The organism is Saprospira grandis DSM 2844, from assembly GCF_000275825.1.
Lineage (GTDB): Bacteria > Bacteroidota > Bacteroidia > Chitinophagales > Saprospiraceae > Saprospira > Saprospira grandis_A.
Genome location: NZ_JH719942.1, coordinates 346,380 through 392,229 on the forward strand (window position 1 = coordinate 346,380; position 45,850 = coordinate 392,229).

Consider the following 45,850-nt stretch of genomic DNA (forward strand, 5'->3'; position numbering starts at 1 on the left):
TTTTCACCACCTCATTTAAATACCTTAATTTTGGGAAAAGAAGAAAAAAAGATGATCAAGGATCGCTACATCAATCCACTCACCGATTTTGGATTTAAGAAGCTTTTTGGCGAGGCCGCCAATAAGGAGCTACTCATCCATTTTCTCAATCAGCTGCTGCCCGAAAAGCATCAGGTGGAGGATCTCGAATATCTCCCTAGCGAACGCTTGCCCTCCAGCTTTCTGGACCGAAAAGTTATTTTTGACATCTATTGCACCAGCAGCCGAGGCGAGCAGTTTATTATTGAGCTGCAGCGCAGTAAGCAAAATCATTTCATCGATCGCTCTATTTTTTATAGCACCTTCGCCATTCAAGAACAATCCGAAAGGGGCGATTGGAATTTTAAGCTCTGGCCCATTTATACGATCTGCATTCTCGATTTTAAGATCAATCAGCCCAATCCCCATAATCGAGTGATTCGTTATGTACAGCTCAAGGACCAAGATAAGGAGCTCTTCTTTGAAGACCTTACCTATATTTATATTGAGCTGCCTAATTTCACTAAAACCCTAGATGAGCTAGAAGATCTACAAGATAAATGGCTTTATCTTTTCCGCTATTTGGCCAAATTAGAAGATCGGCCAGCGGCCTTGCAAGAGCGCATTTTCACGGGGCTTTTCCATGCCGCCGAAATTGCCAGCTACTCTATTGAGGAGCGCCAAAATTATGAGGTCTCCCTCAAAAAGCATCGAGATATTAAAAATGTGATTGACAGCGCCCTAGAAGAGGGCCTAGAAAAAGGCAGAGCCGAAGGCTTAGAACAAGGACGAGAGGAGGGCCTAAAAGAAGGAGAAGAAAAAGGCGCATTAGCAGCCAAAAAAGCCATGGCCAAGCAAATGCAGGCCGCCAACTTAGCCCTAGAACAAATTGCCCAAATTACGGGCTGCTCTTTAGAGCAACTCAAAAACTGGCTAGAAGACTAGCCCTAAACAATAGAAAGCTTGAACCTGCTGAGGTTCAAGCTTTTTCTTTTCCTTAGACCACAGATAAACTGAAAGTAAATTTGCGTTTACAACCTTAAGTTTTATCTTTAAGGGCCAAAACAAAATGAGCGATTTTGTCACCTTCAATTTCTCTCATCTATGTTACAAGATTACTTTTACTACAGTCGTTCGGAGCGGGTTGCGGCCCTGACCTTAGTTATCTTAATTTTATTTTTCTTTGGGCTCAATAGTTATTTGTATTGGCGGCCTAATTCAGAGCCACCATTAAAAATGGAGGTTTTGCTTTTGGAGCAAGACAAAGTAGACAGTCTGGCCCCAGAAGAAATTGTATTGGCTCCATTTGACCCTAATTTGGCAAAGCAAGAGGAGCTAGAGCAACTGGGCTTATCGGCGAGGACAGCTAGGTCCATAATTAACTATCGGTCTAAGGGGGGAAAATATCGCTACAAAGAAGATTTGGCGAAGATTTACACCTTAGATAGTGCGGATTATATTCGCTTGAAGCCCTATATACAGTTGCCAGGGCGGCCAGCTAATTTTGAGCCTTACAAGCGAAAAAAGAAAAGGCAGAAAAGGCGGCCTAAGTTTGATCGTTTAGAGATCAATTCGGCCAATGAGCAAGACTGGCAAGAGCTGCGTGGAATTGGGCCAGGCTATGCCCGAAGAATTGTAAAATTTAGAAAAGCCTTGGGGGGATTTCACAAGATAGAGCAAGTTGCGGAGCTTTATGGTTTGCCTGATTCTACCTATCAAAAAATCAAGGGGAAGTTGCATTGTAGGCCACATAATATTAAGAAGATCAACTTGAATACAGCTACAGAGGAAGAGCTAAAAAGCCACCCCTACTTAAATTGGAAGCAAGCCAAGGCGATTATTCGTTGGCGAGAAGAGCAAGAACCATTTGATGGTCCACATGTACTACAAACCTTTTTTGAGTTTGATGATGGGAGTGGAAACTACGAACGCTTATTGCCTTATTTGAGTTGGTAAGCTGCTTGAAGTCTAGGAATTCCATTTGGCCTAGCGATGCGGCGGGGTGGCCCGAAGGGCCAGACCCAGGCGCTGCAAGCGCCGCAGGGCCGAGCAGACCTGCGAGCCCCAAAGCGTAGCGCCGCAGCTTTGCTGCGGAGGCCCCAAAAAATAAATATTAGTTCTTCAAAATAAGTGATATTGAGGAGAGTTTACGGCTTAACAATAATTTTACAAAAGAATTTTTTTTTGTAATATTGCTGTATTGCAGTAACCAACAACATCATATTTTATGAAAAAGCTAATTTACTTCTTAATGGCCCTGTTTTTTGGGTCGAGCCTAATGGCTCAAAACGGCTGTGATGGGCAGCGTTATCGGGAATTGATCTTCACGGATATTGACACGGCTTTGGCGGTACAATTTGGGGAGAACGTTACCTTTAATGGCGACACACAGCAATTGTATATGGATATTTATTATCCGGCGAATGATCAAATCAGCAATCGGCCAGCTATTGTTTGGGCCTTTGGCGGCAGCTTTATTTCTGGCGATCGGGAGCAATTGGCTAGTCTTTGCCATTACTCGGCGCAGCAGGGCTATGTGGCTGTAGCCATTGATTATCGTTTGTATGATGGGCCATTTACTTCACTTCCGGACTCTTTTGACTTTTTAGATGTGGCCATCAAGGCAATGGGCGACATGAAAGCCTCTGTCCGTAAATTGCGGGAAGATGCGGCCAATGGCAACCCTTATCAGATTGACACCAATTACATTTTTGCGGGAGGTGTTTCTGCGGGGGCAATTACGGCCATGCAAGCGGGTTTTGTAGATGCTACAGACCCCATTCCGGCGCATATTGACACGATTATTCAGAATAATGGTGGCTTAGAAGGCAACAGTTCTTCTAACTATCAGTATTCTTCTGAGATTCATGCTGTAATTAACTATTCTGGTGCTTTGGCTCGTACGAGTTGGATGGATGCCAACGACCCGCCCGTATTTTCGGTGCATGATGATGGCGATGATGTAGTGCCTTATGGTCCTGGTTATGCCTCTATTAGTGCAGGGGGGTTTAGCGTGGATATTGTCTATGTAGAGGGCAGTGAAACGATTACGCAAAAGGCCAATGATTTGGGTTTGACCAATGGGTTGATTACCATTCCGAATAGCAACGACCACGTTAGTTATATGTCTGGTGGGCCTAATGTGCCTACATGGCAAGACTCTGTTTTTGACAACAGCTTTTTGTTTTTGCACAATGAGGTTTGTGGTTTGGCGGCTGGGGTAGACGAACTTTCGGTGCCTTTGGTAGAAGGCCAAGTTTTTCCTAATCCTGCTCAAGAGCGGGTATTCCTTCGCCTCAACAACTGGCCAGAGGGGCAGCTACAGCTCTCGCTCTATGATCTTCAGGGGCGTCAGTTGCGTCAGTGGGCCGAAACGCCCGCTCAGCAAATTGAGATTCAGCGTCTGCAATTGCCTGCAGGTTTGTATGTTCTGCGTCTGCAACTAGAAAATGGGCAGCGTTTGGAACGGAAAGTGATTTTTAGATAGATGACTTAGTAAAGAGTATAAAAAACGTCTAGTGAGAGCTAGGCGTTTTTTTTTGCTCTAACCGCTGAACTTTGTTTTTCTAGGAAGGATGACTATCTTATACTCTATTCCATAATAAATAGAAAAGCGCCTTATCCCTTAACTATATCCCCCCCCTCAAATGAACAAAAAAACCTACCAAACAGACTATACTCCCCCTAACTTAGAAGAGGATACCGCTTTTCTAGCCAACTCCAAATCCTTAGCATTTAAGCTGGTGGATTTCTGGAAATGGAATCAATCGAACTTAATAGAAAACCGAACTAGAGGCATTCTGGCAGAATTCATTGTAAAAATGGCGCTAGACATAAATTCCCCTAGCCGTTTAGAGTGGGATGCCTATGATTTTGAAACCCAAACAGAAAAAGGGAAGGTCAAAATTGAGGTAAAATCTGCTGCTTATATCCAAGCATGGGCGCAGAAAAAGCTATCTAGTATTAGCTTTGGAATTGCGCCGACTAAAGAGCTGCTGCAGGATGGAAATTACTCGGAAACATACAAAAGACAGGCAGCTATTTACATTTTCTGCCTATTGGATCATAAGGATCAAGCAACGATCAACCCGCTGGATATGGACCAATGGTGTTTTTATCTGGCTCCAACTTCCCTTTTGGATAAAGAACTAGGTCCTCAAAAAAGTTTGTCGCTGGCTCGCCTCAAAAAACTGGGGCTGAAGGCTATCAAATATAGTGATTTGAAAATTTGCTTTGAGGCGGTTGTGGGGGGGGAGGTAGTGTGGGAAAGCCCAAATAGTGTGTGCTATTTGGGGGTTTTTGGTGGGGAGAGATTCTCTTTTTGGGGAATATTTTTTTAAATTGGTAGTTATTTAGTCATGACTTTAATAAAGAGTCAACAATATTCACAAAACATAAAAGTACATATGCAACAGGAAAATTATGACTTCCTCCAAAACTTAACAAACCGATCAGATTTAGACAGATATGGAGATAATAAGCACCTATTATATTCTCTTCAACTAAAATACAGTATTGAAGATATTCATAGTGTAGCATCTATTGCATTAGTAGATGGCCCTAATGACAAAAAAACAGATCTGTTATACATAGATGATGAATTAGGCGAGGCAGTAATTGCACAAGGTTATTTTTCAAAAAAAGAAGGAAGAACTCACGCTCCAGCTAATAAAGCTAGTGATCTAAACACATCTGTTTCTTGGTTGTTGACAAGAAATCTAGAAGATCTTCCCGAAGCATTAAGATCAGCAGCTAAAGAGTTAAGGGAAAAAATTAAAAATAATGAGATTTCAAGAATTACCTTATGGTATTGCCATAACCGCTCTGAGTCAACAAATGTTGAGCAGGAGCTAACTTCGGCAGAAAACACATTATCTTCAATATTAAAGAACCACTTTAGTGATAAGACTATAGATGTGCACTCATTAGAGGTTGGCTTAAAAAAAACAGAGGAGTGGTATAAAGAACTTACAGTACCTATTCTAATGACAGATGACATTACTTTAGATAATTGTACAGGTTTTGAAAACTCAGGCACAGACTGGTCGTCATTTAGTACATCTTTTCCTGCAAATAAGTTATATGACTTGTATAAAAAATATGATACAAGTCTATTTTCAGCTAACGTTAGAGACTACTTAGGAAGTCGAAATTCAAGTGCAAACATCAATAACGGGATAAAAGAAACGGCTAAAGATGACTCTGAGCATTTCTTTGTTTACAATAATGGGATTACTGCTTTAGTTAATAATTTCCAATATAATGCAAAGACTAAAAAGTTAACAATAGAAGGGCTTTCTATTGTTAATGGAGCACAAACGACAGGTGCTATAGGAACATTAGATACTTCTCCGGACAAAGAGATGACTGTTCCAATCCGCTTAATTAAATGTGCTAATCAAAAAACGGTTCAGCTTATTGTAAAGTATAATAACAGTCAAAATAAGATTACAGCTCCAGATTTTCGAAGTAGTGATAGCATCCAAAAAAGAATTACAAAAGAATTTCAAAAATTACAATTAGAATATTCTCCAAGAAGAGGAAATGCTACAGATATAATAACTCGAAGCCCCAACCTTCTTCCCTCTATTAGCGCAGGCCAAGTGTTAGCAGCTTTTCATGGAGAGCCTAGTATAGCATATAATTCCAAAAGTAAAATTTGGACATCTGACTCACTGTATTCAAAATTTTTTAATACACAAACAACAGCCAAACATATTTTTTTCTGCTATTCTTTACTAAAAGCTATAGAAGATTTAAAATTTGAACTGGCATCTTCTACAGCAGAACTACTTGAACAACAAAAAACTACACTTAACTTCCTTAGAAGTCGAGGAGCTATTGTACTATTTACAACTGCTATTTCAGATTGTTTAGAAACCATTGTAAACCGTAAGGTTTCCAATAATTTTAAATTAAAATTTTCTAGTAATAACCTCACTTTAGAAGAGGCAAAAAAGGCTTGGCGTGAAATTATAGATATTGTTAGTCCTTTTGTCGGAAACCTAAATGAGGGATTGAAAGATGGTATTAAAAATAAAGAAAGTATAGACAAAGCGAAGGAAACGTTTAAACAGTTGGTTCAAGCTATAAGAACAGCAAATAAAGATAAAATGGATGATTTTGCCAGTAAAGTGAGCAGCTAAAAAGTAATTTTTTCTAAAAACTGATAAGCCCTAAGCAGTCTATGCTACTTAGGGCTCTTTTATCTTCAAGTTGCTAATTATTGTGATTTTGTCTACATTAGGTGTGTACACTACTTTTTTATTTTTTCTTTGTCATACATTTTATGGATCAGGACACCTCACTTATAGAACTCGTACGCAATATTGTTTCCAAAATAATAGCGAATCCATCCCATTTTGATAATGCAATAGTCATTGAGGCTATAACTATTGCCGCTCTATTTAAAAAGTACCCTCAAATAAAAAAAATAATCCTATCTAATATGAAGTATAAAGATGTCAAACTTCCGAGTGACAATATACTACTTTTAGAAATTTTAAAACCTAAGCCTCTCTTTCAAAGTATTAAAAAAATTTATGACGAAGGTAGTAACCTTAGTTCTTCCATTCTTTCATCAACTCTTCTTGAAATTTGGCGCAGACAGACAAGCTATAAAGGATTAGAGAAGTATTTTAATACTCCTGACGACCTATTTAATGAAAATGCTTATTTTTGGAGTGTTCATTTGCGAAATGAAAAATTATTTGCAAACATTGAACTACCTTTCAAAATTCTTATGAGATATTTTGACTTCCTTACTCAATACAGTAAGCCAATATCTTGTTCAAACTTAATAAAGGAAGACTTCAGAAAAGAAAAATTAAATGATGATCAAAAGATATTTATCCTAGATAAAATGCTGAGCATGATTTATCAAAGCAATAATCATAATCTTTTTAAAGTTTATATTGAACTAATAGACCAAAGAAATAATATTTTACCATACCTTGAAGATCCAGATATTATAAATAATATGTGGGATTTAAATACTTTAAAAGCAGAAGCAGATCAACTCAATACTGTATCAGAAAAACGAAGATTTTATAGATTAAAACAATTACAATATCAAAAGGAAGCTGCAGAGGTAGGACTAGATCTTGGCATTGGTGAAGAAATAGATATTGAATTACTATATCTTGATGAGGTAGATAAAAATATCAATACTCTAAATACAATCCTATTCCTCTCTGCTTCGCCCAACGGCTTAACTCCAATCAGAGTAGATATAGAAGAAAGTGAAATAAGATCTAAAATCAAAGGTAGTAAGTTCAGAAACACCCTTATTCTTGAAACAAGAACAGCAATAACCACTGATATTATATCAGAAAGTATCCTTGAGATAGAGCCTAATATTGTCCATTTTTCAACACATGGAGAAAATGACAACATCCTTATTGAAGGTAAAAATGGTACCCACGAACAACTATCTGCTAGTAACTTAAATAGACTTCTTAAGAAAAGTGACAATATTGAATGTATTGTCTTAAATGCTTGCTATTCAGAAAAAGTAGCAAAAATAATTTCTACAAAAGGCTATTATGTAATTGGTGTCAGTAATGTTATTAGTGATGATAATGCTATTGCCTTTTCTAAAGGTTTTTATATCGCAATAGGATCTGGAAAAGATATTTCTAGTGCTTTTGATGTCGGAAGAGCTAGCCTTAAACAGGCACCACCTTATTCAATAACACTATGGCAGAACGGTAAAAATATTACTCCATCTTAACCCACACACACACACACACAAAAAAATCCCCGACCACTCCAGTGCTCGGGGATTTCCTCCCCCCATCACTCCACCACCACTTTCATCACCCACTCCTCCATCACCGTCCCCCGAAAAAGCTGTTTAATCTTCAACTTCGTCCTTCCCTTCTTTTTGGCCACAAAAATAAAAGTAGCCCTGGCCTCATCGCCACCGGCGGGACGAATCTCCCCGACGCTTTCATCAATTTTCAGTTTATAGTCTACAATTTTCTCTTTAAATTCAAGGATGCAGGGGTCCTCAATTTCAAACTCGCCGGTATTGCCTACAGAGCTATGTTGAGTAAAACTATACCTTAGTTCCTGCCCCTCTTTTACCTTATAATCAGTTTGAAGGGGCTGCAAATTCACAAATTCCATAATCAATTGTTTGTTTTATTGGCCGAAGAAGTTCCTTGCCCAGCCATTGATTCAACAAAATACAATTATTCTACCAAGGCTTAGCCCCAAAAACAACAAGCCCATGCTAAAAAAAATTGCCACAGACATCAACCGCCTCGCCGATATGATTTGGGGAGAAGACTATTACGATGAAACGGAGATTGATGAGTTTGCCACAGCAATAGATGTTGATCTAGGATTGTATCAATTAGATTCTCGCAAAAGATATGATCCAGAGCTAGAAGAACTCCGCCTGAAGTTTATAAAAATACTGGCCGACTGGGAAAGCATACGCTAACCCCAAATATATTTTCAGTATGAAAATAGCCATTAAATCCCTACATTAGTATTCCTTGCAAAATGTAGTACTCAACTGTTTCTCCTTTAATATTAGGCCCAATACTATTTTAAGCAAACATAGCTTGATCCCCGCCTAAAAAATCTACATTGCATAACATTCTTTTTTCTCAAAAAACTATATGCAACTGCCATGGCAATGGATTTCATAAAAATAAAAGGGTACAAGTCTATAAAAAATATACAGCTCGACTTGGCCCCTATCAATATTTTCATCGGAGCCAATGGTGCAGGAAAGAGTAACTTTCTTACATTCTTTGAGTTTCTAAGCAATTTATACCAAAGAAAGCTAACACAATATGTAAACCTAAAAGGAGGAGCCAACAAACTCCTTTTTAATGGCGCAAAAAATACAGATGAGATAAGATTTGAAATCAGTTTCGATCAAGAACAAAATGGTTACTCCGTTCGAATAAAAAACGGCGGGGAAAACTTTGTGTTTCAAGATGAATATTTGCTATATCAAGGCAAAAAAAGTTGGAACATTGCCAATCATGCTACAGAAGCCGCTATAAAAACTACCGATAATTTCAGAGCAAAGCATGTTATCGGCTACCTCAATTCATATAGGAAATATCATTTCCATGACACAGCTAAAAGCTCCCCTTTTACACAAATGGCTCATACTGAAAATGACAGCTATTTCCTCTACTCGGAAGGGGAAAATATTTCTGCTTTCCTATACCACATTCATGAGAATCACAAAAAAGTATACAACAGAATTGTAAAAACAATCCAAAGTATTGCCCCCTTTTTTGCCGACTTCTATTTCCATCCTAATCCAACCAATTATATCCGCCTCCAATGGATAAGTAAGTTTTCAGATACCATTTATGGCCCCAACGACTTATCTGATGGCACCATTCGCTTTATTGCCCTCACTACCCTATTCCTTCAGCCCGAACCACCTTCTTCGATCATTATAGACGAACCCGAGCTAGGATTACACCCCTTCGCTATAGCAAAACTTGCAGGAATGATTAAAAGCGCTGCAGCTAGAGATATTCAAGTTCTTCTTGCCACACAATCTAGTGATTTAGTAAATCACTTTCTACCTGAAGATATTATCACTGTCGATTTAGTGAATGGCGAAAGCCAATTTAATCGACTTGACTCCCAAGAACTAGAAAGATGGCTGGAAGATTATGGCCTAGGCGAATTATGGCAAAGAAATATCCTCTCTAGTGGACAACCCAATAAGTAAACTTTCTATGAAACGAGTTATTATTATTTGCGAAGGACCAACAGAACTTGAATTTTGTAGAGAAATTCTACAACCCTATTTTTTGCCCAAAAATATCTACATCGACTCCCCCTTAATCAAGGCTTCTAAAGGAGGTATCGTTAAATGGGGAACCCTAAAAAAAGAAATTCAAAACTATCTACACCAAAACGCAATTGTCACTACCCTCATAGACTACTACGGAATTCCAGATAGCTATAATTACCCCGCCTGGATAGAAGCAAAAGAAATCAATGATAAATATCAACGAATGGATTTCTTAGAACAGGAAATGAAAAATGATATCCCTGATCCATTAAATCAAAATTTTATCCCCTACTACCAACTTCATGAATTTGAAGGACTCCTGTTTAATAATATAGAAACTTTTGACGACCTCTTTGAATCCTCAGAACTCATAGACAGAGAAAAGCTGCTAAGAGATATCCAAGACTACCCAAATCCAGAACTAATAAATAATGACCCCAATACAAGCCCATCCAAAAGATTACAAAACTATATTAAAGGATACCAAAAGACACTTTATGGTCCAATGATCGCCGAACATATTACGCTAAATCAAATTAGACAAAAATGTACTCGATTTAATCACTGGATAGCAGCTATCGAAAATAGCTAAGCCCACAAAAAAACCCAACTACTTCCCAGTAGTCGGGTTTTTTTCGCAGCGGAGAAAGCGGGATTCGAACCCGCGGTACCCCTTTCGAAGTACGCCAGTTTAGCAAACTGGTGGTTTCAGCCACTCACCCATTTCTCCATATAATATAAACTTAGTATAAAAGGCCCCAATCATCTCTACGATAATTAGGACCTTCTCGTCGGGCTTGCAGGACTTGAACCTGCGACCTCCTGCTCCCAAAGCAGGCACGCTACCAACTGCGCCAAAGCCCGTACTGGCCGAAGCCAAAATCTGGCGGAGGAAGCGGGATTCGAACCCGCGGTACCCCTTTCGAAGTACGTCAGTTTAGCAAACTGGTGGTTTCAGCCACTCACCCATTCCTCCGAGTGCGTTGCAAATATAAGACGGCTTTCTGATTTGTCCAAACCTTTTTGCAAAAAAAATGCCCCCTTTTTCAAGGAGGCTCGCTAATATATTGTTAATCAAAGAGTCAGTCCCTCTCCAATTTTGTAATTTTTATTTCTACCCGCTGGTTGCGCTTCCGCCCCTCCCGAGTCTCATTATCCGCTATGGGCTTGCGCTTACCATATCCCCGATAACTGATCCGTCGACGATCTACCCCCTTGGCCGTCAAATAAGCCGAAATGCTCTTGGCCCGAGCCCGCGATAGTTTGTCGCAGTAGTCATGCGTGGGCAAGCCATTGGTATGCCCCCCCACTTCTATCGATACGCCCTTGTTCTTTTTCATAAAGGCTACCAATTCATTTAGCTCTAAGGCCGCAGCAGGCGTAATGCTCGATGAATCCGCCTGAAAATAAAGGTTGTCCAAACGGAATTTATCCCCCAAGGCCAAATCCTCCGCCTTCAAATCTCCCTTGAAATCCCCCCGATCCACTTCTTTTACCTCCTCTTTAGGCTCCTCTTTCGCCTCCGGCAATACCGGCTCTTCCTTGGGCGAGGGCTTGACATTGGTCTTCTTTTCCGGATCTACCTGTGCCAATATAGGGTTGTCGGGCTTCTCTTCCGGAATCTCACAACTGTAAATCTCCGAGGCATTGTCCAACAACAAGTTCCCATTGTAGTAAAACATGGTGGGCGTCTTATAATAGGCCTCCAACACAAAGTATCGATAGCTTTTCTTAGGCGTAAACTCAAATTTATAGGGCCGCCAATCCGTATGACTCACCATATCACTACTGGCCAATAATTCCGCCTTCTCCCGCGGAGAGTTCCCCCCATAAATCCGCAATATCGCCCCCTTGTTAAAGTTGGTCAACTCATTGGGCTTGCGCTTGGTCGGACTCACATACTGCGCCGACCGTGCCAAGTATATGCTAAAACGATAACATTGCCCCTCCCGTATCGGCCGCGCCAATCGCTGACTCACCGCTTCCCAGGTCTTGTTGTCTCGCACCACCAACCCCAAATAGGTGTTGTCGTCATGCGCCGCCTGCGTCACGCCAAATCCCCCAAAGGGCTGCACATCGGGCGGAGACTCTCCCGCAAATCCACAGTCTATCCAGCCCCTAGGCTGCCAACCCGGCCGTGGCTCGTCCTCAAATGAAGGGTTCTCCAAATAAATGATTTCTGTCTGAGCCCCTAACATGCCGCAAAATGCAACTAATGCTAAGGCCACTAATGTCGATCGATTCATATATTATTTTTTGGTCTATTTTTTCTTTTTTTTAGGGGCCTCCGCTGCGGCTTCGCCTTGCGGCGCTACGTTCCGCAGCTCGCTATTCGCTCGGCCCTTCGCAGGCTCCGCCTGCTCGGTCTGGCCCTGCGGGCCACTGCTGCACATCGCTAGGCCAAATGCTCCACCCTCCGCTTTTGCTCTCCTCAGATGAAAGGTTCAAGCAACTTAAGGCATAATAATAATAGGCCCTTTCCACCGCATAGACAGCCGTTTTTAAAGCCTAGCTGCGTAAAATTAGCATTTCAACTAGAAGATGCCTAGTTTTTAGCCTAGTTCATTGTACTTTTGCAAACAGATCAAGCAGTCTTTGCCTTATACACTTTACCTAAAGTAGATAAGTACAAGTTTTACCTTATTTAATAAATTGCCCTTATGCCTGTTTTCAAGTTTGGTGGCGCTTCTATTAAAGATGTGCCCGCAATCAAAAATGTGGTCCAAATCCTTCGCCAATATCAACAAGAAAATCTATTGGTCGTCGTCTCCGCCTCCGGAAAAACAACCAACGCCCTAGAGAAAGTAGTGCTGGCTTATGTGCAACAAACAGGCCAAGCAGAGGGTTTACTCCAAGCCGTCCGCCAACAACATTTAGATCTACTCCAAGGCCTTTTTAATAACCCTCAACACCCTATCTATGATGAAATCAATGACCTTTTTGTCGATGTAGAATGGATCCTTGAAGAAGAACCCCAAGATGGCTATGATTACCTATATGACCAGATTGTCTCTCTAGGCGAACTGCTCTCTACCACCATCCTTGCCGCCTACCTCAATGAAGAAGGACTAAAAACACATTGGCTGGATGTCCGCGATTGTATCCTCACCGATAATAATTATCGCGACGCTCAAGTGGATTGGAGCGAAACCCAAAACCGTATCCAAAAGATCGTCCCCCCCCTACTCCAAAATCAATTGGTCCTTACGCAAGGCTTTCTCGGTAGTAGTAGCGAGAATTTTACCACCACCCTGGGCCGTGAAGGCTCCGATTATACCGCCGCTATTTTTGCCTCTTGCCTCAATAGCCAAGAACTAACCATCTGGAAGGATGTCCCCGGCCTGCTCAATGCAGACCCCCGCCTCTTTAACAATACCATCCAACTCGATAATATCTCTTATGCCGAGGCCATAGAAATGACTTATTATGGGGCTCAAGTGATCCACCCCAAAACATTACGCCCCCTCCAAAATAAAAATATTCCCCTCTGGGTAAAGTCCTTTGTCCAACCCCAAGAAAGAGGCAGCCTAGTCTCTGCCGAAGAGGTCGAACAATACCCGCCGATTTTTGTGGTCAAAAAAAATCAAGCCCTACTAAAAATTAAGGCCAAAGATTTTCATTTTGTAGACGAAGCCCGCTTCTCGGCCCTATTTGCTAGCTTTGCCAAACACCGTATTAAGGTCAATATGACCCAAAATACCGCCCTGGCTTTTTCGGTCTGTATCAATTATGAGCCCCAAAAGCTAGGCGGCCTGCTCGAGGAACTAGCCCAAGCCTATATGACCGAACTGCGCAGCGATCTCCAACTGATTAGCCTGCGCCACCAAACCGATGAGGCCCTCAATATGCTTAGAGCAAATAAAGAGATTTTGCTGGAGGAGCATATTGGCTGCACCAGCCAACTACTCATTGCCGCAGAGGCCAACTGGTCCTAATGACTTAGGCACAGAGGGCGCTTTGCGCCCGCTCTCCTGAGGGGCTCGCCCCCTCAGTACTCATTTTGCGCTATCGGCTGAGGGATGGATAAGGGTGGCCGAAGGCCAGACCCAGGCGGCAAAGCCGCCGCAGGGCCGAGCAAACCTGCGAGCCCTGACACAGCCCGACCCAGCGCTCCGCGCTGGGACAGCCCCAAAAAAACAACTACTAAACAACAACCTTATGTCTAAAAAACAAGCTAAACCCACAGAAAACCGCTTCCGCATTCGTGTGGTCTACGGATTTCTAAAAAAACTTCGCATTGTCATTCTGGGCGATGTAGAAGAAGGCCAAGTACAAGCCGGTATGCAACTAGTGACCAAGCTGGGCAAAGAGCTAGGCAGCTGGGAAATTGAAGAGGTCCTGAAAATGGATTTTATCAACCAACACGAAAACCAGAAATTTATCGGTTTGCAACTCATTTGTAAAAGCGAACAGGACTTCAACCTTTTGAAGTCGCTCCGTGTTTATGATGAAATTGTGCATATTCGCTAAACCAACTGCATGTCTAACGCTAAACAAGAAAGGGGCAATTATGCCGACCGTCAGCTGTTCTTTCGGCTGCTCAAGTTGGTCCGCCCCTACAGATTTATTTTTATTACCGCCGCTACCCTCTCTATTGTCTTGGCCCCACTGGCCATCCTTAGGCCCTATTTGGTCCAATTGAGTGTGGACGAATATATTCTTGCCGGCAATTATCAAGGTCTACTCTGGATAGTAGGCCTTTTGTTTGGGGTCCTGCTCTTTGAGGGCGCCCTGCAATATTTCTTTACTTATATTACTGGCCTTTTGGGCCAATCGGTCATTAAGGACCTGCGGCTGAGGGTCTTCAAACATATCAATAGCCTGCGGCTGAGCTACTTTGACCGCACGCCAATTGGAAACTCGACCACCCGCACCATCAATGATATTGAAACGATCAATACGGTCTTTTCTCAAGGAGCTATTACGATTGTTGCCGATGTTTTGACCCTCTTTTTTGTGCTGGGCATTATGCTTTATTCTAGCTGGAGCCTAACGCTCGTCTGCCTGACCACCCTGCCCCTGCTCATCTGGGGCTCTTATTGGTTTAAGGAGGCCGTAAAAAAGGCCTACGAAAGCGTGCGAACGGAGGTGTCCAAGATGAATGCCTTTTTGCAAGAACGCATCAGCGGCATGCGCATCGTTCAGATCTTTAATGCCGAACAGCAAGAGCTCAAAAAGTTTGATGCGATCAATAACCGCTATACGGAGGCCAACATCCGCTCTATTTTTTATTATGCGATCTTCTTCCCTATGGTCGAGATCCTTTCGGCAGCTTCTTTGGGCCTAATGGTCTGGTATGGGGCCCAATCGGTCCTTAGTGAAGAGGTGAGTATTGGGGTATTAGTGGCTTTTCCGCTCTATCTGGGCATGCTTTTCCGCCCCGTTCGAATGCTGGCCGATAAATTCAACTCCCTACAAATGGGACTGGTTGCCGCCAATCGAGTTTTTAACCTCATTGATAGCAACAAGCAGATCCAGAATAATGGCGAGCAAAAGGTAGTGAAGCTGGCCGGCAGCATCCGCTTTGATGAGGTCCACTTTTCTTATGAACAAGATAAAAAAGCCAAAGAAGTAGAGAAATGGATCCTGAAAGGACTCAGTTTTGAGCTGCCCGCAGGCCAAACGATGGCTATTGTAGGGAGTACAGGCGCCGGAAAGACCACAATTATCAATATCATTAACCGATTTTACGATATCCATAAGGGCCAAATCTTTATTGATGATACCGAAATTCGGAATTATGAGCTCCGTAGCCTGCGTAGCCGCATCGCTATTGTGCTACAAGATGTCTTTCTCTTTTCAGGCTCCGTCTATGAAAACATCTGCCTACGAGAAGAAAGTATCAGCCTAGAGCAGGTAGTTGCCGCCGCCAAAATGATTGGGGCCCATGAGTTTATTGAGCGCCTGCCCGGCGGCTATGACTATCAGGTAATGGAAAGAGGCGCCACCTTGTCTATGGGCCAACGGCAACTGATCTCTTTTGTTCGGGCCCTAGTCTTTGATCCCGATATTCTGATCTTAGATGAGGCTACCTCGGCTATTGATCCCGAAACAGAAGGCATTATACAGTATGCCATCGAGAAATTGATTGCCAAACGAACCTCTATTATTATTGCCCACCGCTTGTCGACTATTCAGCATGCCGACCAAATTCTGGTCCTCGATAAAGGACGAAAAATGGAGATGGGCGACCACCAAACTCTAATGCAAAAACCCGACGGCTTTTACCGTGACCTAGTGGAAACGGCCTATAGCGTCAATCAAACCGATTAAGATGAAAAAGATTCTTTATTTTGATATGGACAATGTGCTGGTGGATTTCCCCTCGGCCTTTGCCCAGCTTTCTGCCGATACCTTGGCCCAATATGAGGGCCGCCTAGATGAGGTCCCCGGTATTTTTTCCCTAATGCAGCCCCTAACAGGAGCTTTGGCCGCCTTTGAAGAGCTCAGCCAATTGTTTGATGCCTATTTATTGTCTACCGCTCCTTGGGAAAACCCCTCGGCTTGGTCTGATAAGCTGCTCTGGGTGAAAAAACATTTGGGCCAAAATGCCCACAAACGCCTTATTCTCTCTCATAATAAGCAGCTCAATCAGGGCCACTTCCTTATTGATGACCGCCTAAAGAATGGTGCCGATCGCTTTGGCGGAGAACATATCCATTTTGGCCAAACGCCCTTTGAAGATTGGGAAAAAGTAGTGGCCTACCTGAGAACAAAGGTCTAGAGAGGTCTAAATGACTTCTTTTTATGGCGAAAGATAATCGCTAGGAACAAAAGTCCGCAGTACAATTTGTATTGCGGACTTTTTTTGGCTTTAGGGGACTCCCCCTAGCCATCTGGATCGTTACATTTAGCTCTGGCGTGACGCCGGAGCCATCTGGATCGTTACATTTAGCTCTGGCGTGGCGCCGGAGCCATCTGGATCGTTACATTTAGCTCCGGGGATTCCCCAGAGCCATCTGGATCCTTACATTTAACTCCGGGGATTCCCCAGAGCCATCTGGATCGTTACATTTAAGCGGGGGGATTCCCCCTAGCCATCTGGATCGTTACATTTAAGCGGGGGGATTCCCCCTAGCCATCTGGATCGTTACATTTAAGCGGGGGGATTCCCCCTAGCCATCTGGATCGTTACATTTAAGCGGGGGGATTCCCCCTAGCCATCTGGATCGTTACATTTAAGCGGGGGGATTCCCCCTAGCCATCTGGATCGTTACATTTAGCTCCGGGGGTATCTAAATTGTCCTATTGCTTTTTTCGGGGACTCCCCTACTACTGTTTAGCCAGAGGCCCTTAGCGCTAAAATTATGGGGACGCTTCTATTTTGAGCTGCTAACATGCGCTAACTTTTTGCTTAAAGGCCAAGAGTCAATTGGCCCAGCGCTGCGCAGCCGTGGCGCGAAGCGCCAGACCAAAGCCCGCAGGGCTGCAGGGCCGAGCAGACCTGCGAGCGGTGACAACAAGGACTTTAGTCCGCAGTTCGACGACCGAAGGGAGTAACCATAGCGGCGGCTGACCTAGGCCAAAGGCCTAGCCGGCCGCGGGCCCCTAAAAAAGGATAGAATCGAGAAGAAAAAAAAACAGATTCCTGAATCTATCCCTCAAGTTTATATATTTGTAGGCGAAGCGATTTTACAAACAACAGACAGATAACTTGGGTTATGGCAACGATCAGAACAGATGAAAACTTTCCGTACAGCAACCGCGATTTGAGCTGGTTGGCCTTTAATTATCGGGTGTTACAAGAGGCCAAAGACCCTTCGGTTCCTCTTTTTGAACGCATTAAGTTCTTAGCGATTTACTCCTCTAATTTGGATGAGTTTTTTAGGGTGCGGGTGGCCTCGATCAAGAGCCTCATTCGTTTGGGCAAGCGGACCAAAAAGGCCATTGAGTTTCCGCCAGAAGAAGTTTTGGACGGCATCAATGAAACCGTGCGGCAACAGCAACTAGAGTTTACCGAAATTTATCAGAAACACATCTTGCCCCTTTTGGCCGCCATCAATATTCATTTGGTCAAGGAGGCTGATTTGAAGAAAACCCAGACCGATTTTCTGGATAAATACATTGAAGAAAAGCTGATTCCCTATCTGCAACCCATGCTGATTGTCAAGCATAAGATTCGGACCTTTCTGATCAATAATGCGCTTTATTTGGGGGTAGAATTGGGGACCAAAGGGCGGACCCCTCGTTATGCCGTGGTGCGCATCCCCTCTCATCGTTTTCCTCGCTTTTTGGTCTTGCCCTCCGAGCAAGAAAACGAGCGCCTGATTATTATGTTGGATGATATTGTGCGCTATGCCCTCCCTCGGATTTTTCCAGGCTATAGTATAGAAAACAGCTACTCTTTCAAGATGACCCGAGATGCCGAAATGTACCTCGAAGATGAATATTCGGGCGATCTGATTGAGAAGATCCGCAAGGGGCTGAACAAGCGAAATATTGGGGCCAGCACCCGCTTTGTCTATGACCGAAATATGCCCGCCAATTTATTGCGCTTTCTGATGCAAGCCTTTAGCGTGAAGAGTACCGACCGCCAACCCGAGGGCCGTTATCACAACAACTTTGACCTTTTTCAGTTTCCCAACTTTGGGCTACAGCACCTGCAAGATGATCCCTTGCCCCCGCTAAAACATCCTACGCTATCTAAGGCGCAGGTCCTTTTTGATTGCATTAGTGAAGGGGACCATTTGGTGCATTACCCCTATCAGCGCTACAATTACGTCATCAAGTTATTGGAGCAGGCCGCCTATGATCCCGATGTCAAACGCATTCGGATTTTGCAGTATCGGGTGGCCAAGGATTCGCAAATCATTGCGGCTTTGCGCTCGGCCATTGCAGAAGGAAAAGAGGTGATGGTCTTTGTAGAAGTCAAAGCCCGCTTTGATGAAGAAGCCAATTTGGATTGGGCCGAAAAACTAGAGAAATGGGGCGCTATCGTAAAATATAGTCTGCCCGAACTCAAGGTGCACTCCAAAATCCTATCTATTTCTAGAGAAGAAAAAGGCAAGCTACAAGACTACTGCTACCTCAGTACGGGCAATTTTCATGAGGGCACCGCCCGCCTCTATGAAGACTATGGTTTTTTTACCAAAGATAAACGACTCACCAAAGAGGTGGATAAAGTCCTCCGCTATTTAGAACATGGCGAGCTGCCCAAAAAGCCCTTCAAACACCTATTGGTAGGGCAATTTCGGATGCGGAAGAATATCTATGCCATGATTGACCGAGAAATAGAGCTGGCCCAGGCAGGCCAAGAAGCCCGAATTACCGTAAAGCTAAATAGTCTGCAAGACCATCGCATGATTCGCCGACTCTATGAGGCCAGCGAGGCGGGGGTAAAGATCGACCTCATTGTTCGGGGGATTTTCGGTTTGCAGACGGGCATCGAGGGCTATTCCAAAAACATTCGGGCCATCTCTATCGTTGATCGCTTTTTGGAGCACTCTCGGATCTATCACTTTCATAATGCGGGAGATGACAAGATTTATTTATCTTCTGCCGACTGGATGACGCGCAATTTATATTACCGAATTGAGTGTGCTTTTCCGATTTATGACAAGAGCTTACAGGAAGAAATTAAAGATTTTCTAAATTTGCAGCTCAAAGACAATGTCAAAGCCCGAATCTTGGACCCCAAGCTGTCCAACCATTACAAAATTGATGAAGGTCAAAGGCCCTTTCGCTCGCAGTTAGAGGTCTATGCCTATTATAAAAAACAACTAGAAGCTTCTCAGCATGCTAAAAAATGATTTGTTTCTCCGAGTGGCCAAAGGCGAAGCCACAGAACGTCCGCCCGTTTGGCTGATGCGTCAAGCTGGACGCATTTTGCCTCAATATCGCGCCATCCGCAATAGTCTTTCTGGCTTTAAGGAATTGGTCGAACGGCCCGAATTGGCCGCAGAGGTCACTATCCAACCCGTAGACGAACTAGGGGTAGATGCCGCCATTATTTTCTCCGATATTTTGGTCATCCCCGAGGCGATGGGCCTTCCTTACGAGATGGTCGAGAAGAAAGGACCTCGCTTTCCTAAAACCATCGAAACGGCCAAAGACATCGAGCAGCTATTGGTTGGCGATGCCGCCGCCGAGGAGCTACAATATGTATACGAGGCCCTAAAAATCACTAAGAAAGAGCTCGATGGTCGGGTCCCCTTGATCGGTTTTGCCGGGGCGCCCTTTACCATTTTCTGCTACATGATTGAAGGTCAAGGCAGCAAGACCTTCTCTAAGGCCAAAAAGCTAATGTACCAAGAGCCAGAGCTAGCCCATCTGCTTTTGCAAAAGATTACGGACACGACTTTGGCCTACCTCAAGAAAAAGGTAGCCGCTGGAGCCGATCTCATCCAACTCTTTGATTCTTGGGCCAGCGTGCTTCGCCCAGCCGATTTCCGCGCCTTTTCTTTGCCCTATATGGCGCGCATCGCAGAGGGCTTGAGCAACAGCGTTCCCGTGACGATTTTTGCCAAAGGCGCCTGGCATTCTATGACTCAGATGGCGGCCACTTCGGCTTCGGTCTTGGGCTGTACCTGGACCCAAAACCCCAAGCAATTGCGTCAAGAGCTAGGCCAGCATCAGGTTTTGCAAGGGCTTTTGGACCCCTGCGCCCTTTATGCCGACCCCAAAACCATTGAGGCCCAAGCCATTCAGATGCTCAAGGATTTTGGTCCGCATCATATTGCCAATCTTGGCCATGGCGTTTATCCCGATACGCCCCTAGACAATGTTAAGGTTTTTGTCGATACCGTGAAAAATTTCCGCTATTAGGCCATTTTGCCTTTATGGAAGCGAAGAAGAAGTTGTAGGCTTACAACTTCTTTTTTTTGGGGCTGCCCCGCCCTGCGGGCGGGTCGGGCCATTGCGCAGCTCGCAGGTCTGCTCGGCCCTGCGGCGGCTTTGCCGCCTTGGTCTGCCGCCTTCGGCGGCCCTGCTACAGCCCCTCAGCCTGCGGCGGCTTCGCCGCCTGTCCTCCGCAAGATGGACCAAAAAACAGGAATTAGAGTTCTAAAATGCTAAACTTTTTACTCCTTTTTTGTTTGAAACAGTTATCACTAAAAAAGAATAGAATGAGTACCTTGATTCTTGGTGCTTCTAGCAAGCCTCAGCGCTATGCCTATGAAGCCGCCCGCCGCCTCTTAGCCATAGGAGAAACCGTTTATCCCCTAGGCTATCGGGCCGGAAAAACCGCTGGATCTCTCGACATATTAACCAAATTTCCTACTGAGGCTCAAATAGATAGCATCACCCTCTATCTTCGGCCCAGTCTACAAGAAGAATACTTTGCCCCTATTGTTGCCCTGGCGCCCAGACGCATCATCTTTAACCCTGGAACAGAAAACCCCCAGTTCCAACAGCGTTTGCAGGCCGCACTTCCCCAGACCGAAATCATGATGGCCTGCACTTTGGTCCTGATTAGCATGGGAGAATACTAAAACAAATAGCATTTAGAAACTTAAAAAACAAAGCAAACCCAAAGGGAAAATTAGTGAAGAACAAGCCTAAATATTCACTAACCACAAGTTATATTCCCTATGTCAGCAGAAAAGTATCTGCAACAATTTTACATTACAGCAGAAGACTGTAGAAACGTCCGTGCCCTTTGGCAGGACATCAAAGGCGATGCCGCCTGGATATTTGATGAGTTTTATGCCTGGCTGCCTTCTGTAGGAGGGCTAGGCGAGCGATTTAGAGACCCTAATCTAGTTCGCTCTAACCGCAAACTCGTAGAGGCCCATTGGGGGCAGTTTTTTTCTGCCCATATTGATCAGGCCTATATTGATAGCCGCAAAAAGATTGGCCAACGTCATGCTTTTGAAGGCCTGCCCTTGCATGCCTACTATTCTGGAGTGGCCAAACTAGATAGCCTTTTTGAGGAGCTCTTTCTCCGCCTTGGCGTCAATGATGTTAAAAAAATCATCTCTTTTAACAAGCAGCACCGCATGGATATTGCCATTGTGGCCGATACCTATAGCAGCCTGACCCAAAAGAGTTTACAAGATCGCAATGAGGCCCTCTATGCACCTATTGCTCAGCTTTGGGATGATATTCTCTTTGTGCCCTTGGTGGGAGAGATGAGCCATGAGCGGGCCCAAAACCTACTATCTGCCATCTTACAAGCTATTGGCAATAAACAATCAAAAGTGTTTATCTTGGACATTAGTGGGGTGCTCGTCATTGACGAGGGCGTTAGCCAGCAACTCATTCGCATTTCCAAAGCCGCCAATTTGATGGGTTGCCAGTGTATTGTCTCTGGTGTTTCCCCACAGAATGCCGTTACGATTGTAGAGCTGGGTTTTTCAACCCAAGATTTACAAACCACGGCCTCCCTCAAAGAAGCCATTCGCTTAGGGTTCAAACAAACAGCCGTCCGTTTATAAATGAATATCTCTTTGCCTATTTATGATTGTATTATTATTGGTGGGGGCCTAGCGGGTCTTTGCTCTGCCCTTCCTTTGGCCAAAAGAGGACTAAAGGTCCTACTCATTGAGCAAAAGGAGTATCCTTTTCACAAAGTTTGTGGGGAATACATCTCTAAAGAGGTGCTCCCCTACCTCAACAGCTTGGGCTTTGATCCTTTTGCTCATGGAGCCGTTGATATTCGGCGTTTTGCCCTAAGCTCCTTAAAGGGGAAACAGGTCCAAACTACTTTGCCTTTAGGAGGCTTTGGGTTATCTCGTCATCGGATGGACCAAAAGCTTTATGAATTGGCCTTGGGGGCGGGGGTAGAATTTGCGCTGGGGCAAAAAGTCAATCAGCTAAAAGAAATTGGACCAAAAAACTGGTTGCTCCACAGCCAGCAAGGGCAGCAATACCGAGGCGCAATGGTCTTGGGCGCACAGGGCAAACGCTCTTTAGTTGATCGGCAGCTTGAGCGGGAGTTCATGCAAGAGCGGGCGGGCTTTATGGCCGTCAAATGCCATTATGAAGGCGATTTCCCGGAAGATTTGGTGGCCCTACACAACTTTGAGGGAGGCTATTGCGGCTTATCTAGAGTAGAAGATGGTCGAATCAACCTTTGTTATTTGGTGGCTCAGCGGCAGCTCAAGCGGGCGGGCAGCATCAAAGAGTTGGAGCGTACTATTTTGGGGCAGAATCCTTATTTGGAGCAAGCGTTTCGGGAGTTTAGGCCCATTTTTTCTCGGCCCTTGAGCATTAGCAATATTTATTTTAGGCCCAAGCCTTTGGTAGAGCAAGGGCTGCCCATGTTGGGCGATGCTGCGGGCCTGATCTATCCGCTTTCGGGCAATGGGATGGCCATGGCCATAGGTTCGGCTTCCATTATGCAAGCCTTAGTGCCCCAGTATTTGGAGGGCCAACTGAGTCAAGCTGAATTTTTGGCCCAGTATGCGGCGGCTTGGCAGAAAAACTATAGCTTGAGGTTGCAGGCGGGGCGGAAGTTACAGCATTTCTTTGGCCACCCCTTTTGGTCCAATTTGGGCGTACAGCTATTTGCGGGCCTACCCTTTATGCAAAAAACAATTATTCGCTGGACGCATGGCCGTCCATTAACGCCTTGGGATGCTCTACTTTAAACAGCGGTCGGAGAAAGAAGAAATCATGGATGATTTGGAAATGGAGGGGCCAGAGCTCAGGGCCACTTTGGAGCAAATTGCCTGGGTGAATAAACTATTGGGGGGGCTGGCCATTAGTCAGGCGGCCTTGGCCCAACTGCTGCAGAATTGGCCCAAAGAAAAGCCCTTGCGCTTAGTAGATTTGGGTTGTGGGGGCGGCGATGCCCTGCGCGCCTTTGCCCTTTGGGGCCGAAAAAAGGGCTATCGTTTAGAATTGCTGGGGATAGATGCCAATGCCTATTGTTTGGAGCAAGCCCGTTTATGGTCCAGTGATTTTCCAGAAATCCGTTATGTTCAGCTCGATGTATTTGGGGAAGAATTTGCGGCCTTAGAGTTTGATGTGGCCCATTGCGCCCTTTTTCTGCATCATTTTGAGGAAGAAGCCTTGGAGCGGCTGCTCCTACAGCTAAAGGGGCAGGCCCAATGGGGCGGCATTGTCAATGATTTAGAGCGCTCGAAATTGGCCCATTTTCTCTTTCGTTTAGTGACAAAACTGTTGGGGGCTAGTCCGATGGTCCGTTATGATGGACTGCTTTCCATTCAAAAGTCCTTTTTGGGCCGAGAGTGGCGGGAGCGGCTAGAGCGTTTGGGCTATCGGCACTATCGTTTGGCTTGGGCTTGGGCCTTTCGGCATAAAATACTTTGGTGGAAATAGGAAGCGGAGGACTTGCATTTGGCCTAGCGATGTGGAGGGGTGGCCGAAGGCCAGACCGAAGGCGAAACGAAGTGAAGCCTGAAGGGCCGAGCAGACCTGCGAGCCCCGCAGCGTAGCGCCTGCCGCAGGCAGGAGGCCCCAAAAAAAAATCGCAGCAGAACACTAAGATTCTACTGCGATTATTGAGGGAAAAAAGATCTAGTCATAAATCTTAAAGCGGCCCTCGGTATATTTTTCCCATTTATCTAGGGCTTGTTGGAAATAATCGGGCAGCGGGGCTTCCAGATAGATTTCCTCTCCTGTTTTGGGATGTTCAAAGCCCAGAGAGAAGGCGTGTAGGGCTTGGTGGGGAAGAATTTTGAAGCAATTCTCGACAAACTGTCGGTACTTACTGAAGATTGTTCCTTTGACGATGCGGTTGCCATTATAGAGCTCATCATTGAAGAGCGGGTGGCCAATATGCTTCATGTGCACCCGGATTTGGTGGGTCCGTCCTGTTTCCAGTTGGCATTCGACCAAAGTTACGTAGCCAAAGCGTTTGAGGACCTTATAGTGCGTCACGGCATGTTTGCCATATTCCTCATCTTCATAGACACAGAAGCGTTTTCGGTTTTTGGGATCGCGGCCAATATGGCCCGTGATCGTTCCCTCTTCGGCCTCTACATCTCCCCAGACGAGGGCGCGATATTTCCGTTTAATGGTGTGATCAAAAAACTGCTTAGAGAGATGTTGGATCGCCTCTTCGGTTTTGGCCACCACCAGAACTCCCGTAGTAAATTTATCGATACGGTGCACTAGGCCGGGGTAGCTACCATTGCCTTGGGGCAAATCTTTAAAGTGCCAAGCGAGGGCATTGACGAGGGTGCCGGTATAATTGCCCACGCCGGGGTGGACCACCATGCCAGCGGGTTTGTAGACCATGAGGACCTCCTCATCTTCATAGCGAATATCTAAGGGAATATCTTGGGCGATCACCTCGCCTTTGGGGCGGGCGCGGCGCCAGCGCACCTTAATTAAGTCATGTGGCTTAATCTTTTGGTTGCTTTTAGCTTCCTTCTCATTTACCGTTACATAGCCGGCATCGATACCGCGCTGCACTTTAGAGCGGGTCATGCGCTCCATGCGTTGCATTAGAAACTTATCTAATCGCATGGGTTCCTGTCCGGGATCGGCTTTATACTCATACCAATCGAACAAGGGTTCATCCTCGAATTCCTTTTCCTCTTTAGGGTCCATAAATTTTCACTTGATTAAAACGCCCAATTCGTTAAGAATGGGAATATGTGTAAAGTAAGCGGCCTGAATACTACCGGCCACAAAGACGTACTTTCGGTCGTACATATAATCTTTCCATAGAAAGCTGATCCAATATTCATTGGCCATTTGCACAAGATCTTTGTGCAGGGGTTCAATTTTTTGGAATGAGCTGGGGGGTACCTCCTCAAAATAGTATCGGATATTGGCGGTTTCCACCTCCTTATCATTTAGGCGGCCATAGCCTCTAGCCGAGACGATCAACTGCTTGATGGGTTCTTTTTTGAGGTTGAGTAGGTAGACATCCCAAAAGCCGTCGGCAGCGGGGACAATAGCGAGGCCCACCCCTTCTACTTTTTTAATGGGAATATCATTTTTCATGTTGTAGTAAATTTGGCGCTAGGCTAAAATCTAATTCGGCTGCAAAGATATCTGCAAAATGCCGAGAAAGCAAACTTTTGACCTCCTCTTCTGCTAGGGGCCGTCCCAATTCTTGGGCTAGGGAGGTCACGCCCTTATCTTGGATGCCGCAGGGAATAATATGGCCGAAGTAGCTCATATCGGTATTGATATTAAAGGCAAAGCCGTGCATGGTCACCCAGCGGCTCAGGTGCACCCCAATTGCGCAGATTTTGCGGGCATTGGGGCCATCTTCATCTAGCCAGACGCCAGACTCGCCTTTGATGCGGCCTGCGGTAATGCCATAATCTTGGAGTGTTCGGATCACCATTTCTTCGATACTGCGGATATATCGGCCAATATCGGTAAAAAAGCAATCGAGGTCCAAAATAGGGTAGCCCACAATTTGGCCCAAGCCATGATAAGTAATATCTCCCCCCCGGTTAATTTTTACAAAACTGGCCTCATGGGCTTGCAAGCCCGCCTCATCGAGTAGTAAATGGGCCTCTTTGCCATTTCGGCCTAGGGTATAGACATGGGGGTGTTCACAAAATAGAAAATGGCCAAACTGCTCTAGCTCCTCCCCTGCTCTTTGTCGCTTTTTACGATCGATACAGGCATTGAAAAGTTTGGTTTGATAGGCCCAGGCCTCCTCATAATTGATGCGGCCTAATTCTTCTACTTTTACTTGTTTACTCATCTTACTTATTTTTTGGACCAGCTTGCTGTTTAGGCTTGTCCCGCCAATTCTCCTTTTAGGAAATCAATCACTTTTACTTCGGTGGCATCTACTTGGCGCAACACAGAAAGCTCCCAAGAGATCCAGTCGCCCAAATGTACAGCATACATAGCCTCTTCAATCAAGCTATCGCCCTTAAGTTTGATCTCGATTAAGGTTTGTGTATAGTGGTTAATGATTTCCTTATTGATTTTGATGCGGGCTTGATTGCGCTCATGCTCAAACTTGCTTCTGAAAATCAAGACAGCAAAATCGCCCTCTTGTTTACGCCAGCCCACCAATTCATTATGATTCATCTCGGGAATTAGATGATGGCCGCAAAGGATTTTTGCATTTTCATTGAGCTGCTGACGCAGGCGCAAAATAATAGCTCCCATACGATCATTCGTATAGAGAACGGGAAACTTGCCGCTCATGAACTGCGCCATCTTCTTGGCCTTTTCCATGATGTCGGCCTGCTCTTTTTCTAGCAAAAGAATACTTTGCTTGAGCTGCTCGATACGCTCGGCCTTGGCACAACCAAAGAACTTTAGGATAAATAGCTGCTGCACCAAAGAAAGCCCCAAACAAGCGCGGGGAGGGCTACCGGCATGTGGCAATTGAACGAAATCTAATCCATGCTCTTCGGCCAAGGCTTTCATTTTACCGCCAGAGCTGACGCAAACAATCTTGGCCCCTTTTTCAATGGCTGCCTCTAGGCCCATTAGGGTCTCTTCGGTATTGCCCGAAAAAGAAGAACAAATGACCAAGCTATGCGGGTTGACATAGTTGGGCAAATCATAGCCCTTAACCACTTCCATGGGCAAAGGACGCTCCTCTGCCGTGAATTCCTTGGCAAAGTTGGCCCCAATACCAGAGCCGCCCATTCCCACAACCACAATATTGCGCAATTCCTGCTCAGCCGCAGTTAATGTTATATTTTCGCCGATTTCAATGGCCTCCGTCAACTGGGCGCCAAAGTTTTTAATTAGTTCGTTCATCATGATCAGTTCAAGATTTTGTTAATAACCCTTTCGAGCTATGTATATATCATACGTTTTAGTATACTAGCTGTATTGCGGTGCAGCTTGTCAAAGCTGCGAAAGATAAAAAAATTATGGCAAAACATCACAAAATAGGCATCTTGGGCGAAAAGATGGCCCTAGAATACCTTTTAAAGCAAGGCTATCAGCTTAAAGCAAAAAACTGGCGCTATGGGCGGGCCGAAATAGACCTTGTTGTTTTTAAGGAAAACATCCTTGTTTTTGTAGAGGTCAAAACCCGAAAAAACGCCGCTTTTGGCCCCCCCGAATTAGCCGTTACGCAAAAAAAGCAACAGCTTCTTTTTGAAGCGGCCGCAGCCTATATGCATGCCGAAAACTATGAGGAGGAAATCCGTTTTGATGTCATTGCCATTCAGCTTTCGGCCCATGAAGCCATCAAACATTTTGAAGACGCTTTTTTCCCTATCTGGGATGGAAACACCAACTAAAAAGTGCAAATTAGCGTTGCTTTGGCAGAGGACCTTTAAGCAGCTTCTCCAATTCAATTATTAAGACTTACTAAATATAAAACGCATGAAATTCTTGCTCTCTTTTCTTCCCCTTCTTCTTTTTGCCCTGCCCCAAATTAGCCAAGCCCAGCCGCTTTCGGTCAATGATATTGTTGAGGTGACGGGCATTGTGATTACGCCCGGCCCCAACGGAAAGGTGGCCCCGATTCCCTTTGCTACCGTGGCCGTAGAAAATGGCCTGCGCGGTACCTATGCCAATATGGACGGCATGTTTTCTATTGTGGTCAAAAAGGGCGAAACGATGCAGTTTTCCGCGGTGGGCTTTGCGACCCAAGAAATTATGATCCCCGAAGATTTTGAGGGCCTCTACCGCTCTATTGTGGTCCAACTAGAAACCGAGGATATCAATATGGCCGAGGTTTTGGTTTTCCCCTGGCCCGATCGCAACAACTTTAGAGCAGAGTTTTTGGCCATGCAACCCACCCAAGCCCAAAATCTTCAGGCTCTGGCCGAGGGCAAGCTCAGCCGCCGACAACTACTTGCCATGCAAGAAGAAATGGATATGGATGGCCGAGAAAATGCCTCGCTTTACCTCCGCCAACAGGCTAGCAGCTATTCTTATCAGGGACAACAGCAGGCCATGCCCGTCCTCAATCCACTAGCTTGGGCCCAATTTTTCAAGCAGTTTAAGAAGAAGGATAAGTAGTTTGTTTTTTTGGGGCCTGCCGCCTGCGGCGGCCGGGCTGTGCACTAGCTCGCTGTTCGCTCGGCCCTGCGGCAGCAAAGCTGCCTGGGTCTGGCCTACGGCCACTAGTTACCATCCCTAGGCCAATGCTGTGGGGACCGCCCCACAGCCCAAACTCCGCCCTTGGGCCAAGATAAAAAAGCCCGATCTACTTTTGTAGATCGGGCTTTTTGGTCCTAAGAAGCGCTTAATCTTCTTCCTCCTCCCAGTTCAATTGCTCTAGCATGCTATCGCCTTCTTTAAAGCCATCAATTTGGCGGCGATCTCTTTTGGTGGGGCGACCAGCGCCTTTTTCTCTAAATTCTGTTGCTCGGCCATTCATAAACCAAGCCTTAAATTTATTGAGTTCCTCTTCTGGCGTCTGATCCTTATAGCAAGGCTCCGCTAATTTGGCCGATACCCGCTTTTCAATCAACTCAACCACCTTAAAGCGCATATTGAAGTTGTTTTTTCGGACCTCCAACAAATCCCCTCTTTTTACAAAAGAAGAGGGCTTTAAAATTTGCCCATCTATACGTACATGCCCCTTTTTGCAGGCATTACTCGCCATGGTTCGGCTTTTAAAAATACGGACCGACCATAACCACTTATCTACTCTTACCTTATCCATGATTTAATTTTACTTTTTTTCAGGAGCTCCAACAAGGGAAACTAAAAAGATGGTTCCATTTGTCCAAATTTTTCTGGCCCTAGCTCAGCCCCCTACTAAATTCAACCGCCGAAGAAAAGCGCCAAAAGCAAAAAAAACTGTGGAGCGGCCTAGCGCTGTGAAGGGGTGGCCGAAGGCCAGACCGAAGGCGAAACGCAGTGAAGCCTGAAGGGCCGAGCAGACCTGCGAGCCCCGCAACATAGCGCCCGCAGCGGAGGCCCCAAATCCTTATCGAGGGGGTTGAAAATCGTGCATAATACTGCCTTCTCTCAAGCCATTTTCTATACTATCCTTTACCCAGAGAATAATGTCTAAAAGCCCATTGATAAAGGTTTTGACGGTATAGGGCGTGATTGGATAATTGTAATACTCGCTAGATTCTGGTGCTTTATGCTGCACAATACTGCTGAGGGTGGCATAAATGATATAGGTCAGAAAAGAGACGTGCATCGGGGCCAGTTTTCGGACCTTAATGAGCTCGATCAGGTCTTTGGTTCGGCTTTGTCCGTCCATTCCATATAGCAGCGGATCGACCTTGAGGGCCTCTCGGCAAAAGACGTTGAGAATAGACTCTTCTAGGCGGCGGACAAAGGCGAGGCGCTCTAGCATTTGCTCTCTTTTGGCCATCGATTTATCGGCTAAGATGCTGAGCAAGAGCGAAACATCTTCTTGGTCCAGATAGCGGTCGGCAAAGTCAAAGACCTCGGGATACTGCTGTTTGATTTTGCTATTTTCTAGTTGGCCCACCTCCTGATGCAGAAACTCAAAAAGGGCTTGCATTTCGTCTTCATCTACGGCTGTTTTCTTTTTGTCGAAGAGGGCAGCCCGTTGGCGCAAGCTAGGTTCTAGCTGCACCCTCCAGGCCGTATGCACACAAAAAGGCAGGGGGCGTTCTTGGCGCAGCTCCATCTCTCTAAGGCGCATAATGGCCTCGTGCACAAAGTTTTCGGCCTCTGTACCTTTGGCTTGTTGTGGATAAATAGGCGCCTTGCCATCTAGAATAACAGCCTGGTATTTACTGTTATTTTGTAGTTCGTGTAGGCCCTCTTGCAAGTTTGTTTTGTTGGTAATGAGGACCTGATACTTGCGGGCCCGTTTAATAAAGGGGCTAGCAAATTGTTGATCATCATCAATCATTAAAACCTGTATTGGTCGGCGGCGTTTTTTGCTCATATTCTTATTTTCTGTAGGGCAAAATAATATCAAATTGCACCTTAAAGGGGTCGCGTTTATCTATTTGCTCCTTATAATGTAGGCTACCCTCGTGGTTTTCAATAATTTGGTGAATGAGGTAGCCTCCGATACCCGAATGTCCAGTATCGCCGGCATAATTGCCATAGGATACAAAATCCTCAAAGGTAAAAGAATTTGGGAAAGCTTTTCCATCATTTTTATATTCTATCAATACTTCTTCTTGTTCTTCTAGCAAAGAAACGGAAAAGCGGATCAGATGTTTTTTATCCTTAGAAAATCCATGGCGGCGGGCATTTTCTACAAAATTGCTCAGGGCCGTGGCCAGTTGTGCTCGGTCGATGAGGGTGGCAATGGGTAATTCTCGGCCTCTTTCATCATCTTCCACCTCAATTTGGATAGAGAACTGTTTTTCTTGGGCATAAAGCTGGGCCCAATCTTCTAGAAAGTCGCGCAATAAAAGCTGTTCTAATTGCATGCGCTCCTTATCTGCGGAGATGATATTGCTGGCCGCATCAATGCTGTTAATGGTATAAATGAGTTGTTGCTCAATTTTGCGCACCACCTTGCCCAATTGGTCCTCTTCTTCGGCTTCTTCGCCCTCAAAAAGGGGATAAATAGAATCGCTCCAGCTCAGGGGCGTTTGCTCTTCCACTTTATCGCCCAGAAAGTCCTTAATATTTTTGAGCTCCGTCAGTATGGCGGGTAAGCGATTGCCTAGTTCATGCTGCAAAGAAGAAATAATGCGCATTTGTCGGTTTTGGGCCGTTTGCTTATCCAGATTGAGGCGGCTGCGCAGGGTTTCCACCTTATGCTCTTCTTCTTTGAGCAAAGACCATTTGGTTTCTTGGACCAATTTGATTTGCTCCTCTAGGCTGAGCAAAGGCATTTGCAGTTGGCCAAATTCCCGCTCTGATATCTGCAAAGCTTCATGATCGGTTCTGAACATATTGAACTGGGCCAAAAACAGTTTTTGATGCAATTGGACCAAAAAGTATTCTTTGTTGATTTTCTTTTGCTGCAAATCAAAAACCAGCACCGATTTGCTCACAATAATGGCTTGGCCGCTATACTCAAAATAGCTGGCCCGCAAGCGCCTGCCTTTGCGATTGACCAAAAAGGCCGAATGTTGCAAGATACGCCCTTCCTCCTCTTCTTGTTCCTCAAAGGGGCAAAGCTTGGCTAGGGCCAACTGATAATCGGCAAACTGCAGGGCCAAATCTCGACTACTCACAAAGGGGTAATCATGAAACTGCTGCTCTTTTTTATGCACCCAAAGCGCTGGCAATTCTCCCGCCATCACTTCCTGCAGTTTGACCAAGGCATTTTGATCGGCCAGGGCCTCTAGTTCCTGAATAAAGGGGGCCGCATAACGCTTGGCATTGAGGTTGGCCCGCTGCTCGAGCAGTTGCTCTACCGTTTTGCAAACCACATAGCCCGCTAGCTCTTGCGGCACCTTCTCGCCACAGCTATGATAAGCCGAAACGATGGCTGCAATTTGCTGGCTCTCCAAACGATGGCGCACCCGACTCTTGGAGGTGGGTTGCAGTTGAGAAGCATTGATAAAAAGAACTTTCCCCTTGCGTTTGGCGGGTTTCTTTTTATGCAAATAGAGCAGGCAAATGGGGGCTTGGCTGGCATAGAGCAGGCCCGCTGGTAGGGTAATTACGGCATCCACCACATCGCGGCGAAGCAAGTACTCTCGCAAACGGCGCTCTTGTCGCTCTTTAAAGAGGGCCCGCATGGGCAAAACGGCAATCATCCGCCCATTCTCATTGAGTTGCTCCAGCATCAATTGTACAAAAAGGCTGTTGCAATCGGTTTCTTCTTGGCCCACATCTAGGGGCAGTTTGACATAAGATCGGTGCTTGACGGCTCGCAGATCGATTTCTTCTCCAAAGGGGAAGTTGGCCAAGGCCAGATCAAATTGCTGAGGGGGTTGGGGCGGATGAAGCAGGCTATTATTTTGCTCCACAACGGCCTCATAGGCTCCATTCATGAGCAAATTCATTTTGCAAAAGGCCCAGGTAATTTGATCTACTTCTTGGGCCAATATGTTTAGGGCGGCTGCTTCTTGCAAAAGGGCCACTAGGCTCCCTGCCTGTCCCGCCGTGGGTTCATAGACCGACTCTCCCGATTTGGGCGATAGCAAAAGGGCCATGAGTTTATTGAGAAAAAGCGGACTGGTAGCGCTACCGCCCGCCTTGCCCCTTCTTTGGGCTGCTCGGCTCAGGCTCTTATTAAAAAAGGCCCCAAACTGCGCAATAGAAAACTGCTTGAGCGAAAAATCGACCTGTTCCAATAGGCCAAATACTCGGGCCAGATGTTGGGCATCGGCCTTATCTTGTAGGGCCACCATTAGGGGGGCAAAAATATTTTCTAAAGAGGGGTTGGCCCTAGAAATTGCCACCAGGGCATCTCGCAAATCGCCAAAGGCCTGCTGTTCGTTTTGGGCCAACTGCTGCCTAAAATTGTGTAGGATCTGCCGTTGTTTTTCAGAAATCTTAATGAAGGCCAATTCGCCTTCTTCTTGTAGACAAATCAGGCGCTTATAAAAGATTAGGCTCAGCAACACATTGGCCGAGTTGCTCAGGTCCCAGGTCCCTCGAAGAGCATCCAAACTACTACTAAATAGGTTGTCCAATTGGTTCTCTAGCTCCTCCTTGCTGCTGGGCGTCCAGCCCGAAGAGATCTGTATTTGATCAAAGTTGATAGATTCCATAGGTATTTTGGCTTGTCTGTTATAGTGTGTCTCTAAATATAGGGTTTTTTATTAACATCTATCTGCTTGTTGTTTTGGGGCCTCCCGCAGCAAGCTGCGGGCGCTACGGTTACTCCCTTTGGTCGTCGAACTGCGGACTAAAGTCCTTGTTGTTGGGGCTCGCAGGTCTGCTCGGCCCTGCGTCGCCTTCGGCTCCTTGGTCTGGCCTGACGGCCACCCCGCCGCATCGGTTACTCCCTTTGGTCGTCGAACTGCGCCCTAAAGGGCTTGTTGTGGCCTGCGGCGGCGGCGCCGCCTGCTAAACCGCCTAAGGACCCAACTGTTACTAATAAGTTAAAGTACTGGCTTAGTGAACTTATTGCTAAGAGCTAATGAGCTAGCTTTTTGTTAGCTCGACCTAAGGCGCCACTAGCTCAACCTAGGGTTTGGCTAGCTTGACCTAGCTTTTTCTTAGCTCCAGCTAATACTTTCCTAGCTCGACCTAAGGCGCCACTAGCTCAACCTAGGGTTTGGTTAGCTTGACCTAGCTTTTTCTTAGCTCCAGCTAATACTTTCCTAGCTCGACCTAAGGCGCCACTAGCTCAACCTAGGGTTTGGCTAGCTCGACCTAGCTTTTTCTTAGCTCCAGCTAATACTTTCCTAGCTCGACCTAAGGCGCCACTAGCTCAACCTAGGGTTTGGTTAGCTCGACCTAGCTTTTTCTTAGCTCCAGCTAAGCGGCTACTCCCTAAATTCAGGGGACGGTTCAGGATTTTGTGTATTAGAATAAAATTTGGGCCTTTAGATTGTTAGGATTTGGCCAATAGTCGCCTAGGGACAAGCCCCTAGGCTAATCCAATGGAGTCAGCCCTGGCGAGGGCCTCCACTGCTGATATATAAGGTCTTGCTAAATGATTATAGCAAAGGAGAATCTTATCCAAAGGCCCTCTTTAGAGGGCTGTCTGAAAAAGCTAGCCTAGGGGCTTGTCCCTAGGCAGCAAAAGGGCCGCACACAAAATCTTAAACAGTCTCTAATTCGGCCAATCATTGCTTAGCGGCTTGTTCTTCAACAACTCCACACAAAATTCAGCGATAAAAACAATTGCTATGCTTAGGGCCCTGGGCTGAAGCCCATGGTTGTGGGGCTGTGCAAACTGGCGGGCTAAAGCCCTTGTTTGCTATAAATGATATGGGCCGATGGTTTCAACCCAGAGGTTCAAAAAAAATCCCCTCGAAGGAGGGGATGGCGATGATTCTATAGCCTAGGGCCTTGGCCCTAGGGATGGCCGAAGGCCAAACGGCCTAGCGATGTGCAGCAGTGGCCTGCAGGGCCAGACCGAGCCGTCGCAGGCGGCGAAGGGCCGAGCGAATAGCGAGCTGCGAAACGTAGCGCCGCAAGGCGAAGCCGCAGCGGAGGCCCCAAAAAGAAATAAAAAAAAGCTTCATAAGCGCTATCTTTCGGTCTATACAAAAGCTTCTGTCATGCCTTATTATCTTCTATTCCTTTGTCTTTTATTTTGGGCTTGCGGCTCAGAAAAGTTGGAGCCTGAGGTGGTTCCGGCCCTGCTTTATCAGTCGGCAGCGGATAGTTTGGCGGCGGTTAGGGATTGGCCGCTGCCCCCTGCGCCGAAGGATAGTTTTTGGTTGGCGGCGGTGGGGGATATTGTGCCGGGGACCAATCATCCGATGGTGCTTTTGCCGCCTCATTTGGGGCGGGATTTGATTGGGGAGCGGCTTCTGCCCTATTTGCAGGAGGCCGACCTTAGTTTTGGAAATTTTGAGACCGTTTTGCGGGATTCGGGCGGGCGGGCCAAGGCTTGTTATGATCCCAAAAGCTGCTTTCGCTTTCGTTTGCCCCCGGTTTATGTAAAGCCTTTTCAGCGGGCGGGTTTTGACATTTTGAATATTGCCAGCAATCATATGGATGATTTTGGGCGGGCTGACCGATTGAATACAGAGCGGCAATTGCAGGACATGGGATTTATGCCGGCGGGGTTGGCGCATCGGCCCTGTGTGTATTTTGTTCGGGCGGGTCGTTCTTGTGCATTTTGTGCTTTTTCGCCTTTTTATGGCAGCTTTAATATGAAAGATACGGCAGCGGTTCGGGCGCAAATTCGAAAAGCCAAGGCCAATTCGGAGCTCCTGATTGTTTCTTTACATGGGGGTGCGGAGGGGCCAGAATATCGGCATCAGCCCAAGGAAAAACCCGAGATTTTTCTGGGTTTTAATCGGGGCAACCTCTATGAGACCGCCCATCTTTGCGTAGATGCGGGGGCCGACCTTATTATTGGGACGGGTCCGCATGTGAGTCGGGGCATGGAGCTCTACAAAGAGCGTTTGATTCTCTATAGTTTGGGGAATTTTTGCACCTACAGCTTTCGGATGAGTCGTTATGGCGCGCATGCGCCCCTGCTGCGGCTTGCTTTGGGGCGGGAGGGGCAATTTTTGGCGGGACAGATTATTCCCATTGTCCAAAAGCATGGGGGCATGCCTCGTTTGGACCCCAAAGGTTTGGCGATAGATGACTTAAGAGAGCTCAGCCGTTCGGATTTTCCGGAGAGTCGGTTGTGGATTCGGGAGGATGGTTGGTTTTTTAGGGAGTAGGGGGGGAATATTCTATCAAAATTTAATTGTAAATTTAGACACCTACATTTCACATAAAACCAATATTAAACATGAGTCTAACAAGGATTTTAAGAGACCCAAGGCGTAGATATTTAAAACAATGGTTTCGTTATTACTTCCCTAATCCAGGAACCCCTGAAGAATATACCATACAAGTAGAATCTAACACTAGCCATAAGGGACTTGTAGGAACTGCATTAGATTATCTTCTCCGATTCAATGTAGAACGAATTAACAAATCGATATCTACAAAACAAAAAACTTATTGGGTAGCCTACTTAGGATTACAACAGTGTGAATTTACGCTAAGTACCTTTGCCAGAGTATCTAGGAGCGCTGTTATTGGCTACAAGTATGATAGAAGAGTAAATGCTTTAGAGTTTTATCAATTACTTCTAGAGCGATTTGACCAAGCTTTAATTAACTATGGTGACTTTCTAATCAATGGAGAATATTCAAGAGCACTTCTTGGATCAGCTCTATTTTTAGCTAAACTAGACTTAGTTGTTAGAGCGGGATTTATTGATGCAACAATAGATGAAACAGAAGAAGATATAGTAGATGAACTAGAAATATTGATTAGTAAAGTATCCTGGGATTTTTTCAAGGCCAAAAAACAATATTTTTTAAATCCAAATTTTGGTAAAGCGTCCTCTTTTGTCGGCGGTGCAGATGCAGATTTAATTATTGACAACACTCTTATAGACATAAAAACAACGCAAGAGCAAAAACTTTCAAGAGGTGATTTGAATCAAATAATTGGTTATTATATACTCTCCTTGTTTGGAAAAGTGAATGATGAGCAGAAACTTAAAATTGATAAAATTGCACTCTACTATGTTCGATACGACTACATGAGGGTATTCAATATATCAGACTTTTACTCTAAAAAAGAATTTAGAACGCGAGCAAAGGAATTTAAGCAGCTTGTAAAGGATCGTGAATTAAGCCTATTGAGTAAAGATCAACTTCTTAAAATTGGAGTATATAAAATCTCTAAAAGAAATTTTAAATGTCCCTATTGTAAAAGTCCTCATTTCACAAAAAGAAAATCCAATACAAGCAGTTACTACTACAAATGTGCGGCTTGTAAAAGACAATTCTCCTCATCAATAAACGTCCCCTCAAATCCCCCCCAACAAAAAAAATAATCCTCCGCCATTTCCAAAAAGATGGTTGTACCTTACTTTGGGATCTTGCGGCTGTCTAGTCAGGATACTTTGGTGCTGAGAGTGGGTTAGTGGGGCGCAAAATTATGGCTGCAGGCCAAAGTGCGGCTAAATGTTCGCTAAGCTGTTTCGAAATTGGCTGTGGGTTTCAAGCGGCAGCTCCCTAACCATCAAGAAAAACTAGCCGCCGAAGAAGAAACTTAAGCTGGAAAAAGACAGATGAGCGGCCTAGCGATGTGCAAGGGGGCGGCGAAGCCGCAGACCCAAGCCGCCGCAGGCGGCTGCAGGGCCGAGCAGACCTGCGAGCCCTGAAACGTAGCGCCGCAAGGCGAAGCCGCGGCGGAGGCCCCAAAAAGTATAACAATTGCGAAATCTTGTATAAGGTAAATAGATCTTATTCGTCTTATTTTTGTAGCGGACAAAATTAAAAACGATGAGTATGAAAAATCCATTTGGAAAAAAAGGCTGGACTCCCGAGAGAATAAAAGACTTGAGTGGGAAAACATTTGTAATCACGGGGACTACCAGCGGAACTGGTTTTGAGGCAGCTCGAATTCTTTTATCGAAGGGGGCTAAAGTAGTTATGTTGAACAGGAACCCTCAAAAAGCCGCTGATACGATTGCCAAGTTAAAAGAAGTAGTTGGGAATAAAATTGATGTAATTAACATTATCATGGACTTGGGTATTCAAGATAGTGTAAAAAAAGCAGCGGCTGAAGTTTTAGAACAGGCAGACCGCATTGATGCTTTAATGTGTAATGCTGCGATTGCGCAAACGCCCAAAAGAAAGGTCACTCAAGAAGGCTGGGAGTTACAAATGGGGGTAAACTACTTTGGGCACTTCACACTACAGGCATTATTGTTCCCATTGATTGAGCAGTCGAAAGGGCGCATTGTAGCCGTTGGTAGTATGGGCTACAATATGGGGTTAAAAACCATTAAGTTTAACGATTTGAATTGGGAAAAAGACTATACCCCCAACAGTGCCTACAGTCAAAGTAAACTAGCGCAAATCATGTCGATCTATGAGTTGAATGACCGATTAAAAGCTGCTGGAAAATCTGATATAAAAGCCTATGCTTGTCATCCGGGTTCTTCTAGAACTTCACTAATTTCGACCAACGGTAGCTTTCTTATGAACCTGATTTTTAACATTATGAAATTAACACCACTGACACAGGCTGCCGAAAATGGTGCTTATCCAGAACTAATGTGTGCTACAGAAGAGAACCTAGATGTAACTGGGTTTTATGGTCCTACGAGTAGAGGCAACTTTGTTGGTCCTGTTGGGCCCCATGAAATTAAGTCGCATGCAAAAGACAAGGCTGTTATGCAACGATTATGGGATCTATCTGAAAAAGAAACAGGCCTAAGTTGGAAAATATAAGCATCTAGTAAAATGCGCAAAAGGGAACGTCCGTATTAGCCATAAAGCAACAGAGAACTATGCTACACTTTAAAACCTTATCAGCCTATTTAGATTACTTAGGGCTGCCACAAGCAGAGCACCCTATGTTTAGTGTATTCCAGGCAAAAGGCGAGGGCTATTTGCCTTGCCCAAGAGAGTCATCTCCGCCTATTACTAACGATTGCTATTCGATTAGTTTAAAGAAGTTTGTGAAAGGTGAGCTAAACTACGGACGCACCAAATATGATTTTACAAATGGTGCTTTAGTCTTTATTGCACCAAGACAAGTATTGCAGTGGGACAACAGTATCGTATTTGAGCAAAAAGGATTTTCGATAAATTTCCATGAAGACTTTTTGAAGGGGAGTTCATTAGCTCATCAAATAAAAAAGTACAGCTTCTTCTCCTACTCTACCAATGAATCTTTGCACCTTTCTCCAAAAGAAGAAAAACAGATCGAGTCAATTGTCGAAAATATTGAGTTAGAATACCTAAACAACCAAGATATCTTCAGTAAAGATATTATCATCTCGCTGCTAGACAGCCTACTAAAATATGCTAATCGCTATTACGAAAGGCAGTTTATAAACCGTAAAGAAATTTCTAGCTCCCTATTGGAGCAATTTCAGGAGCATTTGACTAGCTATTTTGAATCTGGACAGTTGCAGGAGAAGGGGCTCCCTAGTATTAGGGAAATTGCAGATGAAATGTCTGTTTCTCAACGCTATTTAAGTGACAGCCTAAAAAAGGTAACGGGTAAAAGCACGATTGAGCATATACACTTGCATATAGTGGATGAAGCTAAAAACATTTTACTGCAACCCAATAAAACAATTGCCGAGGTGGCCTATGAATTAGGGTTTGAATATCCCCCCTATTTTTCAAGGTTGTTTAAAAATAAAGAAGGCATAAGCCCTAGCGAATACAGAAAAAAATACAAACTAAACTAAAATGGACCTATTAAAACTGGCCTTGGACTGGGCAAAGTCCGAAGTGTTTTCAACTCGCTTTTTCATCTTTTTTGCCCTGGGGTTTTTAATCAGCAGTATTGGGTTTTGGCAATTGGGAAAAACCGATTTAGCCAGGGCGTATATTATCCCGACCCTAGTCGCTGGTATATTACTTCTCATTATTGGTGGTGGCCTCAACTATACCAATATTCAAAGAGTTAAACAATTTGAAACGCATTTCAATACAGATCCACAGGACTTTCAACAATCTGAGATAAAACGTACAGAAGGCACACTTAAGGAATATACCATTGTATTTAAAGTCATCCCAATTCTTATTATGCTGGCTGCCGGTCTAATGCTGCTAACTAATTCACCAACTTCGAGGGCGATTAGTATAACCACTGTTGCTATGCTAACTGTTATTTTGCTAATTGACGGAACAGCTTACTCGAGAATGGAGAGCTATCATAAGAAGTTGACAACAATAATTTTGCAAAAATAATTTATGGCCCTAGGATCCAGAAGATCTTTGCTTTTCTCTACAATCCTCCCCCATTTCCAAAAAGATGGTTGTATCTTAGTATTCTTCCTCACTCCACACAACCATAAATATGCAATTTAAAGACTTTCCCTATCAGCGCCCAGAGCTGGAGCAGATCAAAAGCGAATACCAGGCCCTCATCACGGCCTTTGAGGCGGCCCCTACGGCCCAAGATGCCATAGCCATTCGGCAGCAGATTTTAGATACGAGCTTGCGCTTTAGTGGTCCTTATAATCTGGCTTCGGTTCGCCATTCTATTGATACTCGCGATGCTTTTTATCAGGAAGAGAAGAGCTTTTTCAATCAGGCGGCCCCAGAACTTTCGGCTTTGTCTAATGCCTTTAGCAAAGCGCTTTTGGCCTCTCCGCATAAGGCCGAAATGGCCGAGCAGTTGGGCCAGCATCTCTTCAATTTAGAGGAGATGGCCCTCAAAACCTTTCAGCCCGAAATCATTGAGGACCTCAAAGAGCAAAACCGTCTTTCTACTCGCTATCAAGAGATTAAGGCGCAGGCCCAAATCGAATTTGAGGGCGAAACCTACAATCTTTCTACCCTCAGCCCCCTAGAACTCTCTACCGATAGAGCCCGGCGCAAAGGCGCCCAAACGGCCAAATGGGAGTACTATGATAGTATCTCGGAAGAGGTAGAAGATATTTTTGACCAGCTTGTCAAGCTGCGCCACAAAATGGCCCAAAAGCTGGGCTATGAGAATTATATCGAGCTCGGTTATGCCCGCATGGCCCGCAGCGATTATGGTCCCCAAGAGGTGGCTAAATTCCGCAAGCAGATTGAGGAGCAGGTGGTGCCCCTGGCCCAAACCCTCTACAAAAAACAAGCGGAACGCATCGGTATCGATAAGATGGAGTTCTACGATTTTGCCCTAGAGTTTTTGGATGGCAACCCTACGCCCAAAGGCGATGCAGACTGGATGGTCCAACAGGCTGATCAAATGTATAGCGAGCTGTCTGCAGAAACAAAGGAGTTTTTCCGCTTTATGCAGGACAAAGGCCTGCTCGAGCTAGCTTCCAAAGATGGCAAACGAAATGGCGGCTATTGCACTTATTTCCGCGAACATCAGGCGCCCTTTATTTTCTCCAATTTTAATGGTAGCGCCCACGATTTCACGGTCCTTACCCATGAGGCGGGCCACGCTTTCCAATGCTACCTAACAGGCCGCTCTGGAGCCGATCCCGACTACATTTGGCCCACTTATGAGGCCTGCGAAATTCACTCGATGAGTATGGAGTTCTTTAGCTGGCCTTGGGTCGAGCAGTTCTTCAAAGAGGATAGCGAAAAATTCAAATTGGCCCACCTTGGCGGAGCCGTCACCTTTTTGCCCTATGGCGCTGCTGTCGACGAGTTTCAGCACTTAGTCTATGAACATCCAGAATGGACGCCCGCCCAACGCAATGCCGCTTGGCTAGAGCTAGAAGAGCGCTATATGCCCCATCTCAAATCAAGCGAATCGGGACAGCCCTTTTTGCAAAGAGGCGGCTACTGGCAGCGCCAAACGCATATTTTTGCCAGCCCTTTTTATTATATTGATTATGTTTTGGCCCAAATTTGCGCCTTTCAGTTTTGGGATCGCCAACTTCAGGCGCCCGAAAAAGCTTGGAGCGATTACATCAAACTTTGCGAAACTGGTGGCCGCCATTCTTTCCTCAAATTATTGGAAATCGCCGATTTACAATCGCCATTTTTGCCCGATACCGTAGAAAAAGCCCTGCGCCCCGTCAGAGCCTTTTTGGCCCAAAAATAAATAATGACTGAACTAGAGCTGCCGTTTTTTTGGTGGCTCTTTTTTTCTTTTTTTGGGGCCTGCCGCCTTTGGCGGCCGGGCCCTTTCAGGGCTCGCAGGTCTGCTCGGCCCTGCGGGCTTCGCCCTTGGTCTGCCGCTGCGCGGCACCCTTGCAGGCCCCTAGGCCAAGTCGCTTCGCTCCTTTGCGGCGGCTTCGCCGCCTGCTAGCCGTGGCTGCAGGTTAAAACCAGCAGCCATACAACAACCCCGTTCAACGTCTATACTGCGGAAGAGGATTTAAATCCTCTACCAATAAAAACAAGGGGTATATTTATCATCCGAAATTTTAGTTATAAATTTCCCCATAAATTTCATAATAACCCTAGGGCCAAGGCCCTAGGCTATCGAAAAAATCGCCATCCCCTCATACGAGGGGATTTTCTGTTTCACTAGGCTCCATCAGCAAAGAAGGGCTTTAGCCCGCCAGTTTGCATAGACCCGCAACCATGGGCTTTAGCCCATGGCAGAAAAGGCGAGCTCCTAGAATCTTTAATTAAGCTTAGTCAACAGCGGCTATGCTTAGCGCCCTGGGCTGAAGCCCAGGGTTGTAGACTTGAGCGAACTAGCGGACTAAAGTCCTTGTTCGCTTTTTCTACTTGTAGCTTTCCATTAAGCTTCAGCCCAAAACTACCTAGCCACTAAAAAACGCTTTCTTTATCTCTTATCTCTCCTTTTTCAAAAAACCCCAGAAAAAGTTGAGGGACTAATAGGCGGCTATGCTTACCGCCCTGGGCTGAAGCCCAGGGTTGTTACCTGAGCGAAGAGCGGACTAAAGTCCTTGTTCGCTTTTTCTACTTGTAGCTTTCCATTAAGCTTATTACCTGAGCGAAGAGCGGACTAAAGTCCTTGTTCGCTTTTTCTACTTGTAGCTTTCCATTAAGCTTCAGCCCATGGCCCCAAAACTACCCAGCCACTAAAAGACGTTTTCTTTATCTCTCCTTTTTCAAAACTCTCAAGAAAAAGTTGAGGGACTAATAAATGGGCGTATTTAAAATTTTGTGTCTGCCCTTCTTGCTGCCTAGGGACAAGCCCCTAGGCTAGCTTTTTTAGACAGCCCTCTGCGAGGGCCTTTGGGTATGGCCCTTCTCTGCAAAAGCAGATGAGCAAGGCCGTAAATCATAATTTGAGGCCCTTTAGGGCTGACTCCATTGGATTAGCCTAGGGGCTTGTCCCTAGGCGATGAATGGCAGGCGGCTTCGCCGCCATGGCCGAAGGCCAAACGGCCTAGCGATGGTAGGCAGTGCGGCAAAGCCGCAGACCAAGCAAAAACTTGTTTTTTGCGCAGGGCCGAGCGACCCGACCAACGGGAGCCGACGCAGCGAAGCAAGTAACAGCGAGCCCCGAAACGTAGCGACCGCCGAAGGCGGGAGGCCCCGGCTGCAAATTGATATGGATGAGCACCTAAGACTATCGAATTCGATAATACAACTCCTTCCCGTAATAATAAGAACTATAAATAATTTGATCAAACATATTCTTCTCTAATCCTTGGATTTTTTTTCTAACTGAATTAGTAGAAGTTTGAAAAAAAATATTTCCCACCCCTTTCAACATTCTTATATTTAGTAGCGATGACTTATTCTTCAGAAAATCGTTTTTTGTAACAAAAATAAAGAGTGTTTTAAGCCCTTTCATTTTCTTCATAATGTCTAAATTAGTTGCTGTAATATCGCCTAAATTTAACTTTATATAATTGATATCATCTAATTCCAAAATTACAGGAGAAAATTGTTTCACCCCTCTTAAGTTTAACCCTGTTACAGATACTCTTTTACTCAATAACAACTTTGAAGTTATACTGTCTTCTAGATCTAGTTTACAACCATCAATGTATATAGAATCTTTATAGTTCAAAGTATTGAAGTAAATGGTTTTATCTGTATTTAAATACAGTGCTTTAAGTGAAGGAGATATTTTATCTAAGTTGATCATTTTTATATTATCTCCTCCTACAGCTATTTCGTAAATATTTGGCAATCTTACTAAATATTGAAATGTGGAATTTTTTACATGTTGATTGTGCATCAATAGATTGGTCCATGAATTATTAACTATCAACCATTCTTCAATGCTTTTTCGATTTTTAAACTTCCAAGAAGTTTCAAAAGACTTTATTCCTTTTGAAGAAAAACATTTAGGTATTTTATAACGTACTTCAGCTCTATCGGTAAATTCCCCTAATGATAATGTATCTAAATTCTTAAACTCGCACAAAAACTTTTTAAGTTGTCTAAATGATGCCACATCGATATGTAGTGATGAGACATCTTGATGTTTTTCTACAACTTCTGAAATGAACTTACATTCACCGAACATAAAAGAAACCTTTGAATAATAGTTTGTATCATTAGATATCGTCTTTAACGACATTTCAGGAGTTACAACTAACTCTTGTCCTCTTAAAACAAAAGGGACAGATATCAAAAAAACTAAAAGAAACTTCATATTTATATTTTTAAGGTCCAAACCTTCTATTTAAAACTTTTTTATTATTATTATTTACTCTATCAAATATCTTAGTCCCCTTGTAAGTAGGATAGTAAAATTTACGAAAAGCGTTATTATGATTAAATTTAATGCTAAAACCTGCTCCCCATCGCTTGTATGCTACAAATACGGAAGATTGTTGAGTCTTTTTTGGAAAAGGTAATAGCTGACTATTATAAGCGATAGCTTTACTTCCAGTAAATTTTAATGCACTATATGATATAGAATTGTTTTCATTAGGAATAAATACACATCTAGGATAATTGTCTTCAATCAAATCATCATTAAAAAATATCTCCATTTGCATTGGTGTGAGAGTTGATGTACCTGTACTATATAAGTTATCAAATGGGTTGTATCCAGGATCTATATCATCATGTGGTAAAACCATAGGAATGGTCCGACGTCCTGTAAACCAACCTTTAAATTTCACTCCATCTATAGTATTCATAGTATTGTTTACCCCTTGATGATACCTATCGGCCAACCCAAAAATATGTCCAAATTCATGCGCTGCATAAGTTGTTGGATTTCCTCCTTGGTAATAGAAATATCCTGTTGTTCCTACTGTACCACCATTCACAACATAAGATGTATTTGTTCCATCGGCATGAGGATCCCCAGTACCATTTCCCACTGTAAATAGATTATGGAATTCATTCTGAGGATCATATGTTGCATCAACCTCTAAAAAAGTAACTGCAGAAAGATCTACAGCGACCCCGTTAATGTTTTGATTACTCCAAGTAGCAAGCACAGATGCTTGAAAATTTTGAATATATTGAAGTTTATCCGCTGGAGTCAAAGTTGGATCTTCAAATGAAAAATATACAGCAGCTGTAATTCTACCTGTATTAGGGTCTCCACCTCCATTATCAAATCCTCTTGCAACCCTTGCCACATAACTCCTCGCAAAAGAGGTAGAGCTAATTTCCGTTGATACAGTAGCTTTATAAGACTCTTCTTTTTCTGGATAGCTCACACTTGCCCCAGAAGCATCCGTATAATAAATCGGATTTCCATCAAAGGTATTATAGGGCGATTGATGTGGGAAGGTAATGGGATCCGCAGACCACCAACGGCCCATCCGCCCATCTAGCTCTCTAAAGTAAGTAGTATGATGCCCTGAGCCAATTTCTGGACTTTTGCGCATTCCGTTATGGCCATATTCTGGAGGAATAGCCCCAGGAAAGTTTCGGCCAGGCATTTCCCAACCGTAGGCATAAGCATCCGTAGCCGATAATACATCTGCAAGATAGTAAGTTGCTACCGTTAAGTCTGTTCCCATTGGAAGCTTAATATCGCTTATTTCCATCCGCAAATCTCCTCGGAAATTGCTTAGTGCATAGCGATGATAGCCTCTTTCGTTTTGATATTGTACAGGAGCTGCGCTATCTATATCACTATAAAACGCTATGCCTTCTCTTCTCCATGTCGCCACGCCCAGTTCTTGCGTACGCAAATAAACTGCTGTAGAGATCTCTGTCGTCACTGTTGAGTAGGGCGTCCAAGTGGGTTTGGCTTCATACTCATAAGTAGCTTCCAATGCCCATTTTATTTCAAAGAACGAACTCTAAAGATAGTATTTTTTTTCTTTTTTTGGGGCCTGCCGCCTGCGGCGGCCGGGCCCTTACAGGGCTCGCAGGGCTGCTCGGCCCTGCGCCAGCAAGCTGGCTGGGT

38 protein-coding genes and 3 tRNA genes are annotated in these 45,850 nt (G+C 44.8%); 27 read left to right on the top strand and 14 right to left on the bottom strand.

Features of this window, described 5'->3' with window-relative positions; all coding sequences use genetic code 11:
• Positions 1-51: 51 nt before the first annotated feature.
• The 6 genes from SAPGRDRAFT_RS01770 (at position 52) to SAPGRDRAFT_RS19780 (ending at position 7,750) form a co-directional block, all read left to right on the top strand.
• The gene (locus SAPGRDRAFT_RS01770) at positions 52-963 is read left to right on the top strand and encodes an Rpn family recombination-promoting nuclease/putative transposase (RefSeq protein ID WP_002656694.1); all 912 of its coding nucleotides are present in this window, start codon (positions 52-54) and stop codon (positions 961-963) included.
• A 159-nt stretch (positions 964-1,122) separates the two neighbouring features.
• A complete protein-coding gene (locus SAPGRDRAFT_RS01775) occupies positions 1,123-1,974 on the top strand; it encodes a ComEA family DNA-binding protein (RefSeq protein WP_002656695.1) in 852 nt (283 codons plus the stop codon).
• Positions 1,975-2,245: 271 nt separating this feature from the next.
• Positions 2,246-3,505 (top strand): T9SS type A sorting domain-containing protein, encoded by a 1,260-nt coding sequence (locus SAPGRDRAFT_RS01780; RefSeq protein WP_002656697.1) that lies wholly within the window; start codon positions 2,246-2,248, stop codon positions 3,503-3,505.
• Positions 3,506-3,665: 160 nt separating this feature from the next.
• The gene (locus SAPGRDRAFT_RS01785; protein ID WP_002656699.1) at positions 3,666-4,358 is read left to right on the top strand and encodes a hypothetical protein; all 693 of its coding nucleotides are present in this window, start codon (positions 3,666-3,668) and stop codon (positions 4,356-4,358) included.
• A gap of 66 nt (positions 4,359-4,424) precedes the next feature.
• Positions 4,425-6,164: an AIPR family protein gene (locus tag SAPGRDRAFT_RS01790; protein ID WP_002656702.1), complete on the top strand. Its 1,740-nt coding sequence runs from the start codon at positions 4,425-4,427 to the stop codon at positions 6,162-6,164.
• Positions 6,165-6,466: 302 nt separating this feature from the next.
• Entirely contained in the window at positions 6,467-7,750 is a 1,284-nt protein-coding gene (locus SAPGRDRAFT_RS19780; RefSeq protein ID WP_172635356.1) for a CHAT domain-containing protein, read from the top strand.
• A 65-nt stretch (positions 7,751-7,815) separates the two neighbouring features.
• Here SAPGRDRAFT_RS19780 and SAPGRDRAFT_RS01800 read toward each other — a convergent pair whose 3' ends face one another.
• Positions 7,816-8,148 carry a hypothetical protein gene (locus SAPGRDRAFT_RS01800; RefSeq protein ID WP_002656705.1) on the bottom strand — a complete coding sequence of 111 codons (333 nt, stop codon included), beginning with the start codon at positions 8,146-8,148 and terminating at the stop codon, positions 7,816-7,818.
• A 103-nt stretch (positions 8,149-8,251) separates the two neighbouring features.
• On the opposite strand from SAPGRDRAFT_RS01800, the gene SAPGRDRAFT_RS01805 reads away from it, so the two are divergent.
• From SAPGRDRAFT_RS01805 to SAPGRDRAFT_RS01815, 3 genes are all read left to right on the top strand, one after another.
• The gene (locus tag SAPGRDRAFT_RS01805; protein ID WP_002656709.1) at positions 8,252-8,467 is read left to right on the top strand and encodes a hypothetical protein; all 216 of its coding nucleotides are present in this window, start codon (positions 8,252-8,254) and stop codon (positions 8,465-8,467) included.
• Positions 8,468-8,659: 192 nt separating this feature from the next.
• Complete coding sequence (locus SAPGRDRAFT_RS01810) at positions 8,660-9,730, top strand: AAA family ATPase (protein ID WP_002656711.1); 1,071 nt, start codon at positions 8,660-8,662, stop codon at positions 9,728-9,730.
• 7 nt (positions 9,731-9,737) lie between these two features.
• Positions 9,738-10,388 carry a DUF4276 family protein gene (locus tag SAPGRDRAFT_RS01815; RefSeq protein ID WP_002656713.1) on the top strand — a complete coding sequence of 217 codons (651 nt, stop codon included), beginning with the start codon at positions 9,738-9,740 and terminating at the stop codon, positions 10,386-10,388.
• Between the two features lie 49 nt (positions 10,389-10,437).
• On the opposite strand, the gene SAPGRDRAFT_RS01820 is transcribed toward SAPGRDRAFT_RS01815, so the two are convergent.
• From SAPGRDRAFT_RS01820 to SAPGRDRAFT_RS01835, 4 genes are all read right to left on the bottom strand, one after another.
• Positions 10,438-10,526: transfer RNA gene (locus SAPGRDRAFT_RS01820), tRNA-Ser, on the bottom strand.
• Between the two features lie 61 nt (positions 10,527-10,587).
• Positions 10,588-10,660: transfer RNA gene (locus SAPGRDRAFT_RS01825), tRNA-Pro, on the bottom strand.
• Positions 10,661-10,680: 20 nt separating this feature from the next.
• Positions 10,681-10,772 (bottom strand) — tRNA-Ser (locus SAPGRDRAFT_RS01830).
• Between the two features lie 106 nt (positions 10,773-10,878).
• The gene (locus SAPGRDRAFT_RS01835; RefSeq protein WP_002656714.1) at positions 10,879-12,042 is read right to left on the bottom strand and encodes an OmpA family protein; all 1,164 of its coding nucleotides are present in this window, start codon (positions 12,040-12,042) and stop codon (positions 10,879-10,881) included.
• 414 nt (positions 12,043-12,456) lie between these two features.
• Between SAPGRDRAFT_RS01835 and SAPGRDRAFT_RS01840 the strand changes: the two genes are divergently transcribed.
• The 10 genes from SAPGRDRAFT_RS01840 to SAPGRDRAFT_RS01895 all read left to right on the top strand — a co-directional run bounded on the left by SAPGRDRAFT_RS01840 (position 12,457) and on the right by SAPGRDRAFT_RS01895 (position 24,019).
• Complete coding sequence (locus tag SAPGRDRAFT_RS01840; protein WP_002656715.1) at positions 12,457-13,731, top strand: aspartate kinase; 1,275 nt, start codon at positions 12,457-12,459, stop codon at positions 13,729-13,731.
• A gap of 223 nt (positions 13,732-13,954) precedes the next feature.
• Complete coding sequence (locus tag SAPGRDRAFT_RS01845) at positions 13,955-14,266, top strand: hypothetical protein (protein WP_002656716.1); 312 nt, start codon at positions 13,955-13,957, stop codon at positions 14,264-14,266.
• Between the two features lie 9 nt (positions 14,267-14,275).
• Positions 14,276-16,069, top strand: a complete 1,794-nt coding sequence (locus tag SAPGRDRAFT_RS01850; RefSeq protein ID WP_002656718.1) for an ABC transporter ATP-binding protein — start codon at positions 14,276-14,278, stop codon at positions 16,067-16,069.
• Between the two features lies 1 nt (position 16,070).
• Positions 16,071-16,520, top strand: a complete 450-nt coding sequence (locus tag SAPGRDRAFT_RS01855) for a 5' nucleotidase, NT5C type (protein WP_002656720.1) — start codon at positions 16,071-16,073, stop codon at positions 16,518-16,520.
• 937 nt (positions 16,521-17,457) lie between these two features.
• On the top strand, positions 17,458-19,545 hold the full coding sequence (gene ppk1 / locus SAPGRDRAFT_RS01865) for a polyphosphate kinase 1 (RefSeq protein WP_002656721.1): 2,088 nt from the start codon (positions 17,458-17,460) through the stop codon (positions 19,543-19,545).
• On the top strand, positions 19,532-20,560 hold the full coding sequence (gene hemE, locus SAPGRDRAFT_RS01870) for a uroporphyrinogen decarboxylase (RefSeq protein ID WP_002656723.1): 1,029 nt from the start codon (positions 19,532-19,534) through the stop codon (positions 20,558-20,560). Before ppk1 ends, hemE begins: the two co-directional genes overlap by 14 nt.
• Positions 20,561-20,859: 299 nt before the next feature.
• The gene (locus SAPGRDRAFT_RS01880; protein WP_002656725.1) at positions 20,860-21,225 is read left to right on the top strand and encodes a CoA-binding protein; all 366 of its coding nucleotides are present in this window, start codon (positions 20,860-20,862) and stop codon (positions 21,223-21,225) included.
• 99 nt (positions 21,226-21,324) lie between these two features.
• Positions 21,325-22,170 carry a protoglobin domain-containing protein gene (locus SAPGRDRAFT_RS01885; RefSeq protein ID WP_002656727.1) on the top strand — a complete coding sequence of 282 codons (846 nt, stop codon included), beginning with the start codon at positions 21,325-21,327 and terminating at the stop codon, positions 22,168-22,170.
• Positions 22,171-23,325: an NAD(P)/FAD-dependent oxidoreductase gene (locus tag SAPGRDRAFT_RS01890; RefSeq protein WP_002656729.1), complete on the top strand. Its 1,155-nt coding sequence runs from the start codon at positions 22,171-22,173 to the stop codon at positions 23,323-23,325.
• Positions 23,312-24,019: a methyltransferase domain-containing protein gene (locus tag SAPGRDRAFT_RS01895; protein ID WP_002656731.1), complete on the top strand. Its 708-nt coding sequence runs from the start codon at positions 23,312-23,314 to the stop codon at positions 24,017-24,019. Before SAPGRDRAFT_RS01890 ends, SAPGRDRAFT_RS01895 begins: the two co-directional genes overlap by 14 nt.
• 198 nt (positions 24,020-24,217) lie before the next feature.
• Here the strand turns inward: SAPGRDRAFT_RS01895 and SAPGRDRAFT_RS01900 are convergent, their stop codons facing one another.
• Genes SAPGRDRAFT_RS01900 through SAPGRDRAFT_RS01915 form a run of 4 tightly spaced genes read right to left on the bottom strand, consistent with a single transcriptional unit; the run spans position 24,218 to position 27,394 of the window.
• A complete protein-coding gene (locus SAPGRDRAFT_RS01900; protein WP_002656733.1) occupies positions 24,218-25,255 on the bottom strand; it encodes an RluA family pseudouridine synthase in 1,038 nt (345 codons plus the stop codon).
• A gap of 6 nt (positions 25,256-25,261) precedes the next feature.
• Positions 25,262-25,654 (bottom strand): hypothetical protein, encoded by a 393-nt coding sequence (locus tag SAPGRDRAFT_RS01905; protein WP_002656735.1) that lies wholly within the window; start codon positions 25,652-25,654, stop codon positions 25,262-25,264.
• The gene (gene lipB / locus SAPGRDRAFT_RS01910) at positions 25,644-26,381 is read right to left on the bottom strand and encodes a lipoyl(octanoyl) transferase LipB (protein WP_301280504.1); all 738 of its coding nucleotides are present in this window, start codon (positions 26,379-26,381) and stop codon (positions 25,644-25,646) included. Before lipB ends, SAPGRDRAFT_RS01905 begins: the two co-directional genes overlap by 11 nt.
• A gap of 20 nt (positions 26,382-26,401) precedes the next feature.
• Positions 26,402-27,394 carry a bifunctional phosphoglucose/phosphomannose isomerase gene (locus tag SAPGRDRAFT_RS01915; protein WP_002656739.1) on the bottom strand — a complete coding sequence of 331 codons (993 nt, stop codon included), beginning with the start codon at positions 27,392-27,394 and terminating at the stop codon, positions 26,402-26,404.
• A 113-nt stretch (positions 27,395-27,507) separates the two neighbouring features.
• Here SAPGRDRAFT_RS01915 and SAPGRDRAFT_RS01920 point away from each other — a divergent pair, with 113 nt between their 5' ends.
• Positions 27,508-27,882 (top strand): YraN family protein, encoded by a 375-nt coding sequence (locus SAPGRDRAFT_RS01920; protein ID WP_002656741.1) that lies wholly within the window; start codon positions 27,508-27,510, stop codon positions 27,880-27,882.
• A gap of 85 nt (positions 27,883-27,967) precedes the next feature.
• Positions 27,968-28,609: a carboxypeptidase-like regulatory domain-containing protein gene (locus SAPGRDRAFT_RS01925; RefSeq protein ID WP_002656743.1), complete on the top strand. Its 642-nt coding sequence runs from the start codon at positions 27,968-27,970 to the stop codon at positions 28,607-28,609.
• Between the two features lie 226 nt (positions 28,610-28,835).
• Here the strand turns inward: SAPGRDRAFT_RS01925 and SAPGRDRAFT_RS01930 are convergent, their stop codons facing one another.
• From SAPGRDRAFT_RS01930 to SAPGRDRAFT_RS01940, 3 genes are all read right to left on the bottom strand, one after another.
• Positions 28,836-29,258, bottom strand: coding sequence for an RNA-binding S4 domain-containing protein (locus SAPGRDRAFT_RS01930; protein ID WP_002656746.1), 423 nt, complete (start codon positions 29,256-29,258; stop codon positions 28,836-28,838).
• Between the two features lie 267 nt (positions 29,259-29,525).
• Positions 29,526-30,470, bottom strand: a complete 945-nt coding sequence (locus SAPGRDRAFT_RS01935; RefSeq protein ID WP_002656748.1) for a hypothetical protein — start codon at positions 30,468-30,470, stop codon at positions 29,526-29,528.
• 4 nt (positions 30,471-30,474) lie between these two features.
• Positions 30,475-33,210 (bottom strand): N-6 DNA methylase, encoded by a 2,736-nt coding sequence (locus tag SAPGRDRAFT_RS01940; protein ID WP_002656750.1) that lies wholly within the window; start codon positions 33,208-33,210, stop codon positions 30,475-30,477.
• A 1,461-nt stretch (positions 33,211-34,671) separates the two neighbouring features.
• On the opposite strand from SAPGRDRAFT_RS01940, the gene SAPGRDRAFT_RS01945 reads away from it, so the two are divergent.
• The 6 genes from SAPGRDRAFT_RS01945 to SAPGRDRAFT_RS01970 all read left to right on the top strand — a co-directional run bounded on the left by SAPGRDRAFT_RS01945 (position 34,672) and on the right by SAPGRDRAFT_RS01970 (position 41,644).
• Positions 34,672-35,793: a CapA family protein gene (locus SAPGRDRAFT_RS01945; protein WP_002656754.1), complete on the top strand. Its 1,122-nt coding sequence runs from the start codon at positions 34,672-34,674 to the stop codon at positions 35,791-35,793.
• A gap of 71 nt (positions 35,794-35,864) precedes the next feature.
• Positions 35,865-36,965: a hypothetical protein gene (locus SAPGRDRAFT_RS01950; protein WP_002656756.1), complete on the top strand. Its 1,101-nt coding sequence runs from the start codon at positions 35,865-35,867 to the stop codon at positions 36,963-36,965.
• A 457-nt stretch (positions 36,966-37,422) separates the two neighbouring features.
• Positions 37,423-38,370, top strand: a complete 948-nt coding sequence (locus SAPGRDRAFT_RS01955; RefSeq protein ID WP_002656757.1) for an SDR family NAD(P)-dependent oxidoreductase — start codon at positions 37,423-37,425, stop codon at positions 38,368-38,370.
• A 59-nt stretch (positions 38,371-38,429) separates the two neighbouring features.
• Entirely contained in the window at positions 38,430-39,341 is a 912-nt protein-coding gene (locus SAPGRDRAFT_RS01960) for a helix-turn-helix domain-containing protein (RefSeq protein WP_002656758.1), read from the top strand.
• 1 nt (position 39,342) lies between these two features.
• On the top strand, positions 39,343-39,846 hold the full coding sequence (locus SAPGRDRAFT_RS01965; RefSeq protein ID WP_002656759.1) for a hypothetical protein: 504 nt from the start codon (positions 39,343-39,345) through the stop codon (positions 39,844-39,846).
• A 109-nt stretch (positions 39,847-39,955) separates the two neighbouring features.
• Complete coding sequence (locus SAPGRDRAFT_RS01970) at positions 39,956-41,644, top strand: M3 family oligoendopeptidase (protein WP_002656760.1); 1,689 nt, start codon at positions 39,956-39,958, stop codon at positions 41,642-41,644.
• A gap of 1,446 nt (positions 41,645-43,090) precedes the next feature.
• Here the strand turns inward: SAPGRDRAFT_RS01970 and SAPGRDRAFT_RS01980 are convergent.
• The gene (locus SAPGRDRAFT_RS01980; RefSeq protein WP_002656761.1) at positions 43,091-44,128 is read right to left on the bottom strand and encodes a hypothetical protein; all 1,038 of its coding nucleotides are present in this window, start codon (positions 44,126-44,128) and stop codon (positions 43,091-43,093) included.
• A 10-nt stretch (positions 44,129-44,138) separates the two neighbouring features.
• Positions 44,139-45,716 carry a hypothetical protein gene (locus SAPGRDRAFT_RS01985; protein ID WP_002656763.1) on the bottom strand — a complete coding sequence of 526 codons (1,578 nt, stop codon included), beginning with the start codon at positions 45,714-45,716 and terminating at the stop codon, positions 44,139-44,141.
• Positions 45,717-45,850: the final 134 nt, after the last annotated feature.

Bases quoted from the DNA above. Each gene is read 5' to 3' on its own strand.
- SAPGRDRAFT_RS01980 (WP_002656761.1), bottom strand. From the start codon at position 44,128: ATGAAGTTTCTTTTAGTTTTTTTGATATCTGTCCCTTTTGTTTTAAGA.
- SAPGRDRAFT_RS01960 (WP_002656758.1), top strand. From the start codon at position 38,430: ATGCTACACTTTAAAACCTTATCAGCCTATTTAGATTACTTAGGGCTG.
- SAPGRDRAFT_RS01885 (WP_002656727.1), top strand. From the start codon at position 21,325: ATGTCAGCAGAAAAGTATCTGCAACAATTTTACATTACAGCAGAAGAC.
- SAPGRDRAFT_RS01880 (WP_002656725.1), top strand. From the start codon at position 20,860: ATGAGTACCTTGATTCTTGGTGCTTCTAGCAAGCCTCAGCGCTATGCC.
- SAPGRDRAFT_RS01835 (WP_002656714.1), bottom strand. From the start codon at position 12,042: ATGAATCGATCGACATTAGTGGCCTTAGCATTAGTTGCATTTTGCGGC.
- SAPGRDRAFT_RS01890 (WP_002656729.1), top strand. From the start codon at position 22,171: ATGAATATCTCTTTGCCTATTTATGATTGTATTATTATTGGTGGGGGC.
- SAPGRDRAFT_RS01925 (WP_002656743.1), top strand. From the start codon at position 27,968: ATGAAATTCTTGCTCTCTTTTCTTCCCCTTCTTCTTTTTGCCCTGCCC.
- SAPGRDRAFT_RS01895 (WP_002656731.1), top strand. From the start codon at position 23,312: ATGCTCTACTTTAAACAGCGGTCGGAGAAAGAAGAAATCATGGATGAT.
- SAPGRDRAFT_RS01940 (WP_002656750.1), bottom strand. From the start codon at position 33,210: ATGGAATCTATCAACTTTGATCAAATACAGATCTCTTCGGGCTGGACG.
- SAPGRDRAFT_RS01810 (WP_002656711.1), top strand. From the start codon at position 8,660: ATGGCAATGGATTTCATAAAAATAAAAGGGTACAAGTCTATAAAAAAT.
- SAPGRDRAFT_RS19780 (WP_172635356.1), top strand. From the start codon at position 6,467: ATGAAGTATAAAGATGTCAAACTTCCGAGTGACAATATACTACTTTTA.
- SAPGRDRAFT_RS01780 (WP_002656697.1), top strand. From the start codon at position 2,246: ATGAAAAAGCTAATTTACTTCTTAATGGCCCTGTTTTTTGGGTCGAGC.
- SAPGRDRAFT_RS01815 (WP_002656713.1), top strand. From the start codon at position 9,738: ATGAAACGAGTTATTATTATTTGCGAAGGACCAACAGAACTTGAATTT.
- SAPGRDRAFT_RS01930 (WP_002656746.1), bottom strand. From the start codon at position 29,258: ATGGATAAGGTAAGAGTAGATAAGTGGTTATGGTCGGTCCGTATTTTT.
- SAPGRDRAFT_RS01935 (WP_002656748.1), bottom strand. From the start codon at position 30,470: ATGAGCAAAAAACGCCGCCGACCAATACAGGTTTTAATGATTGATGAT.
- SAPGRDRAFT_RS01855 (WP_002656720.1), top strand. From the start codon at position 16,071: ATGAAAAAGATTCTTTATTTTGATATGGACAATGTGCTGGTGGATTTC.
- SAPGRDRAFT_RS01790 (WP_002656702.1), top strand. From the start codon at position 4,425: ATGCAACAGGAAAATTATGACTTCCTCCAAAACTTAACAAACCGATCA.
- SAPGRDRAFT_RS01845 (WP_002656716.1), top strand. From the start codon at position 13,955: ATGTCTAAAAAACAAGCTAAACCCACAGAAAACCGCTTCCGCATTCGT.
- SAPGRDRAFT_RS01915 (WP_002656739.1), bottom strand. From the start codon at position 27,394: ATGATGAACGAACTAATTAAAAACTTTGGCGCCCAGTTGACGGAGGCC.
- hemE (WP_002656723.1), top strand. From the start codon at position 19,532: ATGCTAAAAAATGATTTGTTTCTCCGAGTGGCCAAAGGCGAAGCCACA.
- SAPGRDRAFT_RS01920 (WP_002656741.1), top strand. From the start codon at position 27,508: ATGGCAAAACATCACAAAATAGGCATCTTGGGCGAAAAGATGGCCCTA.
- SAPGRDRAFT_RS01785 (WP_002656699.1), top strand. From the start codon at position 3,666: ATGAACAAAAAAACCTACCAAACAGACTATACTCCCCCTAACTTAGAA.
- SAPGRDRAFT_RS01900 (WP_002656733.1), bottom strand. From the start codon at position 25,255: ATGGACCCTAAAGAGGAAAAGGAATTCGAGGATGAACCCTTGTTCGAT.
- ppk1 (WP_002656721.1), top strand. From the start codon at position 17,458: ATGGCAACGATCAGAACAGATGAAAACTTTCCGTACAGCAACCGCGAT.
- SAPGRDRAFT_RS01955 (WP_002656757.1), top strand. From the start codon at position 37,423: ATGAAAAATCCATTTGGAAAAAAAGGCTGGACTCCCGAGAGAATAAAA.
- SAPGRDRAFT_RS01950 (WP_002656756.1), top strand. From the start codon at position 35,865: ATGAGTCTAACAAGGATTTTAAGAGACCCAAGGCGTAGATATTTAAAA.
- SAPGRDRAFT_RS01850 (WP_002656718.1), top strand. From the start codon at position 14,276: ATGTCTAACGCTAAACAAGAAAGGGGCAATTATGCCGACCGTCAGCTG.
- SAPGRDRAFT_RS01805 (WP_002656709.1), top strand. From the start codon at position 8,252: ATGCTAAAAAAAATTGCCACAGACATCAACCGCCTCGCCGATATGATT.
- SAPGRDRAFT_RS01800 (WP_002656705.1), bottom strand. From the start codon at position 8,148: ATGGAATTTGTGAATTTGCAGCCCCTTCAAACTGATTATAAGGTAAAA.
- SAPGRDRAFT_RS01905 (WP_002656735.1), bottom strand. From the start codon at position 25,654: ATGAAAAATGATATTCCCATTAAAAAAGTAGAAGGGGTGGGCCTCGCT.
- SAPGRDRAFT_RS01945 (WP_002656754.1), top strand. From the start codon at position 34,672: ATGCCTTATTATCTTCTATTCCTTTGTCTTTTATTTTGGGCTTGCGGC.
- SAPGRDRAFT_RS01970 (WP_002656760.1), top strand. From the start codon at position 39,956: ATGCAATTTAAAGACTTTCCCTATCAGCGCCCAGAGCTGGAGCAGATC.
- SAPGRDRAFT_RS01840 (WP_002656715.1), top strand. From the start codon at position 12,457: ATGCCTGTTTTCAAGTTTGGTGGCGCTTCTATTAAAGATGTGCCCGCA.
- SAPGRDRAFT_RS01965 (WP_002656759.1), top strand. From the start codon at position 39,343: ATGGACCTATTAAAACTGGCCTTGGACTGGGCAAAGTCCGAAGTGTTT.
- SAPGRDRAFT_RS01770 (WP_002656694.1), top strand. From the start codon at position 52: ATGATCAAGGATCGCTACATCAATCCACTCACCGATTTTGGATTTAAG.
- SAPGRDRAFT_RS01775 (WP_002656695.1), top strand. From the start codon at position 1,123: ATGTTACAAGATTACTTTTACTACAGTCGTTCGGAGCGGGTTGCGGCC.